Origin of the sequence: uncultured Xanthomarina sp., from assembly GCF_963971605.1 — a bacterium.
Lineage (GTDB): Bacteria > Bacteroidota > Bacteroidia > Flavobacteriales > Flavobacteriaceae > Xanthomarina > Xanthomarina gelatinilytica.
Window position 1 is genome coordinate 1 of record NZ_CAXATZ010000013.1, and the last position, 57,671, is coordinate 57,671.

The following is a 57,671-nucleotide window of genomic DNA, read 5'->3' on the forward strand; positions in this document are numbered from 1 at the left end:
CAGTTTTAATGATTTTCTCCTTAGGGAAAAAGCGATCCAAACCATCATAAGCCACACAAATCTTATTGGCTTTTTTGGACAATAATTTATTAGTGATTCCTGGATAGGAATTTTGCTCTTGAATTAAACTTGGAATCCCTTTGGAAGTGGCCACTTGCAATAAAGGCCCACTGGCAAAACCACCTGTTCCTATAACCACATCTGGTTTAAATTTGTTAATGATTTTTCGCGCTTTAATCAAACTACTTATTAATTTAAAAGGGAAACTTAAGTTCTTTAAGGTGAATTCCCTTTGAATTCCAGAAATCCAAAGCCCCTCAATATCATAACCTGCTTGAGGCACTTTGTCCATTTCCATTCTGTCTTTAGCTCCTACAAACAAAAATTGAGCCTCAGGAAAACGTTGCTTCAATTCATTGGCAATGGCAATGGCAGGATAAATGTGGCCTCCTGTACCTCCTCCCGACAATATGATTCTATATGTTTCTTTAGTTGACACTAATTTTCTTGACTTTAAAATTTATTACTTATATGGCTTCCGAAAGAATTTCCAACGGATTGTCTTCCTTATCTTCTTGTTCTTTTATTTCCTCCCGTTTGGCACTCACACTCAATATAATCCCCAATGCCAAACAAGTCATCCAAATCGAGGTTCCACCACTGCTTATTAATGGCAAGGTCTGTCCTGTAACCGGAAACAACTCCACTGCAACTGCCATATTTATCAAGGCTTGAAATACAATGGGCAAACCCACACCAAGCACCAATAATTTTCCAAAAATGGTATCTGCCTTTTGCGACACTATCACTATTCTAAACAACAACCATAAATAGAATACCATTAAGGTAAGCCCTCCTAACAGGCCGTATTCTTCAACAATAATGGCATAAATAAAATCGGAGGAGGATTGTGGCAGAAAATTCTTCTGAATACTTTTTCCAGGACCAACCCCTTGGATCCCTCCAGTAGCTATGGCTATTTTCGCTTTTTCTATTTGGTAATCCGCTTCGGTATCACCATCGTCAGAAAAACTTTCAATTCTACTCATCCATGTATCAACCCTATTTGGCATAGCATCTGGAAATGCCTTTGCAATAAGCACAAAAAACGTTAATGCCAAAATACCTGTACCAACTATAACAGCTAAATACTTTACAGGATAACCTCCTAAAAACACCAACATCAACACCATAACAAACATAATGGCTGCTGTGGAAAAATTTGCAGGTAAAATAAGTATCAATACCAAGAAAACGGGAACCCAAAGTGGTAAAATGGATTCTTTAAAAGTGATCTCTGTATCTTTTATTTTAGACATGTACCTAGCCACAAACACCATTAAAACCACAAAAGCAAAAGTGGATGTTTGGAAAGACATATTAACCAACGGGATTTGAATCCACCTACTGGCATTGGCTCCTTCTATGGTTGTACCTTGCAACATGGTAATAACCAATAGAACCAAAACAACAGGAATCAACACAATGGATAAGCCCCTAAAATATCTGTAAGGTATTTTATGGACGCCATACATAATGGTAAACCCTAAAAACAGGTGCATTAAATGCTTTAAAAAGAAAGCAAATGTATTTCCACTGTCTCCTACATAAGCTAAATTACTTGCAGCACTATACACAGGAAGAAATGAGAAAATTGCCAACAAAGCAGCAATCGCCCATATCAATCGGTCTCCTTTTATGTTTTTAAATACTGTTTTCATGTTATCGATTCCAGACCTTAAGCCACCTCTTTGTCAACAATTGGTATTTGGGTTTATAAATTCCTTACAGCTTCTTTAAACTGTCTTCCTCTATCTTCATAGTTTTCAAACAAATCAAAACTGGCACAAGCTGGAGACAGCAGAACATTATCACCTGATTCGGCCAACTTATAGGCTATTTTTACAGCCTCGCTCATAGACTGGGTTTCAATTATAACATCAACCATAGAGCTAAAGTTTTCCATCAGCTTTTGGTTGTCTACACCAAGACAAATAATAGCCTTTACTTTTTCATTTACAAACGGAAAGAGTTCTTGATAGTTGTTGCCTTTGTCCTGTCCTCCAACTATCCATACAGTTGGGGCATCCATACTTTCCAAAGCATAATACGTGGCATTGACATTGGTTGCTTTTGAGTCGTTTATATACTGAACCTTGTTAATTTTCAACACATTTTCCAATCTGTGCTCCACGCCATGAAAATTCTCCAAACTCTCTCTAATGGTTTGTTTTCTAATTCGTAATAAATGAGCTACTGTTGAAGCAGCCATGGCATTTTTAATGTTGTGCTTCCCTTCTAATGCTAGGTCCTTTGTTGACATGTCTATTGAGTTGTTATCTATTGTTATTATAATTTTATCGTTTTCTAAATACGCGCCATTTTTATTTTTTTTTACTAATGAAAATGGCAATAATGTGGATTGAACGGGATGCTTCTCCAACCAATCCACAATTACTGGGTCATCTGCATCAAAAATGAGATAATCTGCTTTTGTTTGGTTTTCGGCAATTCTAAACTTTGAAGTGATATAATTTTCAAACTCATAATTATATCTGTCCAAATGGTCTGGGGTAATATTTGTAATTATTGCTATATGAGGCTTAAACCCTACAATATCGTCCAACTGAAAACTACTGATCTCCAACACATAGTTTGGGTAATTTTTTTCCAGTATTTGCTTGGCAAAACTATCTCCTATATTTCCGGCCAAGCCTACCTCCAATTCTTGTTTAAGAATATGGTGTGTTAACGATGCTGTGGTTGTTTTTCCATTGCTTCCTGTAATACCTACTAGGGTCGCCTGGGTGAATTTGGCAGCAAATTCTATTTCTGAAACAATTGGAACCCCTTGTTCCCGAAGCTGTTTTACCAAAGGCACTCTTTCTGGAATCCCAGGGCTTTTCATAACCAAATTGGCATTTAGAATTTTGGATTCCGTATGGGTTTCTTCTTCCCATTCAATCTCATGATGTATAAGAACGTCTTTATACTTTTCTTTAATTTTATTCTTATCTGAAACAAAAACTTCAAAGCCTTTTGCCTTTCCTAAAAGGGCTGTTCCCACGCCACTTTCCCCTCCTCCCAATATGACTAATCTTTGTTTTGCCATTCTATGTTTTTTTTGAAATGCTTCAACTGTTTAAGCAAGACAAAATTTATCTGATTTTTAAAGTCACAATTGAAATAATTGCCAACAAGATTCCAACAATCCAAAACCTGGTAACTATTTTACTTTCGTGATATCCTGATTTTTGATAATGATGGTGTAAAGGTGACATTTTAAAAATGCGTCTTCCTTCACCATATTTTTTCTTTGTGTATTTAAACCAGCTTACCTGCAAAACCACAGATAAATTCTCTGCCAAGAAAATGCCACATAACACTGGAATAAGCCATTCTTTCCTAACAGCTATGGCAATAACAGCAATGATCCCTCCTATGGTTAAGCTTCCTGTATCTCCCATAAATACTTGGGCTGGATAAGCATTGTACCATAAAAATCCAACCAATGCACCTACAAAAGCCGCTATATAAATGGTGATTTCCTCTACTCTTGGGATGTACATGATATTTAGGTAATCTGAAAAAATAATATTTCCCGAAACCCAAGCAAAAATACCCAAGGTTAAAACTATAATAGCCGAAGTGCCTGCTGCCAAACCATCGATACCATCAGTTAAATTGGCACCATTGGAAACGGCTGTGATAATGAAAATAACAATGGGAATAAAAATAATCCAAGCATATTTGGCCCACGCTGGATTTACCCAAGAAATTATTTCGGCGTAATCAAACTCATTGGACTTTACAAAGGGAATGGTTGTTTTGGTTGATCGCTCTTCATTTTGAAACAACTTGGACGACTCCACCTTTGCGTTTTCAGCCAGAATTTCCTGTTGCTGCGCTATAGGCAGTTTTTCTTTTATAGTAACTTCTGGGTGAAAATAGAGTGTTGCCCCTACAATAACACCAAGTCCTACCTGTCCCAAAACCTTAAACCTTCCTTTTAACCCTTCTTTATCTTTTTTAAATTTCTTGATATAATCATCTATAAACCCAATGGTTCCCATCCAGAGCGTAGTAACTATTAAAAGAATCACATAAATATTCTCCAATTTAGCCAACAACAAAACCGGAATAAGCGTTGCAAGGATAATAATAACACCTCCCATGGTTGGTGTTCCAGCTTTCTCTACCTGTCCTTCCAACCCAAGATCCCTTATGGTTTCCCCTACCTGTTGCTTTTGTAAATACTTAATAATACGCTTTCCGAATATGGTAGAAATAAGCAATGATAGAATAACAGCAAAAGCAGCTCTAAAAGTTATAAAACCAAAGAGAGATGCTCCAGGAATCTGAAACTGTGTTTCTAAATATTCGAATAGGTAATACAGCATATATTTATTTCATTTTTTAAGCCCTTTTGCCAACCTGCTCGACTACAGGCGCTCTAGGTAACCCTTGGTTATTTTTCCAGTTGTTTTAAAAATTCCTTTACTATTTTAAAATCGTCAAAATCAAATCTTTCCCCTTTAATTTCCTGATAGGTTTCATGACCCTTTCCTGCAATTAAGATAATGTCGTTGGGATTTGCCATCTGACAGGCTGTTTTAATGGCCTGTTTCCTATCGGCTATGGACAGGACTTTCTTGAAATTTTGTGGTTCTATCCCTTTTTCAATATCTTCCATGATGCTTTCGGGGGCTTCGTTTCTTGGATTATCGCTGGTTATAATCACTTTGCTGCTCAATGCCGAAGCAATATGTCCCATTTTAGGACGTTTGGTTTTGTCCCTGTTGCCTCCACACCCAAAAACGGTAATCAATTCTTCGTTTTTGGTTCGGATACTGTTTATGGTTTCCAAAACATTTTTTAAGGCATCTGGTGTGTGGGCATAATCTACTATGGCCGTTATTTTGTTATCTGAAATTAGATATTGAAACCTCCCAGCCACACTCTCCAATTCACTGATCATTCTTAGAGTTTCCACTTTCTCCAAACCTAATAATTCGGCAGTAGCATAAATGGCCAACACATTATAGGCATTGAAATTTCCAATAAGTCTGGTCCAAACTTCACTCTCATTTATTTTTAGCAACAAACCATTTAATTGGTTCTCTAAAATTTGAGCCCTGTAATCGGCATAGCCTTTTAAGGCATAAGTATATTTCTTTGCTTTGGTATTTTGAAGCATGATCAAGCCATTCTTGTCATCCATGTTTACCAAAGCAAAAGCTGTTGCCGGCAATTGGTCAAAAAAAGTTTTTTTAACATCTCTATACTCAGCAAACGTATCGTGATAATCCAAGTGATCATGAGACAAATTGGTGAAAATACCTCCTTGAAAATGTAAGCCTTCGGTTCTGTGTTGGTGAATACCATGAGAACTCACTTCCATAAAACAATAAGCCACACCCTTATCATTCATCTCTTTTAAATATTTATTTATGGTCAAGGAATCTGGTGTGGTATGGGTTGCTTTGTATGCTTTGTTATCAACCATAATTCTTACAGTTGAGAGTAAACCCACTTTAAAACCGGCCTTTTTAAACAGCTGATATAACAATGAAGCTATAGTTGTTTTACCATTGGTTCCTGTTACACCAACAAGCTTTAAGTTTTCAGAAGGATTTTGATAAAAATTTGAGGCCATAATGGCTAAAGCTTTTGATGAGCTTTCCACCTGAACATACGTAATCCCTTGCTTGATATTCTCTGGCAAGGTTTCACAAACAATGGCAATGGCTCCTTGCTCTATAGCAATATCTATAAACTCATGACCATTGGAAACAGTGCCTTTAATTGCAACAAACACATCGTGTTCTGAAATGTTTCTGGAATCAAAATCCATGTGTTTAACAGACAGGTTTGTACTCCCTACAACAGCGTTGAGGGTAACTTTATACAATATGTCTTTTAAAATCATCATGAGGCTTCTATTACTACTGTTTGGTTTTTCTTGATTTTCAATCCTTTAGCCAAAGATTGGGATTTTACGATGCCAACACCTTGAAATTTAACTTTAAGCCCCATATTCTCTAATAGAGCCAAAGCATCCATTAATGGCAAACCAACCACATTCGGCATAATGGTTTTATAGGTTTGTGCCGTTTTGTAATAACTATCAAACTCCTTTTCTACAGCAACATGCTTAACTTCCAATGTTTCAACTTCATCAATAATAGGAGTATCTGTAAATATTTTTTGAGCAATACGTTTAAAAACCGGCCCAGATACATCTGCTCCATAATAGCCTTTTTCTATACTAGGTTTATGTATAATCACTATACAGGAATATTTTGGGTTTTCAGCTGGAAAATACCCAGCAAAAGAAGACACATATCTTTTATTGTCATCCCAATCGTCCATCCAATACTCTGTTTGAGCCGTTCCAGTTTTACCCGCCATAGAAAAGTATGGCGTGTATAAAGATTTTCCTGTACCACGAACCACAACGTTCTTGAGCATCTCCTGCATTTCCTTTATGGTTTTATCGGAACAAATTTTATTGTTGATAACTGTTTTATCAAAGGTCTCTATTTGTTTGTTCAGCTCCCTAACCTCTTTAATAAAGGTTGGTTTTACCATCACACCATTATTGGCAATGGCATTATAAAATGTGAGTGTTTGCAAAGGTGTTAACTTTAAATTGTATCCATAAGACATGGAAGGCAAAGCATTTTTGCTCCATTTTGAATGTCCAGGTTCGTAAATCACAGGCTTTCCTTCTCCTAAAATTGGCAAGCCTAGAGGCTTATCTAAATTCCAACTTTTTAAACGGTTGAGAAATTTTTCAGGGTTTTTGGAATAGGCTTCATCTATAATGGTTGCCAATCCTATATTTGATGACACTTCCAAAGCTCTTGCTGCAGAAATTTTTCCATAACCTCCATGTTTGGAATCTCTAATTTTCCTTCCGTAAAAAGTTTTCACACCTTGTTTGGTATCTACAACTGTAGATGTGTCCACAAGCTTATCTTCCATAGCTGCCATTAAAGCCATGACCTTAAATGTGGAGCCTGGCTCATGCGATTCACCCACTGCATAATTTAATTTCTCGTAATACGAACCGTTTTTGGTTCTTCCCAAATTTGAAATAGCACGTATTTCACCTGTTGCCACTTCCATAACAACCACACAACCATGTTCTGCTTCGTAGTGCTCCAATTGCTGCAATAGCGCATTATGCGCAATATCCTGAATGTTAACACTAATGGTTGTATACAAGTCATACCCATCTTTTGGTTCTACTTGATTATAATCCGCAATAGGTTTCCATTGTCCATTGCCAATTTTTTGTTTCAACCTTAAACCATCGGTTCCACGTAAATACTTTACACCATAAGCACCATCAATACCTGGCCTGGTTACATTGCCATTTTCATCAAAACGCTCGTAACCTATGGTCCTTTCGGCAACGCCACCCATAGGATGCTCTCTTTTGGTTGTTTGCTCAACAATCAAACCTCCTTTATAAGCTCCCAAATTCAATAATGGGAAATTTCTTATTCGTATGTAATCGGAATATCCAATATCCCTCGCCAATAAGTAGTATCTGTTTCTGTTTGCTCTAGCTTTCCTAATTTCTTTTTGGTAATAGGATGATGGCTTTCCTGAAAATTTGGACAAGGAGTCCGCCAATGGTTTTAAATTTTCTTCAAATACTTTTGCTTTTGAAGTCACAGCATCTATCCTAATATCGTATTTAGGGACAGAAGTAGCCAGTAAATTCCCATTAACCGAATACACATTGCCTCTATTGGCAGGAATCACCACGTTTTTAATGGTGCGTTCTTCTGCCAACTCCCGGTATTTGTCCCCTTGAATAAATTGAATGCTCAAAAGTTTAAACACAACTGCCAGAGCGAAGATGAACATACATCCTGCTATAAAATACAATCGGTTTAATATGTTCTTCTCTTTTACTGCCAAGTCGAACTAATTTTGGGATTTAACTTTAATTTTGGTTGGTGGAATCTCTGAAATGGACAAGCCTTTTTCTTTCATCTTTAATTCTACAACCGACTCTTTTTTGAGTTCCATGAGTTTTTTTCTGCCATCCACAAATGCCGATCGCAATTCTTTTGCTTCATTATTCAATCTGGCTATTTTATGGACTTTTTTATCTGCACTATGTGAGCTGGCTATCATAACGAATGCTAGTGACGAAATAAAAAGGATCATTCTCCAGTTTTTAAACGCATCGTCATTAACCAAAAAGGTTCCTTTTAAAATATTTGACACACTTTTTCTCATCTATAACTTTTCAGCCACTCTTAGTTTTGCACTTCTAGCTCTATTGTTTATTTTAATTTCTTCTTTACTTGGAACTATTAATCCTCCAACTTTTTTTAAAGGCACTTCAAAATGCCCAAATACATCTCTTTCTGGCTCTCCTTCAAACAAGCCATTTCTTATAAAGCGTTTTACCAATCTATCTTCCAAAGAGTGATAGGAAATGACGCTCAACCTACCTCCTGGTTTCAGCAAATCCGGTGTTTGCAACAAAAGCTCTTTCAAAGCTTCAATTTCTTGGTTGACCTCTATCCGAATGGCTTGATATATTTGAGCCAACACTTTATTTTCGTGTTTAGGTGGCAAAAATTTCTTTAACACCCTTTTTAATTGTTCACTTGTTTTAATAGGTTCAACAGCTCTACTGGCCACAATTAAACTTGCCATGGCTGGCGCTGCTCTCAATTCACCATATTGCAACAACACGTTTTTAAGCTGTTCTTCATCATATTCATTGACTACATGATAAGCCGAAAGACTGCTGCTTTGATTCATGCGCATATCCAAATCGGCTTCAAATCTGGTAGAAAACCCTCTTTCTGCCACATCAAATTGATGGGATGAAACACCAAAATCTGCCAAAATACCATCCACTTCTTTCACACCATAAAACCTTAAAAACCGTTTGATGTACCTGAAATTTTCATGGATCAAGGTAAACCTGTCATCGTGAATTGTATTTTCAAGCGCATCAGCATCCTGATCAAAAGCAAATAATTTCCCTTTAGTTCCTAATCGTTTCAAGATCTCCTTACTGTGTCCTCCTCCTCCAAAAGTCACATCCACATAAACACCATCTTCCCGGATATTTAAACCATCTACGGTTTCTTTCAATAATACTGGATTATGATAGTCCATGCGCTTCATCATCTTGTCCCATAACTTCCTCAGCCAGATCTGCAAAATCTACAGTAGCATCGTCTATGGCCTGTTCATACTTATCTTTATCCCAAATTTCCACAATGTTCACAGCAGCCGAAAGCACAATCTCTTTGGAGATATCAGCAAAAACAACCAAATCCTTTGGTATCAACAAACGCCCCGTAGCATCAATTTCCACGACTTTAACACCAGCCGTAAAACGCCTAATAAAATCGTTGTTCTTTTTCTTGAACCGGTTAAGCTTATTAATTCGCTGCATCAAAGCCTCCCACTCTTCCATGGGATACAATTCCAAACAAGGTTGAAAAACTGCTCGCTTTAAAACAAACCCATTTTGCAATACAGGAGACAACTGCTTTTTAAGCGCAGCAGGAAGCATCAGTCTGCCTTTTGCATCTACTTTACATTCGTATGTTCCTATTAATGAGTTCAAAGGGGTTCGTTCTCGATTTTGTGTTTAAGTTTCAAATATATCGAAAAATATACCACATTTTACCACATTTTACCACTTTGTTGATAAATTTTCGATTAACAGCATGTTTATTTCGTTATTTCAGAAGCTTCATAAATGTTAAAAGCTCTTTTTCAGAAGGTTACAAAATGGATGTATTTTTAAAGACATCTTGTTAATATCTCTTTAACAAGGCGCACTAAGGAGATGTAATTATTATGAAAATAATATGAATGATTTAACTATATTTGTTTCAATGTTAAGATTAACGAATTAATGGCGCATCGACTAAAAAAAGAAAAAGATTACAGATATATTGAAGTTGGCGAAGGAACACCCATAATTGTGCTCCACGGATTAATGGGTGGATTGAGTAATTTCGAGTCGGTTACAAAATACTTTAGCACCAAGGGTTATAAAGTTGTAATTCCTGAATTACCAATCTATACGATGTCCTTATTAAAAACCAACGTTAAGAGTTTTGCTAAATATTTACACGATTTTATTGAGTTTAAAGGATTTGACGAAGTCATTTTGTTAGGAAACTCTTTAGGTGGACACATAGGTTTATATCATACAAAATTATATCCTAAAAAAGTAAAAGCCTTGGTTATTACTGGCAGTTCTGGACTATATGAAAGTGCCATGGGTGGAGGTTATACCAAACGTAGTGATTACGAGGTGATAAAGAAAAAGGCACAAGACGTATTTTACGATCCTGAAATTGCCACCAAAGAAATAGTTGATGAAGTTTATGAAACTGTAAACGACAGAAACAAACTTATTAAAACATTGGCCATTGCCAAGAGTGCCATTAGACACAACATGGCAAAAGATTTGCCCAACATGACCACTCCAACTTGTATTATTTGGGGGAAAAACGACACAGTGACACCTCCTGAAGTTGCTGAAGAATTTAATGAACTCTTACCAGACTCCGAACTGTTTTGGATAGACAAATGTGGCCATGCTGCCATGATGGAACATCCAGATGAGTTTAATGAGATTTTAAATAACTGGTTAACCAAAAAAGGGTTTTAAACCCTTTAAAAACACATTCCTTTTTAGGGAAATGATCTATGGAAATAAAATCGGCTGAATTTGTAATGAGCAATTCCGATGTTTCTAAATGCCCAAAAAACACCATTCCGGAATATGCATTTATTGGCAGAAGCAACGTGGGAAAATCGTCTCTTATAAACATGCTAACCAATAGGAAAAGTTTGGCAAAAACTTCTGGAAGACCAGGAAAAACACAGCTTATCAATCATTTTATTATCAATAAAAATTGGTATTTGGTAGACCTGCCTGGTTATGGTTATGCCAAGGTTTCCAAAAGCGCAAAAAAAACGTTCCAAAAATTCATAACCCAATATTTTAGCTTGAGAGAGCAGTTGGTTTCTGCCTTTGTATTGGTGGATATTAGGCACAAACCCCAACCCATAGATTTGGAATTTATGCAGTGGCTGGGAGAAAATGGCATTCCTTTTTCCATTATTTTTACCAAAGCCGATAAGCTTAAACCCAAAGCCATTGAAAAGCACGTAGCCGATTATATAGCCATCATGCTGGAAGCTTGGGAAGAAATGCCTGACTATTTTATTACTTCATCCTCAAAGGACATTGGCAAAGAAGCCGTTTTGGAATACATACACTCACTTAATAAAAACATGCGATTAGACTAAACCGATTTGCTGCTGCAAAACGGGAAACTTTATCATAGCTTTAGCAAAAAAACTTAGGCGCTTTTTACATCTAAAGCATCTCTTAAAGCATTGCCTATAAGCATGAAAGCCATAACCAAACTCATGATGCAAAAACCTGGAATTAACGCCAAATAGGGCTTTCCTAAAATAATATAATTGTAATGGTCTTTAATCATGGCTCCCCAACTAGCCATGGGTGGTTGTGCGCCAATGCCCAAAAAACTCAAGCCACTTTCAATTAAAATGGCAGCCGCAAAATTTGCTGCTGAAATAACAATCACAGGAGCCATGATGTTTGGCAAAATATGTTTGGTTATTATCCTAAAATCGTTAAATCCCAAAGCTCTGGCGGCAGTTACGTACTGCATTTCTTTTACACTTATAATTTGCCCACGTACCACTCGGGCTACTTCAACCCACATGGTTAAACCTACGGCAATAAACACTTGCCAAAAGCCTTTGCCTAAAGCTAAGGTAATGGCAATAACCAAAAGTAAGGTTGGTATGGACCAGGTTACATTAATAATCCACATGATGAAAGCATCTATTTTCCCACCAAAATAGCCTGCCACACTTCCCATAAAAATACCAATAACCAATGAAATAAAGACTGCTACAAAACCTATAAAGAAAGAAATTCTTGCCCCAACAAGAATACGACTTAACAAATCGCGTCCATATTTGTCTGTACCAAAAATAAAAGTTTGCTCTTTAATAAATGTGGCTTCGTTAAAGTTTGGGTGATTGCTTAAATCCAATTCTTTTTCGGCTCCTTCAAGACCATCGGAAGCATATTCTGTATATAACAATTTGTTGCCTGTTATTCGATATGCCGATATTGGAATTTCGGAGGCTGGATTTTTTTTACCAAAAAACAGCCTATCAATAACAGATTGGTCTTGAGCGATACTGGAAGGGATGCTGAGCATCTGTACCTTAAAGCCAGGTTTTTTGGAATGTATGGACAAATGCATCTGGTTGGCATGCTGCGAATTGTCTGGAGCTAAAACATAGGCAAACACAGAAACAAAACCTACCAAAACAATAAACCAAAAGCTAAAAACGCCCCAAAAATCCTGTTTGAATTTTTGGAGCGCTAAAGTACTTAATGAGCCTGTAATTTCACTCATTGATTATTAATCTTTAACATTGGCTACCTTTTTGATAGCATAAGACATTTTTAAGTCTTCCAATACGTTAATAGCTTCTTCCACATACACATCCTGACTTAAACTTTTATGCCAACGGTCTCTTTTTTCTTTAAGGATGGTATCGGTTTTAAACAGTTCTTTTTCATAAGGCAGGGATTCAAAGGTTAGATTACTTTGATATTCGGAAATTTTATCAAAACGCTTGGCTTCTTCTTCATTTAACTCTAATTGCGCCTTATATTTTTTATAGTTTAAGGAATGAATGTTTTCGTCCATTCTGGTTTTGATCCACTTGGCATTTTCACCTATTAGCTTTAGTTGCTCATTCGCATTCATACGCTGGGTACTGTTCTCTATGGTTTCATTGTAGTCAAAATATCCATCCCAAAAGGTATAATCCACAGAATCGATTTTATCCCAAGGTAATGGGTTTTTTTGGTCTTTTTCACCTACATCTATAAAACTATATCTATCTAAAACAACCACATCACTTTTAACCCCTTCAAGTTGGGTTGAACCTCCATTGATTCTGTAGAATTTTTGGGTGGTTAATTTTAAAGCACCTAAATCGCCATTTTTATTATTTCTAACCATGTTGTTTAAATCCAAAAAGTTTTGAACGGTTCCTTTACCATAGGTTTGCTTGCTACCTATCACAATGGCACGTTTGTAATCTTGCATGGCTGCTGCTAAAATCTCAGATGCTGAAGCAGACAACTCATTCACCATAATTACCAAAGGACCATCCCAAACAATGGATTTATCCTTGTCTTTTAACACTTCTTTTGGCTCTCCAGTTGCCCTAACTTGTACTATGGGTCCTTCTTTAATAAACATACCTGCAATATCCACTACCACAGGAAGCGACCCTCCTCCATTATTCCTTAAATCCAAAACAAGACCTTCCATGCCTTCAGCTTTTAAGCGCTCTATTTCCTGCTTAATATCTGAAGCAGCATTTCTGCTTTTGTAATCTTCAAAATCCACATAAAATTTTGGGAGATTGATAACCCCAAAACGTCTGTTGTTTTTTTCTACTATGGAAGACTTGGCATAGGTTTCCTCAATTTCAACCACATCTCTGGTGATACTGATATCTTCAATGGTACCATCAACCTTTTTTACGGTTAGGATAACAGTGGTGCCTTTGGGCCCTTTTATAAGTTTAATGGCATCGTCTAGACGCATACCCACAATGTTTACCGGCTCTTCTTCATCTTCTTGACGAACCTTCATGATAATATCGCCTACCTCCAGCTCGTTCCCTCTCCATGCTGGACCTCCGGAAATAAGCTCAACAATTTTGGTGTTATCCATACGCTTGGACAATCGGGCTCCAATCCCTTCCAGTTTTCCGGACATTTGCTGATTGAAATTCTCCTTATCTTCGGGGGCAAAATAGTTTGTATGAGGATCAAATTCCTCTACAATGGCATTGATATACATAGAAAACCAGTCCTGTCTGTCCAGGTCGTCTATATAATCGTTATAGTATAAATCGATGGATTTTAGGGTTTCTGCCCGAGCTTCAGCTTCAATTTCTGTGAGTGTTTTCTTTTCTTCGCTGGTTTCTTGTGCAGACATTAAATCGTCGTAATTTACCAGATTAGAAAATTTAAGCTGTTGTCTCCAACGCTCTTTCATTTGCTTTTTGTTCTTTACATAACCAATATTTTCGTAATCGGAATTAAATTCTTCGTCTATGGAATAATCAAATGGCGTGTCCAAAACTTCCTTGTAAATGGCTTTAGACTCCTCGATACGTTGCACCAAACGGTCGTGGGTTAAATTGAAAAACGAAATGTCGTATTCTTTTAACTGATCGTCCAATTGGAATTTAAAGGCTTCAAATTCTTCAATATCCGATTTATAGAAATACCTTTTTAAAGGATCCAGTTGGTCCAAATAATCTGCAAATACCTCTGCAGAAAAATCATCGTTTATCTCTTTTGGATCAAAGTGTCCTCGTTGTAAGACATAAGTAATGACCTGTATCAGTAATTTATCTTTATCTGGATCTTCAAACGTTTTTGTAGTAAAACTACAAGAAGCAAATGCCAATAAAAGCACTAACACCAAAATCTTATAATTCCTTTTCATAAATCTTATCATATTAATTTAATAATCACTTTTTAGGATTGAAATTTGTGGGCAATTTAAAACCTAATCGATTAAACCTTCCCAAAAGTGTCTTTTTATTTTACTAATTTAAAGAAAAAACTATGCCAATAAAGACAATTGGTACTAATTTTTTGTTAAACCAGAAAAATTCATGTCTTCCGTAGGAATTTATGTATTTTAGCACTGTTAATTTATAGTTGGAATGACAGAAAAACCTCTAATTTTAGTGACCAATGATGACGGAATAACAGCTCCAGGAATTCGAGCTCTAATAGAAGTCATGAAAGAACTTGGAGATGTGGTAGTGGTAGCTCCAGACAGCCCACAAAGTGGTATGGGACATGCCATTACCATTAATTCCATGTTGCACTTGGAACGTGTTTATATAGATGAAGGAAACCAGGAAGAATACAGTTGTTCCGGCACACCAGCCGATTGTGTGAAACTGGCTGTAAGGGAAATACTAAAAAGAAAACCCGATTTATGCGTTTCTGGCATAAACCATGGCTCCAATTCGTCTATAAACGTAATCTATTCAGGCACCATGAGCGCAGCCTTGGAAGCCGGAATTGAAGGCATTCCTGCCATTGGGTTTTCGCTTTTGGATTATAACTACAATGCCAATTTTGAAGTTGCCAAAAAATACGCAAAAACCATAGCCAAAAATGCTTTGGAAAACGGCATTCCAGAACAGGTGGTTTTAAATGTCAATTTTCCCAATTTACCTGAAAAAGATATGAAAGGCATCAAGGTTTGCAGACAAGCCAGAGCCAATTGGGAAGAGGAATTCGATAAGAGACAGTCGCCACAAGGCAAAGATTATTATTGGCTAACTGGAAAATTTGTAAATTTAGACCATGGTGACGATACAGATGAATGGGCCTTGGAAAACGGCTATATTTCTGTAGTTCCTGTACAATTTGATTTAACGGCACATCATGCCATTACAACTTTAAACACTTGGGATTTTAATAAAACTTAACACTTGCTTGTATGAAAAAGGAATTGCTTATTGGTGTTGTCGTTGGGCTTATTGCCAATGTGATAGGACTTTATTTTGCCACTAGTTTCTTTGGGAATGGCGAAGATGTTGTTTCGGTCCTAAAAGCGGCTTCTTCTGAAGGCTTTTTGGGCAAACTCATCAGTTTGGGAGCCATATTAAACCTTCTGGCGTTTTTTGTCTTTATTAAAAAAAGACAGGATTATAGGGCAAGAGGCGTACTTTTAATTACAATTATTATTGCTGTTTCAACGTTTGTCTTTAAATTTATCTAGATGAAATACTATATTATTGCTGGAGAAGCTTCTGGAGACCTACATGGCTCAAACCTAATGAAAGCATTGCTTAAAGAAGATGTCAATGCCCAGTTTAGGTTTTGGGGAGGCGACTTAATGGAAGCCACTAGCGATACCTTAGTAAAACATTATAGGGATTTGGCTTTTATGGGCTTTGCCGAAGTGCTCATGAACCTGAGAACCATATTTAAAAACCTGTCTTTTTGCAAAAAAGATATTGAAGCTTTTAACCCAGATGTAATTGTTTTTATTGACTACCCAGGGTTTAACTTAAGAATAGCCAAATGGGCAAAACAAAAAGGCTTTAAAACACATTACTATATCTCCCCTCAAATTTGGGCCTGGAAAGAAAACCGAATCAAAGCCATAAAAAGAGATGTGGATGAAATGTATGTGATACTTCCTTTTGAAAAAGATTTTTACGAAAAAAAACATAACTACCCAGTTCATTTTGTGGGACACCCAACCATAGACGCCATAGCAAACAGGCATCAAGTGGACGAGTATGCCTTTCGGGCTGACTACGAGTTAAACGAAAAACCCATCATTGCCGTTTTACCTGGAAGCAGAAAACAGGAAATTAAAAAAATGCTATCGGTGATGCTTTCTTTGGTAAACCAATACCCCAATTACCAATTTGTTATTGCTGGCGCTCCAAGTCAGGATTACAGTTTTTACCAGCCTTTTATTAAAAATGCCAACGTGGGTTTTATTTCCAACAAGACCTACGATTTACTCTCTGTCTCTACAGCTGCTTTGGTTACTTCTGGAACTGCCACTCTAGAGACAGCTTTATTTAAAGTGCCTCAAGTTGTGTGTTATAAAGGCAATTGGATATCCTATCAAATTGGGAAACGCGTAATCAATCTTGAGTATATTTCTTTGGTGAATTTAATCATGGATAAAAAAGTGGTTACGGAATTGATCCAGGACAACTTTAACACCAAATCCTTAAAAAGGGAACTGGACCTCATTCTAGACCCTTACGAGCGTACAAAGTTTTTTATTGATTATTACGAACTTGAGAAGAAACTTGGAGGAAAGGGAGCTAGCCAAAAAACAGCGAAACTAATTTACAATGCCATTAAAAATTAACATGCGAAAAACAGTCTTTTTATTGTGTCTTCTATTAAGCTTATCGGCTTGCAAGTCGTCCAAAAAAACAGCAGCTTCAAGCAAAAAAACAACTAGAACAACAGCGGTTGCCAAAAAACCCAATAACCACGTAAGTCCTGCCTCAAAAGCCAGCATAGAAAACATTATTAAAACAGCCGAAAAATACAATGGAGTGCGCTACAAATATGGTGGATCCTCTAAAAAAGGCATGGATTGTTCTGGCCTGATAACCACAGCCTATAGCAGCGAAAACATCTTGCTGCCCAGAACCACTGGAGCTTTGGCAACTACCGGAAACTGGGTAGATGTCAAAGAAGTTCAAAAAGGCGATTTACTGTTTTTTGCAACCCAAAAAAACAGCCGAAACATCAACCATGTTGGCCTGGTTACCGAAGCCAGGTCTGGTTATGTGGAATTTATTCATTCCACCACAAGCAGTGGTGTGATTACTTCTAGATTATCTGAAAAATATTGGTATTTTGCTTTCGTACAAGCACGTAGAATATTATAAGTTTTTTAGTATCTTACTTATGTGAAACTACTTGACTTTGTTATTGTTAAGCTAACCTTTTGTTTGGTTTTAGGAATTCTATTGGCTCAGGTTACAGATATTTCCTTAACCGGTTCTGTAATAATTACGGCCATACTTATAGTATTCCTTAGCATAGCCTATGTCCTTTCCAAGCCTTTGTTCACCAGAAATATCTGGTTTGGAACCATAGCCTTTTTAACCATGGTCTCCCTAGGTGTTAATATTGAAAAGTTACACGACCAGAAACTCCATAAAAACCACTATACAGCTTACAGTAACCATTTAAACGAAACCCCTTCCTTAATAAAGCTTAAAGTTTCAAACCTTTTAAAATCCAACACTTACAACGACAGATATGTTGTGAAACTCTTAAAAATCGATAGTATTTCAGTTAACGGATTGGCATTGCTAAATTTGAAAAAAGACTCCTTGTCCAGTGCGTTTGAAGTTGATGATGTCCTGTTTGTAAAAACAGCTTTACTTCCCATTAAAAGCCCTTTAAATCCGGGGCAATTCAATTACAAATCGTTTTTGGAAAACAAATACATCTATTCGCAAATGTATGGCACTTACCAAGAAACATTTGTTGCAAGCAAGGAAAAGCACACACTGTTTGGCTATGCCAATGCCTTAAGGGCACATATTAACCAAGAGCTTAAAAAATATCCGTTTAAACCAAATGAACGCGCCATAATCAACGCCCTTTTATTGGGTCAGCGAAATGATATTTCCAAAGAAATCTACGAAGACTACAAAAACTCTGGAGCCGTTCACATCCTTGCTGTTTCCGGTTTACATGTAGGCATCATTCTATTGTTTTTAAATATGCTGTTCAAGCCAGTGGGGTTGCTCAAGCATGGACGCGTATATAAAATCATCCTGATTATCTTATGCCTATGGGGATTTGCAGTCATTACAGGTCTTTCTGCCTCTGTTACCAGGGCAGCACTAATGTTTAGCCTGGTCGCAATTTCCTTAAATTACAAAAGACCTACCAACACATTGAATATTTTAGCTTGTTCGGCATTTATCATTTTACTTTTTAAGCCCAACATACTGTTTGATGTAGGGTTTCAGTTAAGTTATTTGGCTGTGATTGCCATTGTAACCATCTATCCCTTACTGTATAGCTTTTGGCAGCCCAAATATTGGGTAGTGGATAAGTTATGGCAAGCTTTTATCGTATCCATCGCTGCACAGTTTGGTGTCTTGCCTATAAGTTTATTTTATTTTCATCAAATCCCAGGGCTGTTTTTTCTCTCAAACGTTATTGTCATTCCTTTTCTAGGGGTTATTTTGGCTTATGGCATTGCTGTAATTGTCCTGGCCTTATGCAACATATTACCCAATTTTGTGGCTCTGTTCTATGGAAAGATAATTGGATGGATGAACCAGTTTTTTAGATGGATTTCCCAACAAGAAGCGTTCCTGTTTAAGGACATAGCATGCAACCTGCTTCAAGTATTGACCAGTTATGCCATCATTGTAAGCATATACCATGTTTACAAACATAAAGACTATAAAAATATACGCATGCTTTTGGTGGCTATAATATTGTTTCAATCTGCAAGCCTGTACACTAAATATCAAACAAAAACCGATTCCAAATGGATGGTGTTCCATAAAAGCCAATCTTCCATTCTTGGCTTTCAAGAAAACGGCATCCTGCAAGTACATCATTCGCTGGATAGCACAAAACTGTTAAACGAAACCATGCTTGTAAATTATGCAACGAACCATCATATTTCAGAGATTAAGCAAGAGGACATTCTGCCCCTTTACCGACTAAACAAGAAGCTCCTTTTAATTATAGACAGCCTTGGTGTGTACCAAGTTTCCAGCTTTAAACCAGAACTCGTCTTACTACGCGATTCCCCTAAAATCAATCTGGTTCGGCTTATTGATAGTTTGAGTCCGAAACTGATAATTGCAGATGGCAGCAACTACAAATCCTATGTCATGCGATGGGAAGCGACCTGTAAAAACAAAAAAGTCCCTTTTCATCATACATATAAAAAGGGAGCTTTTGTAGTAAATTTAAAAGGGGATTAATTTGAGAATTCCGGTTTAAAAGCACTGTAATAAGCAGAAAAATCCTCTTGTGTTTTCATGTTTACATGCGCATCGTTTTTAAACAACTTCAAATATAGTTCCAGCTGTTGTGGCGTTTTATACCCAATAACTGGGCTTAAAAACTCGGCCTGCTCATCCAAAAACAAAATGGTTGGATAAGACCTGACACTAAAATAGGTCGATAATTGGTGTTGCGAATTACGTCTGTTGGCATTGGCAGGATTATAACCCGGATTTGTAAAGGTGTTACCCTTAAAATTAATGGTCTCGTTGCCTTCGGCATTAAATTTCACGGCATAATAATGCTTGTTTACGTAGTCTGCCACATCTTTGTTTTTAAAAGTGTTTTTATCCAACATTTTGCATGGTCCACACCAGTTGGTATAGGCATCAATCATTATTTTTTTTGGGTTTTTCTTTTGAAGCGCTACAGCTTCTTCTAAAGTGACCCAGTTAATTTCTTGAGCAGATATATTAACAACAAATAATAAAATGGCAAATACAGATAGTAATTTTTTCATAATAATGTATAATTTCAAACTTAGTAAATAAGTTCTGTAGGTTTCAAAAACTGTTCCTAAAATATAAAAAACACTCCAATTCAGGAGTGTTTTCTATAAATTTTAACGCTTTATTCGATTAACGTACGTTATGCATCAATCGTTTTAATAACGGGTTTAATATAATGGAGATAATTCCAACACCTATAGGGATTAAGGTAAAAATTAAAAAGAAAGTCCCTAAGGAATATTGTTCTGAAATTTTATCTATCATGCCTCCCATGGTACCCGCTGCTTTTTGTCCAACGGCAATGGCCAAATACCAAACCCCAAACATAAATCCAATCATTCTGGCAGGTACCAACTTACTTAAATACGATAAGCCTACTGGGGAAATACATAACTCGCCCATGGTGTGCAACAAATAAGCCAATATTAAAAAGATGATACTAACCGAAGCTGTTTTGGCTCCTGAAGGTATCTCTGAAGCTCCATATGATAAGATGGCAAAACCTAAACCTAACAAAATTAAACCTAAACCGTATTTCATGGCAGCGCTTGGATTGTATTTGCTTTCCCACCAACGGGAAAACAAAGGTGCCAAGGTAATAATAAAGAACGAGTTTAAAATACCAAACCAAGTGGCTTCAATCTCGTTCCCTTCTTGAGAGAACTTGTCCATCAACCTAAATATAACCAAGAACCACAAACCAGCAAAGGCCAGAGCCAAAATGACATTGGACAAACCTATTCTGGAAAACGTTTTTTTGGCCAACAACCAAAGTACCCAAGTAATGATCATTAAGGGAACGGTTGTCAACAAAGCATCAACCACTTTAAATATCATGGCCGAACTTCCTACCAAGGTCCTATCTGTGTAATCTCTGGCAAAAAGCGTCATGGAGCCTAAAGATTGCTCAAAAAACGCAAAGAAAAATACGGTAAACACCCCAAAGATAGACACGGCTATAATACGGTCCCTAACAATTGGTAAATACCTGGCAATTCTTGTTACAAGCAAGATTAGGAATAATGCCAAGGCACAAAGCACCACAAAATTGGAACCGCTTAAATTACCTACTGTAAATGGCACCAAACTGGAGCCATCAATTTTTTCCAAGGGATCGTTAAACAGATAAATCAAACCTCCAAGGGAAGATAACACCACTAAAATTTTATCGAACATGGTAAAAGGGTTCAACTTTTCATCTGCATCTGGCTCTTCTTGTTCTTTAGGTGCTTCTTCATTGATATTCTGAGGGATTTCAACCACATGTTTTATGGATGGTTTGCCACCTACGTTTCCAAACAAATCTTTAGCCAACCAAAACTGAAGCATCCCCAATAACATGAAGATTCCTGCCAAACCAAAGCCCCAAGACCAACCGTAGTTTTCAGCCAGATAACCACATAACATCATTCCAAAAAAAGCACCTGCATTTACTCCCATATAGAAAATGGTATAAGCACCATCTTTTTTGGATTCCTTGCCTTTATACATTTCAGAAATAATAGAGGTAATATTGGGCTTAAAGAAACCGGTTCCCACTACCAACAAGGCCAAACCTATGTAAAAGCTTGTGGTGGTCTCAAAAGCCATGGAAGCGTGCCCTAAGGTCATGATCAAACAACCTATAACCACAGCCACACGATATCCTGTAATTTTATCGGCAACCCAACCTCCTATTATTGGAGTTAAGTAAAGTAAGGAGGCATAAGTACCTATTAAAGCCAAAGCATGTTCCCTTGGCCATTCCCATCCTGGATTATCACTTAAAATTGGAGCTGTTAAAAACAATACCAATAATATACGCATCCCATAAAACGAGAAACGTTCCCACATTTCGGTAAAAAACAGTACAAACAGTCCGGCTGGATGGCCTATTACCTTGTCTTTAAATAGATTTTCAACATCTGTATTCATATATAATAAATTTAGTTAGTTCTTTTTTTAGTGGACATTGCCCATTAATTTTTTCATTAATGGCGAAAAGATCAATACCACAAGTCCTGCCCCAAGAGCATACTTGGCAATTAAGCCAAACCCGTCTGTATATATTGCCAATGTTTGTAAACCACCAACATTTACGTCTGTACTTTCAACGGCTAGTTGTTTGGAAATAAAACCTACAATTTGAAAAGCATAGGCCGATGACAAAAACCAAATCCCCATCATAAAGGCAACAATTCTTTGTGGCGACAAATCGGTTATTTTAGAGAGCCCTACTGGAGACATAAACAATTCTCCAATGGAAATAACCACATACATGATAAACAGGTAAGCAAATGGAACCATACCGTTCTCGTCTGCACTTCCTCCACTTAAGGATAGAATATAAAAACTCAAACCAGCCAGTAACAAGCCCAAACCAAATTTATAAGGGGTTCTAGGGTTTAAATTCTTTTTGGACAAATAGGCCCAAAGCAACGAAATTGGGATGGAAAGCACAATGATAACCAAAGAGTTTAACGAGTTGGTTTGACTGGCATTCATAATACCCTCTAAAGCCACATTTCTGTCGGCAAACAAGGTTATAACACTTCCGGACAATTCATGGAAACCCCAAAACAAGGTCATGAAAAAGGTTATTAAAACGGCCATGATTAATTTTTTTCGCTCATCTGGTTTGGATTTAATAATCACATAGGTCATAAAAATCAAAACGCCAACACCTATGAGCTTAAAAAGCAAATTCACCACGTTCTGATCCCCTAAAAAGGTATCTCCTCCACCAATATCCTTATAACTTGCCAACATAAGTGCAACCACAGGAGCTGCTAAAAAGGCAACAATGGGAACAAATGTTTTTTGTGGAATACCCAATATTTTCTTTTCATATATTTCCTTATTGGGAGGCATTCCCCTGTCTCCAAACACATTCTTTTTTATACCACTCCAAAAGAATAGGAGACCTGTTAACATCCCAATTCCAGCAAGTCCAAATCCATAGTGCCAACCATAGGTTTCACCAAGCCAACCACAAAGCAATGGTGCAGCAAAACCTCCAATATTGATTCCCATGTAAAAGATGGTAAACCCAGAATCTTTTCGTCTATCCCCATCTTTATACAAAGACCCTACAAAGGTGGAAATATTAGGCTTAAAGAAACCGTTTCCTACCACTATAAATGCCAAGGCCAAAAAGAAGGCCACATCATTCTCAATGGCAAGAACAAAATGTCCCAAAGCCATTAAAACACCTCCAAGGAAAATGGAGCTTCGCATCCCTAATATCTTATCGGAAATACGACCTCCAATAACTGTGGACGCATAAACCAAGGAACCATAAGAAGCATATACTGCTGCAGCTGCTGTGTCTCGTTCTGCCAATGCCTGGAAAATTTCATTAACCATGTATAGCATTAACAAAGCTCGCATCCCATAGAAACTAAAACGTTCCCATAGTTCAGCAAAAAACAAATAAAATAATCCCTTAGGATGTCCGAATAATTCTGGTTCTCCCTGTTCTGTTAAAATTGATTTTGACATATAGTGTTTAGTTAGTTCGTTATCTTATCCTTTAATCTTTACTTTTTCTTCATGGTTTTTTGATGCCTCAGGTATCTTATCTCCTAAAGTTCTATCTATAAAATCAGACATTTTGGTATATAAATGCAAACGCGTGTTGCCACCATAAATACCATGGTTTTTGTCTGGATAGATCATCCACTCAAACTGTTTGTTGGCTTGCACCAAAGCCTCCACCATACGCATGGTGTTCTGCACATGTACATTGTCATCTGCTGTACCATGTATCAACAAAAAGTCTCCTTTTAATTTATCAACATGGTTTATTGGGGAATTGTCATCGTAACCGCTAGGATTTTCCTGAGGTGTGGTCATGTAACGCTCTGTGTATACAGAATCGTAAAAACGCCAACTTGTTACAGGTGCCACAGCAATGGCCATTTTAAATACATCGTTTCCTTTAAAAAGCGCATTACTGCTCATAAAGCCTCCATAGCTCCAGCCCCAAATTCCTATTCTAGAAGCGTCAATATAAGGTAGTTTACCTAATTGTCTGGCTGCTTCTATCTGGTCTTCAACTTCGTATTTCCCTAATTCTTTTTGTGTGACTTTTTTAAAATCGGCTCCTTTATAACCGGTTCCCCTACCATCTACACATGCTACAATATAGCCTTTTTGAGCCAAGTACTGATACCAATAATCGTTAGCACTGTTCCAAGTATTGGAAACACTTTGAGACCCTGGACCAGAATATTGATACATAAATAATGGATATTCTTTGGAGGCATCAAAATCTGCTGGCTTAATCATCCACATATTTAAATCGTTTCCGTTTACATGAATGGTGCTAAATTCCTTTTTGGAGGTTTTATAGTCCAACAAAGTCTCAGAGAGTTTGTCGTTGTCCTTAATGCTCTTGATTAAATCTCCTGTTTTGGCATCGTTCAATGTGTATTCTGGTGGTGTGGAAGCATTGGAGAACGTATTGATGAAATAAGAAAAATCGGCACTAAAAGAGGCTCTGTTGGTACCTTCGCTTTTGGTTAAACGCTCCTTATCCCTACCATTCAGTTTTATGGAATAAATATCCCTGTTAATGGAACCGTTTTCGGTGGACTGGTAGAAAATTCTATGGCTTTTTTCATCATATCCATAATAACTTGTTACTTCCCAGTTTCCTTTGGTCACCTGGTTTATTAAATCTCCTTCTTTTGAATAGTGATAAATGTGATTGTAGCCATCTTTTTCGCTGGTCCAGATAAAACTATTGTCTTTTAGAAAAGTTAAATTGTCTGTCACATCCACATAAGCAACATCCCTTTCTTCAAGAACCAAGGTTGCTGTCTGGTTTTTAGCGTCTATAAACCATAAATCCAATTCGTTTTGGTGTCTGTTTAAATAATGGGCACTCAACACATCTGGATCATTGGTCCATTTTATTCTGGGAATATAAAAATCGGTGTAGTCTTTGTTCACTTTCACTTCAGTAACGGTATCGGTTTTCAACTCATACAAATGAAGCGACACCAAAGCGTTGGCTTCTCCTGCCTTAGGGTATTTAAACACATCTTGCGTAGGGTACAAAGCCGAACCATAGACATCCATTGAAAATTCTGGTACTTGGGTTTCATCAAAACGGATAAATGCAATCTTATCACTGGCTGCATTCCACTCGAAAGCGCGAACAAATCCAAACTCTTCCTCGTAAACCCAATCTGTGATACCATTGATGATTTTGTTCTTCTCCCCATCAAAAGTGATTTGTGTGGTGGTTCCAGAGCTCAAATCTTTTACAAAAAGATTGTTTTTATAGCCATAGGCAATTTTAGTACCATCTGGGGAAAAGGTTGGTTCTTGAATCTGTTCTTCGGCTACCAAGCTAAGGTCCTTTGTTTTGGTATTGTACACATAATAAGTCCCTAAAGACGAACGTCTAAAAATACGCGTCACATCTGTAGCCAAAAGTATGTTACTTTCATCTTCACTAATAGTATAATCCGAAAAATTTGGAATGGCCTCTAATTGGTTAGAATTCACCAAAGTTTTCACTTTTTTCAGGGTCTTATAATCGTAAACATCTATAGAGGTGGTTCCAGAGGTTCTATCAAAATTCAAAACAGAATATTGCTGCCCGTTTTTCATGGAGTGCAAGGCGTCCATACCTTCGGTTCTAAAGGCGCCAGTCCATATATCTTCTAGGGTTATCTCTTTATTTTGTGCTGAGGTTAAGAAAGTTGCAAATATGCAAAACAGTAGAAGGAGTTTGGTAAATTTCATTTAAATGTTTCTTTTGAATAAAATAATGCCAAGTTTACTAAAAAATAAGCAAAAAACAGTAAATATTAACAGTTAAATAGCCTTTTAAAACCCAACTAATATAAAATTAGTTACAAGAACAGTATCTTTGTGTTTTCAATTTATATTTCATGAGCAAATCTATATCTGGCTTTTCTAAACTTTCCAAATCGCATAAAATCGATTGGATTGTAGCTACTTATTTCAACAACAATGAAGACGCAAAAAACATCATCAAACAGTATTGGAATTCCAACATCAAGCTACAACAGTTGCATGACGAGTTTATAGAAAACACCATTACCAATTATTATTTGCCTTTTGGTGTGGCTCCCAATTTTTTAATCAATGGCAAAATGCACGCCATCCCAATGGCCATAGAAGAAAGTTCCGTTGTGGCTGCTGCTAGCAAAGCTGCTAAATTTTGGCTGGAAAGGGGTGGTTTTAAAGCAGAGGTCTTATCCACTACCAAAATTGGTCAGGTACATGTTATGTACTATGGCAACCCTAAGACCTTACAGAGCTTTTTTAAACATGTTAAACCCAAACTTATACAAGCCACAAAATCCTTGACCAAAAATATGGAAGCACGTGGTGGAGGCATCCTGGATATTGAACTTCGGGATAAAACCCAAAGCCTGGACAACTATTACCAGCTTCACGCCACCTTTGAAACCCTGGATGCCATGGGCGCTAATTTCATAAATTCTTGTTTGGAACAATTTGCCAAAACCTTTAGGGAGGAAGCGCGCTTGTTTGATGGCTTTACTGAAAAAGAAAAACAGGTCGAGGTCATTATGAGCATCCTCTCTAACTATGTCCCTAATTGTTTGGTAAGGGCTGAAGTAAGTTGTCCTGTGGAACAATTAACCGAAAACCCATCCATAAACCCCGAAGAGTTTGCCAAAAAATTTATACAAGCCGTTAAAATTGCCGAAGTGGAACCGTATCGCGCGGTAACACACAACAAAGGCATCATGAATGGAATAGATGCCGTGGTTCTGGCTACCGGAAACGATTTCAGGGCTGTGGAAGCTGGAGTTCATGCCTATGCATCCAGAAACGGACAATACAGCAGTTTAACACATGCTAAAATAGAAGCTGGCATCTTTTATTTTTGGATGGAAATCCCGTTGGCTTTAGGTACTGTTGGTGGTTTAACCAGTTTACACCCTTTGGTAAAATTGGCCTTGGAATTATTGCACAACCCGTCTGCCAAAGAACTCATGCAAATAGTGGCTGTTGCCGGATTGGCACAAAATTTTGCAGCCTTGCGCTCTTTAACCACCACAGGAATCCAGGAAGGCCATATGAAAATGCATTTGTTGAATATCCTAAACCAGTTTCAAGCAACAGATGAAGAAAAAAACACCTTAATAAACCATTTTAAAAACCATACGGCTACACATAGGGCTGTAGTAGAAGCCATAAAGGATTTAAGATTGAAGAATAACAAATAACGAATGCAGAAGTTTCAGAGTAACGGAAAATTATTGATTACAGGGGAATACCTAGTTCTTGATGGCGCAATGGCTTTGGCTGTGCCTACTAAATTCGGACAATCCCTAGAGGTCACCACTTTAAACAAACCCATCCTGGTGTGGAAAAGTTTTGATTTTAAAGATGACATTTGGTTTGAGACAGTCTTTAAAATCAACCATAACGAGATATCCACTCAAGCTTTAAATAACAATGGCAAAACAGAGCGTCTCTTTCAAATATTACAGGTTGCAAAAAAACTAAATCCAGGGTTTTTAAAATCTGGATGTCAAGTAGAGAACAAATTAACATTCCCTCAAGATTGGGGTTTGGGTTCCTCATCCACTTTAATAAACAACATGGCAAATTGGGCTCAAATAGATGCTTACAGGTTATTGGAACAAACCTTTGGTGGTTCTGGCTATGATATTGCCTGTGCACAACACGACACTGCCATTACCTATCAAATTGAAAATAACAACAGACATATTAAGAAAGCAAACTTTAATCCTTCTTTTAAAGACTCACTATATTTTGTGTATTTAAACAAAAAACAGAACAGTCGTGATGGTATTGCGAAATACAAAGCCAACACTTCAAATAAAACACATGTTATTAAGGAGATTAGCGAGATTACTTCCCAACTGATTTCCTGCTCCAATCTAACCGATTGCAATCTCTTAATAAACAGGCACGAACAAATTATATCCAGCATCATCCACCAAGTTCCCGTAAAAGAGGCCTTATTTTCAGATTTTAAAGGGTCTGTAAAAAGCCTTGGTGCTTGGGGAGGCGATTTTGTATTGGTTACATCTGAAGAAAACCCGACAGCCTATTTTAGATCTAAAGGCTATGATACCATTGTTCCCTATCCTGAAATGATAAAATAAAAAAAGCTTCACATGTTCTGTGAAGCTTTTCAATATGTATAATACCTAATTATTATTGAACCGTATTGGCTCTATTGTCCTCAATATCTGAAGCCTCTTTTAAGGCATTGTATAATTTGGTGTTTACGTTATTCATTTTAGACGTACCTACTTGGTTTGCAAACCCTTGATAGTTGTCTAGTTCTGGAGCAGGTGTCTTTTTGGTTACCTGTACCATGTAAACGCCTTTTTCACCTTCAATTAATTTAGAGGTTTCACCTTCTTTTAATCCAAAGGCTGTTCCCACAACAAGACCCTCTTTTCCAGCTCCGGAAATGGTTGGGTTTTTCATGTTGATGGCTAAAGCTGTTTTAACTGTTTGGTTTTCGGCAGCAGCCACATCTTCCACAGTGGTTGCAGAAATCCTATCTTTAATCAATGCTGCTTTTTTCTCTTTTCTAATAGCTGGCAAAGCAGTTACCGACGCTTGCTCTGTATTCATCAATCCAGCAGCATTGGTAGCCGTTACTTGCACAATGGCATAACCACCATTTAAGTTAAAACGCTTGTAATCGCCAACCTCTGTTCCTTCTTCAAAAGCCCAACGTACCATGGCTCTTTGGTTTCCTAAACCAGGGATGTTTTCATCTAAAACCTTTATACCATTTACAGGACGTACTGCCAAATCTTTTTCTTTAGCTACAGCTTCAAAATCACCTTTCTCTATGGCTATTTCAAAATTTGAAGCATCCCTGAACACTTGGTTTATAGTGGTTTCGGAAGGCTCTATTTCCCTGGCAACGGTTGCAACCTTAATGGCACGTTGTTTGTTTTTCTGTCCTTCCACTTCAATAATATGGTATCCATATACGGTTTCTACCACATCCATATCACCAACATTGTTTTGGAAAACATAATCCCTAAACTCTGGTACCATGGTATTGTATGTAAAGTAATCGTAACTTCCTCCATTGGCAACACTGCCTTGGTCCGACGAATAGGTACTTACAAATTCCCCGAATTTAGAATTGTCTTTCTTTAAAACAGACAGCAAGCTATCTGCTGTTTTCTTAGCTTGTTCCTTGGATTGTGTTACATCTGGCTGTGCACTTGCAGCACCAACATAAGGAATTAAAATATGTCTTGCTTTTACCGAATCTGGCATTTGTATGGCAGCAATTACTTTGGTTAATTTAAAATAATTCCCGTCTTTGTAAGGCCCATACACATCACCAACATTCATGTTGAAGATGGTATCTGCAACTGATGCAGGCAAATCTGATTTGAATTTAAAACGGTCTTCAAACTTAATGTCGGAGTTTGAATTTACAAACACCTTATGGTTGGTTACTGTAGCAAATCCTTTTATTGTATCGTTATTCTTGGTAACTTCATTGTAAACCACCTGATCTTTCAATAAGTTTGCTAAATCCTGTTTGATGTTGTTTTCGTCTTCAACTGTAGCAGCTTCCTTAAATTCCACATAACGAATGTCTCTGGTAGCCTCTACTTCATATTGTTTTTTGTGCTTGTTGATATAAGAAGATATCTCAGATTTAGACACAGAAACAGTGCTGTCTGGAATGGACGTGTAAGGTATCTGAACATATTTAATGTCAATCGTTTCGCTCTCCAACATATGTTCCAATTTCCCTTCGGCCAAAGTGCCTGTCATACCAGCTTTCACCATATTAAAATAGTCTTGCTGTAAGGCATTCACTCCAATGCTGTTTTCGTAATCAACCCATTGCGCATAAGCAACGGCAGAGGTTTCTTTGAGATTGGCAATGTACTCGTTTAATTTATTTTCATCAAAAAGTCCTGCTTCATTTTGAAACTCCGGACTATTGGCCAAATTGGTTCTTAACAAATCCCTCATTTGGTCTTTTTCAACAGTCATACCCAATTCTTCAAATTGTGTTTCAAGTACTGCCTGTCTAACTTCTTGCTCCCAAACCCTGTTCATAGCTTGTGTATTGGTGCCGTTAGGACCAAGCTGTCTTTGGGCAACCTCCACTTTTTGCATAAAGTCTTCACGGGAAATGTCTTTGCCGTTAATGGTTGCAACAATGTTTTGAGATTTTCCTACCAGTGCATCTGTGTTTCTAAACAAATCTCCAATTACAAAAGAGAATAACGCTAACGCAATTACAATGATTAAAAAGAGTCCACGTTGTCTAATTTTATTTAAAACTGCCATTTTATATGTCTATATTGATTATAAATTATCGTGCGCGAAAATACCATTTTCTATTTAATAATAAAATAGAATGTTATATTAATTCTTTTAAGCTTAGCAAATTAGTCGGCTTCCAGTATTTTAAGCTCTACCAAATCTATTTTTGTATTGGAAACTTCAAGGATGGTAAACTGGAACCTGTCTATTAAAACCACTTCATTTTGCTGAGGGATTTCCTCTTTATGGTCTACAATCAAACCTCCCAATGTCTCGTAGTTTTCACTCTCCGGAAGGTTGAGCTTAAAGGTTTCGTTTATATAATCCACTTCCAGTCTGGCTGAAAACTTATAGATGTCTTCTCCCAATTTCTCTTCAATTAAATCTATGGTATCGTGTTCGTCTTCTATTTCGCCAAAAAGTTCTTCCACTATATCTTCAACGGTTATGATACCAGAAGTGCCTCCATACTCGTCCAGAACCACTGCGATACTTTTTCGCTTTTTTATAAGCACACTTAAAATATCTTTTATTAACATGGTTTCTGGTACAAACTCTACGGGAACCAGAATGGATTTGAGGTTTTTGGGCTTTTTGAAAAGTTCAAAGGAGTGCACATAACCCAAGATATCGTCTATGGTATCCTTGTAAATCAGAATTTTTGAAAATCCCGTTTCCGTAAATAATGTGTTTAGGTTTTTGGATGACTCGGTAACATCCACAGCCGTAATTTCGGTTCTGGGAATCATCACTTCCCTTGCTTTTACTTCAGAAAATTCCAAGGCATTCTGGAAAATCTGTATTTCGGTATCTATATCATCACTTTCTTCCACAGATTCCATCTGCTCGCTAATGTAATTGCCCAGTTCCACTTTGGAAAAGGCCAATTGGACTTGGTCGCCTTCGGTTTTAAAAAATTTTTTCAATACCACATCCGAAATCCAAATCACAAAATTGGAAATGTAATTAAAGAGCAGATAAAAAAAGTAGGCCGGAAAAGCCAATAACTTGAGTAGGGAATTGGCATAGATTTGAAAAAATACCTTTGGTAAAAATTCGGCAGTGATTAAAATAATCAGGGTAGAGATGACGGTTTGGCTTAACAAACTAAAATCCACCAATAGAAAATTGATAAGCTTGGAGCTGGAGGGCAAAAAGGAATGAAACCAATCTACCAACAAATCTCCCATAAAAAACCCATAAATAACCAAAGCAATATTGTTGCCAATAAGCATGGTTGCAATAAACTTGGAAGGCCTTGCGGTTATTTTTGTTAAAATCTTTGCTAAAATCCCCTGTTGCTTTTTTTCTATTTCTATATGAATCTTGTTTGAAGACACATAAGCAATCTCCATCCCGGAGAAAAAAGCAGAAAGAATTAAAGAGACAACAATAATTATAACATCTGGGTTCATGTTTTAATTACGGTCTTTGTTCTCAAATTTTTTGTTGAATCGTTTTCTAAAGAAAAACATAAAAATAGCTGCTGCTGCCAATAATAAGGAAGTGTATTCTACCTGTCCTGTTTCCATGTATTTTGAAACAGCATCGTAAATAAAGATAACAGCAAAAAACAAATAGGCGTATTGGAAAAACTTAAATAGTTTCATTTAGTATATATTAAAAATGATGGGGTAAAGATACAGAATTATTCGTCAAGTGTGATGATTCCATCAATTTCTAGAACTTGGGCTTTGGTAAACTTGGTATCGGAATCGAAGCCTTTGCCGTTTATAACATCCCTTCCGGTTCTAAAGGTGACTGGCTTGTTTGTAAAAAGCCATTCCCTATTTTGGTCGTAATACAACTGTTCTGCAAACAAGGTATCTTTATTGGTGGAAGAAAGTACCACATGGCCTTGCAAATCTATAATTCCGGTTTTGTCGTAAACTATGGCATAGTCTGCTATAACGTTGCTTTTTTGGTTTTGCTCATCAAACAAGTCCAAATCTATGCCATCTGGAAACTCGTTAAAGGCAAACTCCCTATTGGAATAATCCAACATTTTAGGACTCTTTAAATTGGCGGTTACCCGACCAGAATCTGTATATTTTAAATTGATATGCTCTGCAATGCCTATAGGTTCGTTTTCTGATATCCCAATTTTTTTAACCTCTTCAAAATTGTTTTTACACGAAAGGAACAGGCTTAAAACCACAGGGCAAACAAAAAACACTTTAAACGAATGATTGAGGTCCATGCTATAAATGTATCATATAAAAAAACATAGTCACAGCATGCGCTATGACTATGTAATTTATGTTATGTAAACCTATCTTGTCCATTATAAGCTTGGCACAGTAACACTGGCTCCAATCCAGCATCCAATGTTGATTTTTTGTCCAGCATTCCCCTCACTGAAAATCTCAGATTTCTGAGGCGCTTTAGCTCTGTAATTGGCTGCTGTTTGAGCTGCTGCACTTTTTAAGGTTGGGTCCACACGTCCTGCTTTTTCAGCTTCATCGGCAGCCAACCAGAATACAGCACGCTTGTTAAAGTTGGTGTCTCCACAGTTATTGGCGCTTCTATTATACATATCGGCAATTTTTAAATGTGGTCTTCCGTTTGATGGGTTGAACTTTAAAGCATTTCTAAAGTAAGCCCTAGCAGAACCAAAATCTCCCCTAGCTTTTAATTTATCACCAATTTTTTCATATAGCTTGGCTTTTTTGAAACTATCAGACTCCAGGCTTAAAGCTTGTTCGTAGAACTTAATGGCTTCCGATGTTTTTCCTTCCTTATCTTTTAAGATTCCTAAGTAATAAGCCGAGTTGGCTGAAGGGCTTAAATTGTGATACGCATTCACCAATTTAAAGAACAAAGGATCGTCTGTACATTCTTTAGCCGACATGTTTCCGGCTGCTCTTTGTAACCATACAGCATTATCTTTGTTGGCTTCAAAGTCTTTAGTGTAAAGTGGCACCAAGTTTTCACAATTCGCTCTAGAACCTAACTTACTGTTGATACTACTTGAAATTTGATCGTAAGCATTTAAATAACTCTCATAAGATTTTTTATATCTCTCTTCTTTACTGGTTAAAGCAGTTCCTGCATCTTCTTTTTCAATAAGGGCATTTAAGTTTTCAGAGTAATTGGCAACTTCGCTGTCTACCTTCTCAACAACCTCATCGTATTTGGTGAATAATTCCCCAGCCGATTTTTTTCCGGCATCAAATAAATCTACCATCAAAGAGAAATAGGTATAAAGGGATTTAGGGTTTGTAAAGGTTTCAGCATCTGCTTTATAAGCAGCATCAAAACACGCATATAATTCTTCGTCCGTTTTATTTAAAACCTCCCTGTAATCGTACATTAACTGACAAGCTTTGGCACCAAATTCGCCTTTAGGGGTTTTGCTGGCAAAATGGGTTTCCCTTTCTTCCCAAAGCTTTACCAAATCGTTGATATAGGCAGCTTGCTCTGCTCCAGAGGATTTTTCAATTTTATCCTCAAGTATGTCTTCTCCGTATACATATATTGCTCTGCTGTAATTAGGATTCCTCTTTCTCAGTTCCATAAAAGGCTTATATGCTGCATCATAATTTTTTGCTTTGGCATACTCACTCATAATGGATAATGTGCTTGAATCTTCATCTTGGGCAGATACATAGTTCACTCCTAGGAATAGGAACGACAACAATAATGTAATTTTGGTTTTCATAATAATTTATTTTATACTTAATTAAATCTTCTTTTTTGGAACCATCTATCGTTAAATGAAAAACTTAGTTGAAAATTAATGAAATTTTCTTGTATTAAATTCTCGCTGGTTGTTCCTCTTTTTCCAAACTCAACACCTAGATTGGCATTGGAGAACGTGTTTCCCATTGGTAACCCTACTCCAAAAGATATGCCAAACTCGTTTATGGCCTGATCGTTGATGTTTAAACCAGTGCCTTCAAAACGAACTCCTGCCCTGTAAACCACTCTTTTAAAGTAACTTGAGAACGAATTGTAATCTGGTATCACAAAACCTCCTATGGATACTGTGGAGGCATTGGAATAGGTAACGTTTCCTGCAGAATCACTTGAAGCATACAATTCGTTTTTAAACGCTTTGGTATTTAAGTACGTGTATTCTGCCCCAACAAACCAGATTCTTGGCTGCCCAATTCCTGCTCCAAGGGATAATTTGGTAGGCAATACCAAATCTGTGCTTTTTAACCCTTGAGAGGCCAAATCTGCTTCTATGGAATTGATCACGTATTCTTGATCGTTTATCGCATTAATGGTAATGGTGTTGTAGGTACGTGAGTTCTCGGAATTCAAATTCATTTCCGGTCTAAACGTAAGACTGGTTGTCAATTCAAATTTATCCTGAATCATTTTGGAAAAAATAATCCCAAAATTGGCACTCAAACCACCAATATCCGATCGGTTGTCTTCACGGGTTTGGTATTGTGCCAAAGAGCCTTCGTTTGTGTAAACATACTCAATGGTGTTATTTTTAACATTACCAAAATTATAACCCAAATCAACACCTACACTCAACCCATCCATCACCAGATATCCAAGGGAAGCATATACTTTATTCACGCCTCCTTCTCCTCTAAACTTGGTGGAAAGGTCGTTGTTATTGTTCAAGGTTTCCAATTTATATCCCACAGATGTATAAGGTATCAAACCCATTCCCAAACCAAACCTCCCAATGGGAAAGGACATGGCCAGGTAATCCAAGGTGGAGGAATTGACTTCATCTGAGGCTGTATCGCTTTTTAATTTGGCATTGGTATGGCTTCCTCCTATGGCAAATTTTACTGGCCTGCTTTCGTTATTGTATATGGCTAAGTTTTTTGAAGCATACGATGCAGGATTCCTTAGGTTTATATGAATACTATCTGAATATACACTCAACCCTCCCATACTTCTACTCTCTACGGTTCCTTTAAATTTTAAGCTACCCATGCCATAAAATGAATATGGCGAGGCTGTGCCCTCTTGTGCGTAACTTTTAATTGCAAATAATGCAATAAAAACGAATACCAGTTTTTTTATCATTCGGTTGAATTAAATTGTAAAATATGGTTCAATCCTTCTAAAAGGAAATTTGAGTTGGCAAATATGCTACTTTTTAATTGTTTAGACAAAAAATTAGCATCACCACCTGTTAAAATAACTGTTAAATCTGAATATTTTTCTTTATAAGCCTCTATAACACCTTCCATTTCATTTAAAACACCAAAAACAACCCCGGAATGAATGGCTTGTTCTGTGGACTGTCCTATAAAATGATCGGGACGCTTTGTATCCAATAACGGTAAATGGGCCGTTAAATTATTTAATGCTTGATATCGCATCCGCAAGCCTGGTGAAATGGCTCCTCCCAAGTAGCTGTTTTCTTTGGTTATAAAATCGTAGGTAATGCATGTTCCTGCATCTATAACCAACACATCTTTTCCTGAAAATTGAGCAGAAGCAGCACTCACCAAAGCCAACCTATCCACTCCCAATGTTTTGGGGGTCCCATAAAGATTTTTAAAAGGCATTTTGGTTTCAGAATTCAATACAACCACTGGCAAGCGCTTTTTTAGCTGCTTTAGCGCCAAATCATGCAAGTTCCCAACAGAGGAAAGGATACAAGCATCTATTTTGGGATACCTTTCTAAAATAGTTTCAAACGCATGTTGGAAAGCCTGTAGCTCAACCACAGTTTTAAAAACCATGTCATGATCCTGAAAGACAGCTAATTTAACAAAAGTGTTCCCAACGTCTACAACTAAATTCATATCTTAAATTAAGTTTGTAAATTTACAAAACCATTTTTTATTTATTTTCTTTTGGCGAATAATAAAAATGAATATATATTTGCACCCGCTTGAATGATTGAAAACATTTGATTTTAATTGTCCAAGTCCACAAATAAGCGACTGGTGCCTTAGCTCAGTTGGTAGAGCAAAGGACTGAAAATCCTTGTGTCCCTGGTTCGATTCCTGGAGGCACCACCATAAAGAAGCCTTAAACATTTGATAACAAATGATTTAGGGCTTTTTTGGTTTTTGGAGTGTACAACATAGTGTACAACTAAATATTTTTTACAAATATTTTACCTTTGACAAAACAAAATTGACCTATGGCAAAACATTGCCAATGAAGACCTCTTTAACCAAAAACCTTATTAATAGGCAAACAAACAACCCATTCATATAGCATATTACTTTTTGGCAAACGATAATCAAACGTGAAAAACATATAGTAGCTAAAACACCCTAAAAAGGTACTATATTGCTTACTAAAGAGAGAGCAAAAAGAAATTTCCAAAACGACTTTTTAGGGGTGGAAAAAAGACGTTGGCAATTATCCAATAACAGTTCCATTCCAGTAATACAGAGCAAACAAGGATCCTTTGGTATAAATTACTCAAAAAACAGTTTTCTTATCAGTTCAGAATTTTATTATAAATACATAAGTGGCATTACTACGCAAAGCCAAGGATTTACAGACCAATTTCAATTTGAAAAATCAAGTGGTACCAACAGCGTTTATGGTATGGATTTACTACTTAAAAAGTCCTTCCCCAATTATAATGTATGGTTAAGCTATTCCTACATGGATAATAAGTACACCTTTAAATCTATTAGTCAGAATCCATTTCCAAGTAATTTCGATATAACCCATGCTGCCTCCTTTGGTTCTTCATACACTAAAAATAGTTTTAAGTTTTCGTTGGGACTAAATTGGCATACAGGCAAGCCTATTACAGAACCCGTTAAAGGCAATGAAATAGTAAATAACGAAATCAATTTTCAGTCAACAAACTCATCTAGGTTAGATTCTTATTTTAGGGCAGATGTCTCTGCCTTATACACTGTTGATCTTAACAGTAAAATTAAAGGGGAGTTTGGCGGCTCTATTTGGAATGTTTTTGGCACCGAAAACATAATAAATAAATTCTACACGCTAAAGGACGATACGGTTATTGAAACAAACGAATTATCTCTAAATTTTACCCCAAACCTGTCTGCGCGATTTATTTTTTAGATGTGTATTGCAATGCATCACATCAAAATCAAAAACAATAGTCATGCTTGCTTATAGTTAAGACTCCTCAATAATTTTAATTTCCTCCTGTGTCAAGCCAGGCAACTCACACACCATCTGGTCTATCTCTTTTTCCGTTTGGGTTATTTAGGCTTGTAAATCTTGAGCTTTTTGCTTGTTGTCCTCAAAGAGTTCCAACCACTCAAACTCGTTTTTTTTGGTGAGTGCTGGAAAAACCACTACTAAAAGAGACTGTCTGAAAAAGTGTCATGCTGAATACAATGAGGTATCTAAACCACTTTTCAGACAGTCGCTTTTTGGTTTTAAAAAAACATCAATAAAGACAAATCAAGTTTATACTTTAAGCAATAAATCGTCATAGTACGCTCGCTCAATGATACTTGGGATATTACTATCAACGTTTGTATTGAACAAATCTTTGCTTACTGGATAAACTTCTAAATTATTTTCTGGGTAATGATATTTTAAAACATCTTTTATATCCGATGCCCTTAAATCCACAGATAACCAATTATGGGTTCTATCTTCATCAAGTATAATTGGTTGACGTTTTTTAGAGTTATGCACTTTCTCGAATAATGGAGATGCTTCTTTTGTTAAAATAGTAAAGGTGATGTATGTATCAATTACAGTATATAAGCCTGCCAATGCCAATACATCATTGCTTTTAGATTTAAAATGGAACGGATACTTTTTCCCGTTTTGGTCATGGGGTTCAAAAAAGCCTGAAACTGGAATGATACAACGTTTCTCCATGATGGAATCCTTATAAATAAAATGCTGAAATACCTTCTCTGAACGTGCATTTAAACCTCCTCCATATTTGACTGCTTCTTTATAGTATGGCTTTATTTCATCTGTATTCTTATTATTTGGAACTATGCCCCAAACAGCAGGTGCCAAAACGTCTGGCCTCTCTTGTGGAATAACGAGCATGTTTGGATGGGCGAAACCATTTAAGTGATACTTTGGCGTATTGAAATAGTCTATTAAGGCATTATCGGAAATCTTTACCTTAAACTTATTTTCAAGCGCGACCACTTTTTTGGTTTGAGAGGTGTGAAAGCACATAAATTAAATATATTTGAATAAATATATAATTACTTAATGAAAAAACTTCTAATTATATTCTATTTAATAGCGTATACAAGCTGTACAAGTTTAAATTTTGATGGCTTATATGGTCATCCTAAAAAAGTTGAATCAATTGATTACGAAGTTATCTACAAGGATACTATAGAAATTATAACCAAAGATAATAAAAGTGTAACCTTGTATGATTACAATTTAAGAAGTAAAAAATCTTTTTCATTCTCACCACCAAATTATTCACCTTTACCATTAAACTATAGTTATTTTTATGATAAAAAAGGAAATATAATAAAGACTATTATATCTAAAAAAGACTCTATTATTCGTGAAACTACATATAAATACAATAAATATGGTTTAAGAACTGAAAACACGACTATTAAAGACGGAAAAAAAACAACTGGCAAAGCAATCATAGATATAAAAAACAGAATAGAAATATTAAACAAAAAAAGTATTGATAGTACTTCTAAAGCTTGTTCAATTAATAAATATGATAAAAAATGGAATTTAATTGAGTCAACAATGTATGATTATAAAGGAAACCAAAAAAATAGATCTGAAATTGAATATGATAATTACGGAAACAAAATCAGCTATAAATATTATAATGATAAAGACGTACTTTTAAGGCATTCAAAAACAGTATTTAACAAAAATAATGACCCAATTTGGGCAAGTAGTATTAGGATAAAAAACAGCGATACTATTAAGGGAAAAGTAACTTCATTCAAGTATAAGTATGACAAAAAAAATAATATAATTGAAAGACGAGTGTTTCATGATGATGTATTAGTTTTAATTATTGAAACAAAATATGAGTACTAAGCCGTTCTAACTTAGGTCTATGTTATGCGTTTATTGTAATTATCTCTTGTATATTAGTTGAATACCTTGGGGATAGACGCTCTTGCTTCATCTTCCATTGTCTTCCCAATGACTGACTACCAAACTTAATTTTATTGTTACCATAAGCTTTATTAAGTCTATCGACCACGTTCATTATTGGTTCATGCTTTGGATTATCTGAAGTAAACAAACTATATTGTTTTTGATTGTTTGGGGTTAAACCCATTACAATAACACCTGCTTTTTTATAATGAAAACCCTCTCTATAAATGGCTTGCAACCCTGCTTCTGCATATTTAACTAAATCGATACTTGAATTGGTTGGATAATGGGTTTTTACAACAATGTTTCTACCATATTGAGGTAAATCTTTTCTAAAACCATTGGTATGCAAAAAGACCATGAGCATATGGCATTGTGATTGTTGATGACGAAGTTTTTCTGCACAGGACACAGCAAACGTAGACACACGCTCTCTAATATCTTGATATGATGTTAGCATACCCTCAAATGAGCGTGTTGTTGCTATCATTTTCTTGTTTGCCGTAGTTTCTAAATCTAAAGTAGGTTTTCCCTCTAAATCGTGTTTTAGACGTAAACCAACAACCGACATATTTTTACGTACCCAGTCATCTGAGAGTTGCGTAAATTGATAGGCATTATAAATTTGCAATGCTTTTAGTCTTTTAGCATGTTTTCTCCCTATTCCCCATACATCCTCTATTGACAACCATTTTAAGGCTTTTATCCTTTTTTCTTCACTATCTATGACACAGATACCGTTAGTGCGTTCAGAAAACTTTTTGGCTATTCTATTAGCAACCTTAGACAAGGCTTTTGTAGGTGCAAAACCGATACTTATAGGGATTCCCGTTCCTTTGGTAACTCTTCTTTTCATTTGAAGACCTATCTCTTGGAAATTAAAAAAATCAAAACCTATAAATTTTAAAAAGGCTTCATCAATACTGTATATTTCCACTTCTGGTGTAAACTCTGAAAGTAGATTCATCACTCTACTACTCATATCGCCATACAAAGCATAATTGGAAGAAAAAACGTTGATATTATACGTCTCAAATGTCTTTTTATATTCAAATGCAGGTGCGCCCATTGGAATACCCAATGCTTTGGCCTCATTAGAACGCGCAATAACACAACCATCGTTATTTGATAAAACCACAACTGGCTTACCATTTAATGATGGGTTAAAAACTCGCTCACAGGAAGCGTAAAAGTTATTGCAGTCTACGAGTGCGAACATTTTGAAAACGAATATATATTTCTATTTTTATATAAAATTTTGGTTTTATGAGTATGGCTGGTTTTTATGCTTCGGCAGTTGTAGCATTTTATCTATTCGTTATCTATTTAAGTTATAGAGATAAGAAAAGAAAAAAATGACTAATTACAAATTCTTTATAACAGTAGTCACAATCCCCCAAATAACCAAGTCATTATCCTTAGTCACTTTAATAGGCTCGTAGTTTTTATTCTCTGCAATTAGCCAAACAACATCCTTTTCAATACTGATGCGTTTTACTGTAAACTCACCATCAATAAAACATACAGCAATTTTATTGTTTGTTGGTTCTAAGCTTTTATCTATTATAAGCAAATCTCCATCATGTATTCCAGCATCTTTCATTGAATCACCTCGGACTCGACCATAAAATGTGGTGCTCGGGTTCTTAATAAGGTGCTTGTTTAAATCTATGTTTATATCCAAGAAATCATCTGCTGGGGATGGAAACCCTGCACTGATGCCATTTACAACATAAGGCAGCTTAAGTTCTGAAGACACATCAGCTTGAAAAAAGGTGATTGTTGCTGTACTGTATAATTTCCTGACTTGCATAGTGCAAAGTTAAGTCATGTACTTGTTGAATAGAAATATGTTTTAAAAAATATATCACTTAATTCATCTTTTTTTGATAATTTAAAGAAACCCCCTCAAATAAACCTGAAGATTCCTCTTGTTTAGCTATAGTCTTTTTTAAGTGATTTCTGTAATAAAGCAAATCTCCATGTTCAAGCAGCTCCACATCAGAAACTTTATGTTCAAGAATCATTTGTTTAAGGCTTTGTTTATCAAGGGAACTATAATCACTTAAATAATCAGACATGATGAGCAAAAGATTCATTTCTTTCTTTAAAGTTTCTCTTGCCAATTCATGACCTTCTTTTAAAGTGGCTTCAATCATTGTTTCAACCTCTTCATAATCATGAAAACTACTATTGTTATTTGGATCTAAATCATAATAAAGTGGCAATTTTCCTAAACCATGTGTTTTATACATATTACTTAAGAATTTTGTTGCTAATTGTACATCACTTGATGATCCTGCAGTAATATTGTCTTTACCAAAAATCAATTCTTCGGCAACTTGACCTCCCAAATAAAACGCCACACGACAAACAATTTCCTTTTTTGATAAATAGTTCCATGGAAATTTTGTGTAAGTAAAACCATTGCTATCATTATTGGTTGTTACTGAACATATATGTTCTGGAACTGTTCTTAATAAAATTGCTGAAATAATGGCATGCCCACTTTCATGCACAGCCGTTATAGCCTGTAGGTCATCTTTTTTAGGTTTTCTAATGTCCTCAAGTGGTGTTAAAATTGCAGTAGCCTGTTGGTGCAATACCTTCCTTTTAAAAATATAGTTACAAACAAGTTCTTTATCTTTTACGAAAAAAGTAAGTTTTGAAACCCTAATATCTTGAATTAAAATTTCAGTAAAAAACAAGGATAGATTTGTTTTTATTACATAGTTTATAGTAGTAAGCAAAGGCCTAACTCCTTGAGTTGGAAAAACACCCTCTTTATAAATTAAATCTATTACAGAGCTTTCAAATTCAATCTTTAGACCTAGATGCGCACTTGTTTTTTCAGCTATCTTTTGTAATTCTCTTGAGATTATAGTTCTATACGCTTCCTTATTAAGGGATGGGTAAATAATATGAATATTACCCAATCGTGAAATTTGTTCCTTTCTAAACCTATTGGCCAAAGCATTCTTGATTTGAGGAATTGTGATTTTTAATGAAGACTCATAAAAAACGTCTGCATTTACATCTGCAGTTAAACTTTGGCTCATTGAATATGCCTCGTCCAAGTTTCCTATAACAAAAATAAGCGACTTTGTGAAGTTTTTGATTTTTGGTTTTTTTGCTATTTTAATAACCTTTTTTAAAAACATTAATGTTTCAGGTCCATTTAATTTTAAAAGATGATTTTCAATATCTTTTAGTAAAAAAAATCCAAAAGAGTCTCCTGCTAATTCAAGAATAGAAGGATACATTAATTTTTTAATTAACAAATTGTCATTTGTAGTGTCATTCCAGTTACGCTCTTTTTCAAATTCAGCTTTAAACGCTTCAAGCCCTTTAGTTATTCTACCATTTTCCACTACTATTGAAGTATTGAGCAAATATGTTAATTTCTTAACATATCCCATCAAATCATATAAATCAGTATAATATTGATAATATTCTATCTTACCGGAATCAATTAGGTCCCATACTCTTCTGTTTTCTCCACTTTCCACTTCTTCCCTCGCTAAACCTTTTAATGTGCGATTGTGCTGAAATTCATCTAAAACAACAATCAAAGCCTCATGCTCATTCTTTTCACATAAATCTTCTATGCCACTTCTAAAAGAATAATTACCGCTTTTTGACCCAAGATCAAATCGAAACAAACGATCATCATAATCTAACAGCTCTGCCAACCTTAATACCAAGGACGTTTTTCCAACTCCAGTTAATCCCCAAAGATTAATTACCAAAGGTCTATTTTGATATTCATTTAAAACGTACCATGAACGTGTGTTGTTTATCAAATCATCAATAGCCTTGTCAATTCCAAAAAATTCTTTTTTTAAGATATTGCCTGCCTCTTCCAGTTGTTCTTGCTTACTTATAAATTCTAACCTTATGGCTTCTAATTTTGCACTCATAATTATGGGTTTTAAAGATTATGTCACAAATCAACAAAAGAAGATCGTCAATTCATGGCGAACCAAGAAAATATACCTATATTTAGTACATCGTCATGTATTGACACTCAAACTCTATAATTTTATAAAAATGTCTAAATACCATATTTCACGACGCTTACAGTTTGTTATTCAGTTTATTTACGATGAAACATACGCTTCTAAAGAAGACATTTTAGCATTTTTAGAAGATAAGGACTTTAATATCTCACCTCGAACCCTTGAGCGTGATTTTGAAAAAATAAAAGCCGATTTTGGCATTGAATTAACCTATAGCAAACAACATAATGGGTATTATATAGACGAAGAAAAGAGCGTAAAAGTAGCGTCGTTTTTTAAGTTTTTGGAGCTTGTATCTTTGGCAGATGTGTTTAGTGATGGATTAAAAAGCAACTCTAACACTTTGGACTATGTTCAGTTTGACGATTCATCCAACCTAAAAGGACTGAATAATTTAGAACCTATTTTAATGGCTATAAAACAGGAACGCGATATAAAATTTACACACCATAACTTTTATTTTAAAACCTATAAAGAGAAACGTATTACACCATTGATTGTTAAAGAATATATTAACCGTTGGTTTGTTATTGGTGTTCCCAATGGCGAAAATGAGATTAGAACTTATGGTATTGAGCGTATTTCAAATATAAAACTCAGTAAATTATCAGCCATAGACCGTATGCCATATGTAAAACAAACCAAACGCTTTAAAAATATTATAGGCTTACGTTATACAAATGATAAACCAGAACACATTGTACTTAAAGTAACCAACTTGCATCTAAAATACTTGGAAAGCCTGCCCTTACACCATTCACAAAAAACAGAGTCGCATCCAGAGGATGGTTTTGCGATAGTGACTTATGATTTAATCCCGAATTACGAGTTTATCATTGAAATATTAAAAATGAGTATTGAAACAGAAGTGTTAGAGCCTCAATGGTTTCGGGAACGTATTAAGAAAGAAGTAGCACAGATTTATGAAAAATATACCACATGAAACCAAGATATTTAACCAAATCCAGATTTAAATTAGCTCTAGACTGTCCTACAAAACTGTTTTACACAAGTAAAGATATTTATAAAAACCAAAATGAAACCGATTCTTTTTTAGAAGGTTTAGCCCAAGGTGGATTCCAGGTTGAAGAATTAGCCAGGATGTATTATCCAGATGGCATGGCCATTTTAGGCAACGATTGGAATTATAACTTATTGGCTCAAAAAACAACCGATTTATTACAACAAGAAAACGTAGTTATTTTTGAAGCGGCTTTTTTATTTGAAGGTTTGTTCATTCGTGTAGATATTTTAGAAAAGAAAGGAAATCAAATAAACCTCATCGAGGTCAAAGCAAAATCAATAAGTAGTGATAATCATCAATCCTTCTTTAATAAAAATGGTACGCTATCGGGAGGCTGGACTCCATACCTGTATGATATTGCTTTTCAAAAACATGTGATGCAATTATGTTTCCCAAAATGGGAAATTAATCCCTTTTTGAATTTAGTGGATAAAGATGCTACCGCAACAGTCGATGGGTTAAATCAGTTTTTTAAGGTAGATTCGTCTTCTGAAAATCGAACAGGAATTATAAAAAAAGAAGGGATCACTAAAGCCGATTTAGGCGATTCAATTCTTACAACCATTTCAGTTCAAGAAGAAGTCGATTATATTTTAACACATAATCCACATGACGATTCCAAGTCGTTCGCCGAATTAATCGCATATTTTTTAGAAGCCTATAAGACTGACATGAAAATAAAAAACACCATTGGCTCCCAATGTAAAACTTGCGAATTTTATTCTGACGATATCTCCAAAACCATCAAAAGTGGTTTTCATGAATGCTGGCAAGAGCAATTACAAGTATCACACAAAACCATTAATAAGCCTAAAACCTATGATGTTTGGTACAATCCAGCCAGTAAAGCCATGGATGAGGGACGCTTTTTTATGAACCAACTCACTGAAGATGATTTAAACATCAAACCTGAAGCTGGAAAATTAAGCCGTAGCGAAAGACAATGGTTACAGATCGAAAAAGAAATCAATCAAGACCGTACACCTTTCATTGATGTTGAAAATTTAAGACAGGAGTTAAACGCTTGGAAATTCCCTTTAAACTTTATTGACTTTGAAACAACAGCTGTTGCTATCCCTTTTTTAAAGAATTTACATCCTTATGAACAATTGGCATTTCAGTTTTCCCATCACATAGTTTATGAAGATGGACGTGTAGAACATGGTAATGAATATTTGAATACAGAAATTGGTGTTTTTCCCAACTTCCATTTTATACGAGCTTTAAAAACGGCTCTTTCTGCAAATACAGGGAGTATCTTTAGGTATCACAATCATGAAAATACCATTGTAAATGTTATTTACAAGCAACTATCTCAATCTAATGAACCTGATAAAAACGAATTAATGGAGTTTATTAAATCCATAAGCCATAGTACCAATAGTAGTTCAGAAATTTGGTGCGGAGATAGGGATATGATAGATTTGCAACGCACAATTGTTAATTATTACTTTCATCCTATTACGGGAGGCTCAAATTCCATTAAAGCCATTCTGCCAGCTGTATTGTATTCCAGCACCTTCCTTCAAAAAAAATACTCTAAGACTGTCCAAGCAATAAATGTAACCAGCAAAAACTTTAATAACGATCATGTGTTCTTAAAAATGGAAAACGGTTCGGTGGTCAGTCCATATAAAAACTTACCTCCTATTTTCGATGGCTTCGATTATGACACTTTAGAAGAGGCTGCAGAACATGCGTCTAAATCGGTTCCAGAAATTGCAGATGGTGGCGCTGCTTTATTTGCTTATGGCAAATTACAATTCCCAGATGTAACTAAAGAAGAACGAGAAGCAATCAATCAAGGCCTTTTACGCTATTGTGAATTAGACACCTTGGCAATGGTTATGATTTATGAATATTTTAAAGACATTACAAAACAATGAACATATTATACTTACACGGATTAAATGGTAGTTTAAAACCAAAAAAACGCAACATACTTGAAGCTTATGGAACTGTTTTTGCGCCTTCTATTGACTATCAGAATAATCCTAATGCTATTCTATGGCTTTACGATTCTTATAAAAACAAAGATATTGATATAGTAATAGGAAGTAGCATGGGCGGGTTTGCAGGATTTCACTTAAGTAAGTTACTTCAAGTGCCTGCATTGTTGTTTAATCCAGCTTTAGCTAAAAGAAGTGTACCTCAACATATTATTGAAACTCCCAAAAACAACAACACCAGTATTGATATTGTATTGGGAGCAAAAGACACTGTTATCAACCCCAAAGACACACTGGCTTTTTTAGGCAACACCTTATCACAAAAGCAGCGTTATAAACTAACTATTTTACCAAATTTGGAACATCGGATTCCTGTTGCTGTCTTTGAAGAAGCTGTTGATTTGTTTATGAAAAGATTTATATAACAACCCTATATTAATAATCGAGTCTATATTAACAATTCTACTAAACTTTGATATTGTTCTGGCTCACCAATTTCTTCAAAATATTGCTCCACAATATAAGGAGGGAATCCTCTTATTTTTGAATACGACAAGTTTGATACGCTTAAAAATTCTTTAAATTCTGGTGTTTCTTTAATTTGAAAACTCAATTTTTTATGATGCATACCTGGTAGTCTTGCTAAATCTTTTTTCTTAATAGGATGCAAAATTTTCCATTTTTTTAGGATCTGAATATTTAGTACAATAAAGCAAATACTTTCCTTTTTCAGAATGGTTTTCAATTAGCGCCATTTCATATCGAAGTAATTGTTCATCTCCCTCTATAGACTCTACCTTACTTTCTAAAAAACAAATATTACTATCACCAATAAAAACTAAATCAATAATACAATTAGGTTTTTGGGAAGCAATAAATTGATGATATTGTGTTTTAATAATATAATTATCTAAAGGAAGTTTTAAAAAATTTAAGCAAAAGTCTTCACAGACTTTAGGATACATTTTAAGGATATTAGCAAACACTTCAGTATTAAAATCTTCTAAAGGTATTTTACCTATATTTTGATTTTTTCTATACAACTGTATTAAATCTAAAAACATATAATCTCAAACTATTTATTCAGGTTAATTACATTGACAAAAATTCAGCGAGTATTTCTCAATATATTTATTATAAAACTTTAAATGTATATCGCCAAACCATGACGTCCAATTTTATTTCATGATTTCTGAAATTAGTTTGGGTAAAAAAATATAAAACCATACGATTTTATGATTCAAAAGAGAAGTCATTTTCGTTCCTGGTTAGATAGCACTTTCATTCTAAACGCAATTGGTCAATAATAATATGGTATTACAAGCTGTTCTATTCGCAAAATCATCTACAGAGATTTCTTGAATTTGAATTGTTTTTTCAATCATAATTATATTTTAAGCCTTTTCCTAATTATTATATAAAACCCTCCTTTATACCTTGATAAGCAATTGACAATGAAGCCTATGAACTAGTAAAATAAATAAAATTAGGCAGCATCGTTATTTCCGTACATAGAATTATTTTGTACATTCGTTTCTTGAGTACGCCATTCTTGCTTACCTGATTTAAGAATTTTAATACCTGTAAATCCTAAAGTATTACGCTCATCATCAATAGGATAATTGCTGATGAGAATACCAAACTGATAAGGGTTCTTTTTGAAGAAAATATTTCCAAAATCGGCTTCTAGATTACAATTCCAGTTGCGATACACACGATTACTTGCTTGGTTATAACTAGAGGCAATACGCACCGTAACTCCCTTTTGCTTGAAACGTGTTCCTTTTGTAGAAACATTATAAAACGTTGACTCAAAATAATCTAGTAAACGGTGATATGCATCATCATCAATAAACGATAAACTTTCTCTACCTGATTCACTTAACAGTTCATTGTAAGTAAGTACTTCAATATGCTCAATGGGCGTAAATACACCTTCAGACTGGGTTTTTACAAACTTGGTATGTGTGCTCAAACCTCTAACATTACTATTGAATAAATCGTTACGCCAGTCAGCATCTGCAAAAATCTCCCAATCTTGTTCAAATTGCGCATAGTGTTCTAATAAACTTCTACTAGCCATTAGTTTAAAATCGCGATTCTTATGATAACCACAAAAACGACCTGTAATCCCTTGCGCACCGTTTGCTAGCTGTCTATCTCTTGGTTCAATACCGAAACGTACTTTTTCTTTAATAATACCTAAATCTTTCCCAGCTGTTAACGCCTGAACTATTATAAGAACAACACGTTGCCCTCTTTTTAGAATTAAATCAGAGATTTCCTTAATGCCTTCATTAATACTAAAATCACAAGCCACATCGGAACCGATTACGATAGTTGTACATTGCTTTTTATACTGATCTTTTAGTAATCTTCTAAGCTCAATCGCTCTTGACGTATTTGATTCTCTTATTATACCTAAGCCATTTTCAAAAGTCAATAGATGATTAACATATTCTTCAGTTTTTGGGTGAATTGAGTAAAGAGATTCACCTTCTACATCTTGAACTTGTAAGGGTCTAAATCCTTCAGGTATGTCTTCAATAATATCATCAGCTAACATTTCAGAAATGCCATAATATTCTGGTGGACGCACACCAACTATTACATCTACATCTGTTGCTCCTGTAAATTGTGCATCTAAAATATCATAAGGTGTAGCACTTACAGCAAGTAATTTAATGTCTGGCATACGGTAACGCAACTCAGCAAAAAAGGCTAATTCAAATGAAGATTCTACACCAGAACCATATTGGTCCTCGTCACGAACAATGAGCTGCACATCAAATTCGTTAACGACTTTATGAGGATTTGGATGATTAAAGAAATCACTCATTTTCATTACTTTTAAAACAGAAGGTTTCATATCACCTGTTACACAATCGTAATATTCACGTTGTAATACACGACAATTTTGATTGTATAAATCTGTATCACGCATACTCGTAACAAATAGGATAGATTCATATTCTTTAATTAAACCTATAGCAGGTAATACATAATTGCACAGAAAATATACCGTACCAGATTTTCCACTTTGCATAGATGCTACAAATGCCATATTCTGATTGCCCTCTTTTAAAGACAATCCAATACGAAGTGCATTAATAATTTGATTAGGGAAGATTCCGGTTCTTCTTGAATTGTTTAATGTGTCCACAATGTTCTCTTCAAGAGATTGTGGTGCGTCTAATTGCTGAAGCAGTGTTTCTATCTCAGCGTCCCAAAAGTTTTGATATGCAGTCATATGAACAGTATTAAAGATTAATACTGCAATATTACGACCTAACTATGCGAAGTAATTGCATAGTTTATTTAAGTGATCTGTGATAAATTAGTTGGCTTGATTAAAGTTTTCTACTATTTTGAATATTTTATCTGCTTGTTGCTCTGTAAATACGCCATCTACGCCAAGTGCATGAAATTCTTTAAATGGTGATTCGTAAAGTTTCTTTGGATCTATTTTTCCGTTTACAGTTAAAAACTGCTTAATCATATTTAAAAATTCTATCTGAGATGGGTTTAACTCATTTTCATTAATAAATTGAGCAAAGGCAGCATTTACTTTTTCTTCGCTAATACCCAAAAGAGAAATTACAAATTCTGTTAGACTTAGCTTATTTCCCAATTCTTTTTCTAGTTCCTCTTTATTTAGTGTTTCTGAAAAAAGAATTTTTTCTAAACCATTAAGCTCTTCTTTTGTAATAGCTTCTCCATTACGTATTCTTTTAATAGTAACGTTGTTTTGGTTATCATTGATTAACTTTTCTAATCGTTTAATATTGTTTTTAAACGGGTTTTCATATTCTGGCGGTTCAGAATCAGAAGATTCAGATATTTTAATTTCATCCTCTATGATATAATCATCAAAGTCAGTTGTTACATATTTTTGATCTACAGGATCTAGATATTTCACTAATTCTCTTACCTCTAACCTTAAATTTTCTAAATGAGCAATTCCATCATTATTCCAAAACGCTTCTTCTGTTGGCAATTTTAAAACATGTTCCTTTGCCTTTATTTCTGGTATAGCAGTTTTCTTCAATAATTTATTTGAAGTATTTACAACTTTAGCTATTGACTTTGCAAATGCTGACATAAACTCAGCATTATTTGGTGTTTCTAATTGTTTAATAATTAAATCGTACAATAGCTTATCGTAAAATCTTGCTAGATCGTTTTCACCTTGCTTTGGCTTAATTAATGATGCAATTTCTTTCTCTAAAATATTAATGTTCTTTTTTGAAAGTGACTTCCAAACTCCTTGATTCTCTCCTGTAAAATCTTTAATAATTTCGAGCTTCATTTTTACATCAAAACGATTTAAATCTAACGTAGCAACATCATTATACAATTCTTCTAGTAAGGTTGCTCGGTACTCTAGAAGCTCTGAATTGTCTTTAAACTGGTTGCTTCTTAAATATTCAGCTAGTTTTAACTTTAAACAAAACAGCACTTCTGTTAAACTCTTTTGTGTACTTGGGTTGATACCTTCTGGGTTTTCTCTAAAAAACTCGAAATTACCACATAAATCAAAAATTAAGAATTTTGTTTTATCCTTACCGTCACCAAATAAATTGGGACGTAAACGTGAACCACGACCTATCATTTGCCAAAATTTTGCATACGATTTTACAGGCTTATAAAACACCAAATTCACACAACTTGGCGCATCTATTCCTGTATCCATCATATCTACAGAAATAGCTATTTGAGGTAATCGCTCTTTCTCCTCATCACAAAAGCGATCTATAAACTCTTGTGCCTTTTCTTCACCATGTGTTATCACTTTCACATAATCGTTACCAAACAGTTCTTTATCAAGTTCTAAGAACATGTCTTTTAAAAACTGAGCGTGCTTTCTGTTTTTTGCAAATACAATAGTTTTCCCAAGTTCTTCACCACCTCGTTTTTTTATACCTTGTTCTAGAATAAATTTAAGCGTCTTAAGTGTTGTTGGTTTATTAAACAACCACTTATTTAATTCTGCTGGTGGAATCCATTCGTTACCTGTTGCTTTGTCACCATCTAAAATTTCATCCTCAAATTGTTCCTTTTCTTCTTCAGATAAATCTTCATACTTTATACCTTCTTTGGTAAACTTTGTTGGCACTTCTATAGATTTATAAGGATTTAAAAACCTAGGATTGTGATCTATAGCTTCTTGAAACGTAAACGCATCTGTGGGCGACTTATCAGGTAGTCCAAAAATATGGTAGGTATTCTTATCTATTCGATCTATAGGTGTTGCAGTTAAGCCTAAAAATAGCGCATCAAAATACTCAAAAATGGCTTGGTACTTTTTATATATAGATCGGTGTGCTTCATCTATAATAATTAAGTCGAAATGCCCAACGCCATAAAATCGTTTTTCTTTATCACGACTTCCATCTATTAAATTCATCATGGTTTGATAGGTGGAAAACGCAAAGCGTGCGTCTGGATTGTCTTTTTCTTCCAGTAGATTAACACTGGTATGTTCTGGTAAATGTTTTACAAAGTTTCGCTTTGCTTGCTTTACTAAACTGGTTCGATCTGCCAAAAAAAGAATACGTTTTGCCCAATTACATTCTAATAAAACTTTAGATATTGCAATACTTGTTCTAGTTTTCCCAGTACCAGTTGCCAGAACTAAAAGTGCTGCTCTGTTAGTCCCAATAAGTTTACCAGAGTGTTTGTCATTTCCTGCAAAATGATTGGCGATACTTCTTATAGAACGCATTTGGTAAAAACGTCCTGCAATATCTGCATCTATCTCAGCAGTTCTAATATCTCTGCGATTTGCACGTCTGTACATTAGGGTTTCTAACTCTGCTTTGGTATAAAAGCCATGCACCAAACGTGCTTGTTTGTAAAACTGATCATCCCACAAATAGGTCTGGTATCCATTGGTATAATACATCACAGGTCTTCTACCATACATTTGCTCTAAGGCATCTGCATATAGTTGTGCTTGATTTTCCCCTTTTGTAGCATTTTGCAGCGTGCTTTTAGCCTCTACTAAAGCTAAAGGCAACCCATCGTCTCCCCAAAGCACATAATCTACATAACCTGTACCAGACGTATTGGTAGAAGTTGGCATATTGGTAACTTTAAACTCCTTATCGTTAGCACCTTGCAAATCCCAACCAGCTTCTCGTAACGCTACATCGATTAAATATTTACGCGTATCGGTCTCATTTCTTGGATGCTCTTCTTGGTCTTCTTTATTAGCTTCTTTCTTATTCTGCTCTATTTGACTTTGTAATAGCTCAATCTGTTTTTTATAAAGTTCATTTTCCTCAGCTAATTTTTTTTGTTCTTTGTCTTTTTCTTTTAGCTCTTCCTGATACTTATCTAAATCTCTATTAAGTTTTTCTTGTAAGTCTTCTATTTCTTTTCTCGATAAGGTAACGCCTCCTTCTTTTGGGATAAGATTAAAGTTAAAAAGCCCTATGGATTCTATCTCGTTTTTAGCGTATGATTTAGCAAACCATTTAGAAAAGTAAAACATGGCTTCAATGGCATTATGCGCATCTACATCACTCACATTTTTGTTATGAACTGCCAGATTTCCTGCTTTTTTAATAATAAATAGCTCGTTATATAACTTATGATTAAACTGTGCTTTAAACTCTGGTTGCACCAATAAATTATGTAATGATGTATCGAACTGAGTTTCTAATTCTTCATCGTTTGCATACATATAGTTTACAGCTTCCTCCAATGCCATACGACAATAAATCAAAGACGTTCTTGGGTCTGTAATTACTAATTTTTCTGCTTTTTGTGTTCTATCACTTAAAGTAGGAAACTCATTATTTAGAAAATGGAAATTTGTGTTCATAATTCATTTTTTTAATGTGTACGGAAACTATTCCATTTTGTTTTTAATATACCAGCTATAGCTACCTCTAAAAAATACAAATCAAAATCTAATGACATTGGATATAAAACTACTTGCATATTCCTTATCCTCTCCTTTGCTTGATTCAGTTGAGTATTAGTTATTGTTGCTCGGGCTGTCACCTTATTTTCAGCATTCCTTTGCTCTTTTGTTATTAAATAGGCTAGTGAGCATTCATTATGTCTTTTACCAAAACCATGTTGACGAAGCCTTCTATAGACTGTTCGACTTATTCCGACGTAAACAGGATTTATTCTTCCATTAATCTTTTCACCAAATACATAAATCCCTTTAAACTCATTAAACCCTTTAGGGGAATAACTCTTACCATTATATACATTAGCCTTAAACCCCAATTCGTTAAAGATATTAAATTGCCTTTTCACTGAACCGTTATCATCTTCTTTATACAACTCATTTAGTGTTTTACAATTGGCTTTATTTAACAACACTATAATTTCATCAGCAATAACTTTTGCTTTATTAAAAAGTGCTGCTATATCTTTTGGGTATGGCTCCTTATTATAGTTCAAGTGTTATTTTCTTTTCATTGTTTTACAAATTCTTAATAATAAAATCAATAATCAATTATTATTATCATTATAACCCGTCCAATTCGTATCAAGATTATCAAAGCCCTCTCTTATACTATGCAACCATTGATTCATTATTGTTAGGTTTCTTGGCTGACCTGGCAAACCTTGACCCGATGGTGTGAATAAATATTTTATAATAACACCCCTTTCGTTAAGAACCTCTTGGATTTGCTGAAGCTGCTCTGAAAAAGGTTTTACTGGTTTTCTGGTAAAATATACTTGAGATATACTTGGATTTTGATTTATATAATCAATAATGAATTTAGTACTCCATCTTACATTGTTTGTTCTATTGATTTTTGCTAAATCACCGTCATTAATGAGGTCATAATGCGAATTGTTTATGATAACATGATTTGCTGCGAGGCAATTTATTTCATCATCTGGAAATACTTGCATAATAAGATCTGCAAAAGACAATTTATGTGTTCTCATAAACTGAAAGATTTCGTTAAGTGATGGATTAAGAGGGTTTGTAAATCGCCTTTGTGTTTCTATTTGCACTTGCTGGTTATACTCGAAAATATTAAACAAAATTGGCCAAAACCAATTACGGCCATAAAAGAAATCGGCCATGTTCGCATCTTCATCTGTATCAGGATTAAACGTGCCTAAAAACAAAATTTCTGGTTGATAAGGTGTTTTGACTAATACAGCATTCTCCGTTGAAAATTCATTTGTAAATTGTGTGTCTTTAAATTTGTGATTGATTGGCATATCGTACGAATTAATTTAATCTTAATCATTTTGTTTAATCATCCAAGTCAAACATACTTGCATTACTACAACAAAAAAAGCGGCCTTTTGCTCCATACCCAATGGTGAGTCATCCCATTTACTTCTATCTAAAGGGTAGATGTAACCAGAACCTGACGAACCTGTCCATTGGACTCCTGTATTGACTAATTCTTCAAAACTTTGGTAGCCATTTCTTTTAAACCTTGGAAAACGTTCCTTAAACTCTTCACTCATATTTGGATAAAGCGAGCCTTGAGTAATTAAACATGATAATCCTTTAAATTTACCTGACACAAATTTTATATGCGTCTTTTTAACTTCAGCCTGTGGGTATAAATGTTTTAGCAAAGTATTCACTTGCTCATTAAAATGCTCCTTATAATGGAAGGTTTTTAGTTTTGTCAGTCCTTGAGATCGTTCCATATTAAAATTAGTTTTTTATGATAGCGAGTGCTTCATCAAATTGTACAAACTCATTATTATTATTATTGTGGTCTATCCAAGCATAAGGATAACGACCCCTTTGTGTATTTAAAACATCTATAGCTGCGTTCCAATAACTGGAAATGTCCTTTCCAGATGGGTCTAGAAAAACCAATTTAGCAACAGCATTATCATTTTCTTCAAATCCAACAGCCAAAAGCCAATGTGCTAGGTTTCCATTTTTTATACCCACTATAACCGGATTATTAATTCTTAACTGTTCTATCGCAAATGCAATAACCGACTTACCGGAATCTTGACAAATACTATTTTCAATAACAGCTCCAAACGATGCATCCAATAATTTCGACAATTCTTTGCTACTTGTCCCCTGCGCAAACAAAGTATCATGCTCTCGCATGGCTTTTACTAACTTTCCTAATCGGGAACTTAACTTAATATTCCATAAGTCTGTAACCTCATCATAATTTACAACACCTGATATAATCAATGCCATCATAACACAATAGGGACCACAAGCACCATCTGCATCACCCTGTTTTAGAAAAACAGGCTCATAGGCTTTATGATTATAAGCTACAATGTTTCCTCTATCTATATCCAATGAGTCTATTATAAATAGTTTTTTCATGCTGTATGCTGGTCATTAAAGCAGGTTAAACATTTATCGGCGATTAGCACATAATATTCAGCACGCAATTTCATGCCCATTTTGGTATCTGGAAACTCATCTTTATTCGCTGGCGTTATGACTACACCCTTTTCCCAGAAAGCACAGGTAATCATGGAGTCTAGATTATTTTGTAAGCTCTCTAATTTTTCACGAGTAGTTGACTTTAAGACCTCATCATAACTTTTATGGTACTCTATATAGATGGCATCTTTCCAAAGTTTTAATACCAAACCTGTATAAGGTGGATTATTAAACCTGACTTGCCCAATACTTATGGTTCCCTCATGTTGATACAAACTTTGCAACAAGTTGGTTCTGTAAGCCTTAAAAGATGATATGTTTTGATAAACTGCCATTGAAAATAAAACTCTTACATTCTTGTATAAATAATTTTTACAAAAGTATTCTTTGCCCCTCTATATGGTTGAGAACGTTTGTTTTTAGAATCAATATTTTCCGCACCTCTTTTTTGCAACATTTCGCGTATTTCTATGGTTTTTTTATCCTCAACAACTTCACGCTTTAACCCCACTTTTGGAAATGTTCTTTTTGTTAAACCTCTATCCCCACTCTTATCATACTTTAGCTTATTGAGGTTTTTGGTTACGTTTTTTAGTCGTTGAGTCAGTTTTTTAGCCTCACTTCTTTTATTGTATTTACGTTGTTTACTCTTACCCGCACTAGATAAGCCCGAAATGTTCATTGAGCTTATTTGCTTTTTCTTTGCGTTTCTCTTGGTTTTCTTTTTTTGTTGGTTTTTAAATGTATTAGGAAAATGAGCTTGCTTTGAAGGTTCTTTAAGTGTTGACCCAACGGCATAAGCGGCCAAATGCATATCTATTAGTGACATGGCAGCTTTTCGTTCTGAAGTACCATAACCCTTCTCTTCCACCGTTTGGCGCAGCGCATCCAAATCTACATTGGTAAAGCTTTTCTGTTTAAAAAACTGGTCTATGTAATCGTACCTTACAAGCATAATTCTACGAGTTCAAAAAATTCCTTTTTTACATGTTACAACTAAAAATATCGACACTTTTATCAACATGTATCAACATTTTAGACTTTATTTCACTGGTTTTTGTTGATATACTAACTCACTTTTTACCCCAACTCCCCTCCAAATGCTTTTTGCAACAAGCAATTAAACAAATTTTCGCTTTCCTGTAGCTCTTGTTTGGCTAACTTTTTTTGTTTTTCGATTAGGTCTATTTTTTCTGCGAATTGGTTTTGTAGGTCGATGGGTGGAACTATAACTTTGAAAGTTGTTAACTGTTCTTTTGTAATGGACTCTCTTGTTGCAGCATTACTTGAACCTACTCCTAATAGCTTCACTTTTGAATTTGGTGATATAATCAGATGCAATAAAAAAGTTGGGTTTAAAACATTTAATTTACATCTTAATATTGACACGTGTTGATTGACACGAGCTGGTAATACTTCTTTGGGAACAATCGCGCATCTAGCTACCGAAGCTCCTGTTATATTAAAAAGAACATCTTCCTCTTTAACAATCACATTTTTCAACTTATCTGCTTGCTTGTCATCTATAAAAGCTAAATCTTTGAATTTGAATTTATTGTCATGGATATTTAGACTTCGGATTAAAGATATTCCATCGCTTTTATAAGATTCTTTACCTCCTCGTGGTGTTGCACCGCTTCCAATTTTGCTAGTTGCTTTGCTTAACTCTATTTCTTCCCAACCCTTCGGATTAATCACAGGATCCCCAAACATCTCCAAAAAGATACTTTGTGCCAGTTGGTCATACTCCTTAAGGAGTTGTTGGGTGTTATCACGTAAGGCTGCTGCCTTATCTAGTATTTGGGCTATGCGCTTTTGGGTGGGTAGTGGTGGTAGTGGGATTTTAAAATCAGCTATTTTCCTTGTACTAATATTAGGTTGAGCTGCACCACCAGCATTTCTTAAGATTTGTTCTTTTAAGA

Annotated in this window: 51 protein-coding genes and 1 tRNA gene (1 of these 52 running past the window's edge); 15 read left to right on the plus strand and 37 right to left on the minus strand. The window is 35.5% G+C overall.

Annotated features, from left to right (window positions below; genetic code table 11):
• The 9 genes from AACY93_RS06695 to mraZ all read right to left on the minus strand — a co-directional run.
• A partial coding sequence (locus AACY93_RS06695) for a glycosyltransferase (RefSeq protein WP_339611513.1) occupies positions 1–499 on the minus strand: 499 nt, incomplete at its 3' end.
• Positions 500–527: 28 nt separating this feature from the next.
• Positions 528–1,721 carry an FtsW/RodA/SpoVE family cell cycle protein gene (locus AACY93_RS06700; protein WP_007648308.1) on the minus strand — a complete coding sequence of 398 codons (1,194 nt, stop codon included), beginning with the start codon at positions 1,719–1,721 and terminating at the stop codon, positions 528–530.
• A 53-nt stretch (positions 1,722–1,774) separates the two neighbouring features.
• Complete coding sequence (gene murD, locus AACY93_RS06705) at positions 1,775–3,112, minus strand: UDP-N-acetylmuramoyl-L-alanine--D-glutamate ligase (protein ID WP_007648306.1); 1,338 nt, start codon at positions 3,110–3,112, stop codon at positions 1,775–1,777.
• A 46-nt stretch (positions 3,113–3,158) separates the two neighbouring features.
• Positions 3,159–4,400, minus strand: a complete 1,242-nt coding sequence (gene mraY, locus AACY93_RS06710) for a phospho-N-acetylmuramoyl-pentapeptide-transferase (RefSeq protein ID WP_286853656.1) — start codon at positions 4,398–4,400, stop codon at positions 3,159–3,161.
• 68 nt (positions 4,401–4,468) lie between these two features.
• Positions 4,469–5,932, minus strand: a complete 1,464-nt coding sequence (locus AACY93_RS06715; RefSeq protein ID WP_286853658.1) for a UDP-N-acetylmuramoyl-L-alanyl-D-glutamate--2,6-diaminopimelate ligase — start codon at positions 5,930–5,932, stop codon at positions 4,469–4,471.
• The gene (locus AACY93_RS06720; protein WP_286853884.1) at positions 5,929–7,881 is read right to left on the minus strand and encodes a penicillin-binding protein; all 1,953 of its coding nucleotides are present in this window, start codon (positions 7,879–7,881) and stop codon (positions 5,929–5,931) included. The genes AACY93_RS06715 and AACY93_RS06720 overlap by 4 nt, the downstream gene beginning before the upstream one ends.
• 60 nt (positions 7,882–7,941) lie before the next feature.
• Positions 7,942–8,259, minus strand: coding sequence for an FtsL-like putative cell division protein (locus tag AACY93_RS06725; RefSeq protein ID WP_007648299.1), 318 nt, complete (start codon positions 8,257–8,259; stop codon positions 7,942–7,944).
• Entirely contained in the window at positions 8,260–9,156 is an 897-nt protein-coding gene (rsmH, locus tag AACY93_RS06730) for a 16S rRNA (cytosine(1402)-N(4))-methyltransferase RsmH (RefSeq protein ID WP_286853886.1), read from the minus strand. It abuts the gene before it with no gap.
• The gene (mraZ, locus tag AACY93_RS06735; protein ID WP_040491526.1) at positions 9,143–9,613 is read right to left on the minus strand and encodes a division/cell wall cluster transcriptional repressor MraZ; all 471 of its coding nucleotides are present in this window, start codon (positions 9,611–9,613) and stop codon (positions 9,143–9,145) included. The genes rsmH and mraZ overlap by 14 nt, the downstream gene beginning before the upstream one ends.
• 294 nt (positions 9,614–9,907) lie before the next feature.
• Here mraZ and AACY93_RS06740 point away from each other — a divergent pair, with 294 nt between their 5' ends.
• On the plus strand, positions 9,908–10,672 hold the full coding sequence (locus AACY93_RS06740; protein ID WP_007648280.1) for an alpha/beta hydrolase: 765 nt from the start codon (positions 9,908–9,910) through the stop codon (positions 10,670–10,672).
• 38 nt (positions 10,673–10,710) lie between these two features.
• Positions 10,711–11,316: a ribosome biogenesis GTP-binding protein YihA/YsxC gene (yihA, locus tag AACY93_RS06745; RefSeq protein ID WP_286853661.1), complete on the plus strand. Its 606-nt coding sequence runs from the start codon at positions 10,711–10,713 to the stop codon at positions 11,314–11,316.
• Between the two features lie 53 nt (positions 11,317–11,369).
• Here the strand turns inward: yihA and AACY93_RS06750 are convergent, their stop codons facing one another.
• Both AACY93_RS06750 and AACY93_RS06755 read right to left on the minus strand, forming a co-directional pair.
• The gene (locus AACY93_RS06750) at positions 11,370–12,467 is read right to left on the minus strand and encodes an ABC transporter permease (protein ID WP_286853663.1); all 1,098 of its coding nucleotides are present in this window, start codon (positions 12,465–12,467) and stop codon (positions 11,370–11,372) included.
• Positions 12,468–12,473: 6 nt separating this feature from the next.
• Complete coding sequence (locus AACY93_RS06755) at positions 12,474–14,588, minus strand: carboxy terminal-processing peptidase (protein ID WP_286853665.1); 2,115 nt, start codon at positions 14,586–14,588, stop codon at positions 12,474–12,476.
• A 223-nt stretch (positions 14,589–14,811) separates the two neighbouring features.
• Here AACY93_RS06755 and surE point away from each other — a divergent pair, with 223 nt between their 5' ends.
• Genes surE through AACY93_RS06780 form a run of 5 tightly spaced genes read left to right on the plus strand, consistent with a single transcriptional unit; the run spans position 14,812 to position 19,605 of the window.
• On the plus strand, positions 14,812–15,591 hold the full coding sequence (gene surE / locus AACY93_RS06760) for a 5'/3'-nucleotidase SurE (RefSeq protein WP_286853667.1): 780 nt from the start codon (positions 14,812–14,814) through the stop codon (positions 15,589–15,591).
• An 11-nt stretch (positions 15,592–15,602) separates the two neighbouring features.
• Positions 15,603–15,884 (plus strand): hypothetical protein, encoded by a 282-nt coding sequence (locus AACY93_RS06765; protein WP_286853669.1) that lies wholly within the window; start codon positions 15,603–15,605, stop codon positions 15,882–15,884.
• On the plus strand, positions 15,885–17,000 hold the full coding sequence (lpxB, locus tag AACY93_RS06770) for a lipid-A-disaccharide synthase (RefSeq protein WP_286853671.1): 1,116 nt from the start codon (positions 15,885–15,887) through the stop codon (positions 16,998–17,000). It begins immediately after the preceding gene.
• A complete protein-coding gene (locus tag AACY93_RS06775; protein ID WP_286853673.1) occupies positions 16,984–17,532 on the plus strand; it encodes a C40 family peptidase in 549 nt (182 codons plus the stop codon). The genes lpxB and AACY93_RS06775 overlap by 17 nt, the downstream gene beginning before the upstream one ends.
• 21 nt (positions 17,533–17,553) lie before the next feature.
• A complete protein-coding gene (locus AACY93_RS06780) occupies positions 17,554–19,605 on the plus strand; it encodes a ComEC/Rec2 family competence protein (protein WP_286853675.1) in 2,052 nt (683 codons plus the stop codon).
• Here AACY93_RS06780 and AACY93_RS06785 read toward each other — a convergent pair.
• The 4 genes from AACY93_RS06785 to AACY93_RS06800 form a co-directional block, all read right to left on the minus strand.
• The gene (locus tag AACY93_RS06785; RefSeq protein WP_007648251.1) at positions 19,602–20,147 is read right to left on the minus strand and encodes a thioredoxin fold domain-containing protein; all 546 of its coding nucleotides are present in this window, start codon (positions 20,145–20,147) and stop codon (positions 19,602–19,604) included. The genes AACY93_RS06780 and AACY93_RS06785 overlap by 4 nt on opposite strands.
• Positions 20,148–20,265: 118 nt before the next feature.
• Complete coding sequence (locus AACY93_RS06790; RefSeq protein ID WP_007648250.1) at positions 20,266–22,050, minus strand: peptide MFS transporter; 1,785 nt, start codon at positions 22,048–22,050, stop codon at positions 20,266–20,268.
• Between the two features lie 27 nt (positions 22,051–22,077).
• Entirely contained in the window at positions 22,078–23,616 is a 1,539-nt protein-coding gene (locus AACY93_RS06795; RefSeq protein WP_286853680.1) for an oligopeptide:H+ symporter, read from the minus strand.
• A gap of 24 nt (positions 23,617–23,640) precedes the next feature.
• The gene (locus AACY93_RS06800) at positions 23,641–25,872 is read right to left on the minus strand and encodes a S9 family peptidase (RefSeq protein ID WP_286853682.1); all 2,232 of its coding nucleotides are present in this window, start codon (positions 25,870–25,872) and stop codon (positions 23,641–23,643) included.
• Between the two features lie 149 nt (positions 25,873–26,021).
• Here AACY93_RS06800 and AACY93_RS06805 point away from each other — a divergent pair, with 149 nt between their 5' ends.
• Both AACY93_RS06805 and AACY93_RS06810 read left to right on the plus strand, forming a co-directional pair.
• Positions 26,022–27,350, plus strand: coding sequence for a hydroxymethylglutaryl-CoA reductase, degradative (locus tag AACY93_RS06805; RefSeq protein ID WP_286853684.1), 1,329 nt, complete (start codon positions 26,022–26,024; stop codon positions 27,348–27,350).
• A 3-nt stretch (positions 27,351–27,353) separates the two neighbouring features.
• Complete coding sequence (locus AACY93_RS06810; protein WP_286853686.1) at positions 27,354–28,259, plus strand: GYDIA family GHMP kinase; 906 nt, start codon at positions 27,354–27,356, stop codon at positions 28,257–28,259.
• Positions 28,260–28,311: 52 nt separating this feature from the next.
• On the opposite strand, the gene AACY93_RS06815 is transcribed toward AACY93_RS06810, so the two are convergent.
• The 7 genes from AACY93_RS06815 to AACY93_RS06845 all read right to left on the minus strand — a co-directional run bounded on the left by AACY93_RS06815 (position 28,312) and on the right by AACY93_RS06845 (position 36,140).
• A complete protein-coding gene (locus tag AACY93_RS06815; RefSeq protein WP_007648243.1) occupies positions 28,312–30,438 on the minus strand; it encodes a SurA N-terminal domain-containing protein in 2,127 nt (708 codons plus the stop codon).
• Between the two features lie 101 nt (positions 30,439–30,539).
• Complete coding sequence (locus AACY93_RS06820) at positions 30,540–31,829, minus strand: hemolysin family protein (RefSeq protein ID WP_286853689.1); 1,290 nt, start codon at positions 31,827–31,829, stop codon at positions 30,540–30,542.
• Positions 31,830–31,832: 3 nt separating this feature from the next.
• Positions 31,833–32,024, minus strand: coding sequence for a hypothetical protein (locus tag AACY93_RS06825; RefSeq protein WP_007648239.1), 192 nt, complete (start codon positions 32,022–32,024; stop codon positions 31,833–31,835).
• Positions 32,025–32,062: 38 nt separating this feature from the next.
• Positions 32,063–32,614, minus strand: coding sequence for an LPS export ABC transporter periplasmic protein LptC (gene lptC / locus AACY93_RS06830; RefSeq protein WP_007648237.1), 552 nt, complete (start codon positions 32,612–32,614; stop codon positions 32,063–32,065).
• Positions 32,615–32,698: 84 nt separating this feature from the next.
• Positions 32,699–34,075, minus strand: a complete 1,377-nt coding sequence (locus AACY93_RS06835; RefSeq protein WP_007648235.1) for a hypothetical protein — start codon at positions 34,073–34,075, stop codon at positions 32,699–32,701.
• Between the two features lie 17 nt (positions 34,076–34,092).
• Positions 34,093–35,412, minus strand: a complete 1,320-nt coding sequence (locus AACY93_RS06840; protein WP_286853691.1) for a hypothetical protein — start codon at positions 35,410–35,412, stop codon at positions 34,093–34,095.
• Positions 35,409–36,140 (minus strand): type III pantothenate kinase, encoded by a 732-nt coding sequence (locus tag AACY93_RS06845; RefSeq protein ID WP_286853693.1) that lies wholly within the window; start codon positions 36,138–36,140, stop codon positions 35,409–35,411. The genes AACY93_RS06840 and AACY93_RS06845 overlap by 4 nt, the downstream gene beginning before the upstream one ends.
• 143 nt (positions 36,141–36,283) lie before the next feature.
• On the opposite strand from AACY93_RS06845, the gene AACY93_RS06850 reads away from it, so the two are divergent.
• Positions 36,284–36,359, plus strand: a tRNA-Phe gene (locus tag AACY93_RS06850).
• 277 nt (positions 36,360–36,636) lie between these two features.
• Positions 36,637–37,392 carry a hypothetical protein gene (locus AACY93_RS06855; protein ID WP_286853696.1) on the plus strand — a complete coding sequence of 252 codons (756 nt, stop codon included), beginning with the start codon at positions 36,637–36,639 and terminating at the stop codon, positions 37,390–37,392.
• A gap of 354 nt (positions 37,393–37,746) precedes the next feature.
• Here AACY93_RS06855 and AACY93_RS06860 read toward each other — a convergent pair whose 3' ends face one another.
• Entirely contained in the window at positions 37,747–38,484 is a 738-nt protein-coding gene (locus AACY93_RS06860; protein WP_286853699.1) for an SOS response-associated peptidase, read from the minus strand.
• Between the two features lie 36 nt (positions 38,485–38,520).
• Between AACY93_RS06860 and AACY93_RS06865 the strand changes: the two genes are divergently transcribed.
• Complete coding sequence (locus AACY93_RS06865) at positions 38,521–39,333, plus strand: hypothetical protein (protein WP_286853701.1); 813 nt, start codon at positions 38,521–38,523, stop codon at positions 39,331–39,333.
• Between the two features lie 22 nt (positions 39,334–39,355).
• On the opposite strand, the gene AACY93_RS06870 is transcribed toward AACY93_RS06865, so the two are convergent.
• The 3 genes from AACY93_RS06870 to AACY93_RS06880 form a co-directional block, all read right to left on the minus strand.
• On the minus strand, positions 39,356–40,615 hold the full coding sequence (locus tag AACY93_RS06870; RefSeq protein ID WP_286853703.1) for a Y-family DNA polymerase: 1,260 nt from the start codon (positions 40,613–40,615) through the stop codon (positions 39,356–39,358).
• A 144-nt stretch (positions 40,616–40,759) separates the two neighbouring features.
• Positions 40,760–41,209, minus strand: a complete 450-nt coding sequence (gene umuD / locus AACY93_RS06875; RefSeq protein ID WP_286853706.1) for a translesion error-prone DNA polymerase V autoproteolytic subunit — start codon at positions 41,207–41,209, stop codon at positions 40,760–40,762.
• A 58-nt stretch (positions 41,210–41,267) separates the two neighbouring features.
• The gene (locus AACY93_RS06880; RefSeq protein WP_286853708.1) at positions 41,268–43,316 is read right to left on the minus strand and encodes a hypothetical protein; all 2,049 of its coding nucleotides are present in this window, start codon (positions 43,314–43,316) and stop codon (positions 41,268–41,270) included.
• A gap of 130 nt (positions 43,317–43,446) precedes the next feature.
• On the opposite strand from AACY93_RS06880, the gene AACY93_RS06885 reads away from it, so the two are divergent.
• From AACY93_RS06885 to AACY93_RS06895, 3 genes are read left to right on the plus strand one after another with little or no spacing between them, the layout of a single operon-like run.
• Positions 43,447–44,358 (plus strand): WYL domain-containing protein, encoded by a 912-nt coding sequence (locus tag AACY93_RS06885; RefSeq protein WP_286853710.1) that lies wholly within the window; start codon positions 43,447–43,449, stop codon positions 44,356–44,358.
• Positions 44,355–46,325 carry a DUF2779 domain-containing protein gene (locus AACY93_RS06890; RefSeq protein WP_286853712.1) on the plus strand — a complete coding sequence of 657 codons (1,971 nt, stop codon included), beginning with the start codon at positions 44,355–44,357 and terminating at the stop codon, positions 46,323–46,325. The genes AACY93_RS06885 and AACY93_RS06890 overlap by 4 nt, the downstream gene beginning before the upstream one ends.
• Positions 46,322–46,813: a YqiA/YcfP family alpha/beta fold hydrolase gene (locus tag AACY93_RS06895; protein ID WP_286853714.1), complete on the plus strand. Its 492-nt coding sequence runs from the start codon at positions 46,322–46,324 to the stop codon at positions 46,811–46,813. The genes AACY93_RS06890 and AACY93_RS06895 overlap by 4 nt, the downstream gene beginning before the upstream one ends.
• A 23-nt stretch (positions 46,814–46,836) precedes the next feature.
• On the opposite strand, the gene AACY93_RS06900 is transcribed toward AACY93_RS06895, so the two are convergent.
• From AACY93_RS06900 to AACY93_RS06950, 11 genes are all read right to left on the minus strand, one after another.
• Positions 46,837–47,058, minus strand: a complete 222-nt coding sequence (locus AACY93_RS06900; RefSeq protein ID WP_286853715.1) for a hypothetical protein — start codon at positions 47,056–47,058, stop codon at positions 46,837–46,839.
• Complete coding sequence (locus AACY93_RS06905; RefSeq protein WP_286853716.1) at positions 47,045–47,452, minus strand: PD-(D/E)XK nuclease family protein; 408 nt, start codon at positions 47,450–47,452, stop codon at positions 47,045–47,047. Before AACY93_RS06905 ends, AACY93_RS06900 begins: the two co-directional genes overlap by 14 nt.
• Positions 47,453–47,874: 422 nt before the next feature.
• The gene (locus AACY93_RS06910) at positions 47,875–49,638 is read right to left on the minus strand and encodes a hypothetical protein (RefSeq protein ID WP_286853717.1); all 1,764 of its coding nucleotides are present in this window, start codon (positions 49,636–49,638) and stop codon (positions 47,875–47,877) included.
• An 87-nt stretch (positions 49,639–49,725) separates the two neighbouring features.
• Entirely contained in the window at positions 49,726–53,217 is a 3,492-nt protein-coding gene (locus AACY93_RS06915; RefSeq protein WP_286853718.1) for a DEAD/DEAH box helicase family protein, read from the minus strand.
• Between the two features lie 11 nt (positions 53,218–53,228).
• Positions 53,229–53,810 (minus strand): GIY-YIG nuclease family protein, encoded by a 582-nt coding sequence (locus tag AACY93_RS06920; RefSeq protein WP_286853719.1) that lies wholly within the window; start codon positions 53,808–53,810, stop codon positions 53,229–53,231.
• 51 nt (positions 53,811–53,861) lie between these two features.
• The gene (locus AACY93_RS06925; RefSeq protein ID WP_286853720.1) at positions 53,862–54,590 is read right to left on the minus strand and encodes a hypothetical protein; all 729 of its coding nucleotides are present in this window, start codon (positions 54,588–54,590) and stop codon (positions 53,862–53,864) included.
• A gap of 21 nt (positions 54,591–54,611) precedes the next feature.
• Positions 54,612–55,034: a hypothetical protein gene (locus AACY93_RS06930; RefSeq protein WP_286853721.1), complete on the minus strand. Its 423-nt coding sequence runs from the start codon at positions 55,032–55,034 to the stop codon at positions 54,612–54,614.
• Between the two features lie 7 nt (positions 55,035–55,041).
• The gene (locus AACY93_RS06935) at positions 55,042–55,686 is read right to left on the minus strand and encodes a hypothetical protein (RefSeq protein WP_286853722.1); all 645 of its coding nucleotides are present in this window, start codon (positions 55,684–55,686) and stop codon (positions 55,042–55,044) included.
• Positions 55,683–56,084, minus strand: a complete 402-nt coding sequence (locus tag AACY93_RS06940) for a hypothetical protein (RefSeq protein ID WP_286853723.1) — start codon at positions 56,082–56,084, stop codon at positions 55,683–55,685. The genes AACY93_RS06935 and AACY93_RS06940 overlap by 4 nt, the downstream gene beginning before the upstream one ends.
• 14 nt (positions 56,085–56,098) lie before the next feature.
• Entirely contained in the window at positions 56,099–56,704 is a 606-nt protein-coding gene (locus AACY93_RS06945; protein ID WP_286853725.1) for a hypothetical protein, read from the minus strand.
• A 125-nt stretch (positions 56,705–56,829) separates the two neighbouring features.
• Positions 56,830–57,671, minus strand: the 3' portion of a protein-coding gene (locus AACY93_RS06950) for a restriction endonuclease subunit S (RefSeq protein ID WP_286853727.1). Its footprint extends 349 nt past the window's final position; the window shows 842 of its 1,191 coding nt (coding positions 350–1,191); its start codon lies off the right edge, out of view; it ends in the stop codon at positions 56,830–56,832.

Bases quoted from the DNA above. Each gene is read 5' to 3' on its own strand.
- AACY93_RS06740 (WP_007648280.1), top strand. From the start codon at position 9,908: ATGGCGCATCGACTAAAAAAAGAAAAAGATTACAGATATATTGAAGTT.
- AACY93_RS06725 (WP_007648299.1), bottom strand. From the start codon at position 8,259: ATGAGAAAAAGTGTGTCAAATATTTTAAAAGGAACCTTTTTGGTTAAT.
- umuD (WP_286853706.1), bottom strand. From the start codon at position 41,209: ATGCAAGTCAGGAAATTATACAGTACAGCAACAATCACCTTTTTTCAA.
- AACY93_RS06870 (WP_286853703.1), bottom strand. From the start codon at position 40,615: ATGTTCGCACTCGTAGACTGCAATAACTTTTACGCTTCCTGTGAGCGA.
- murD (WP_007648306.1), bottom strand. From the start codon at position 3,112: ATGGCAAAACAAAGATTAGTCATATTGGGAGGAGGGGAAAGTGGCGTG.
- AACY93_RS06895 (WP_286853714.1), top strand. From the start codon at position 46,322: ATGAACATATTATACTTACACGGATTAAATGGTAGTTTAAAACCAAAA.
- AACY93_RS06805 (WP_286853684.1), top strand. From the start codon at position 26,022: ATGAGCAAATCTATATCTGGCTTTTCTAAACTTTCCAAATCGCATAAA.
- AACY93_RS06890 (WP_286853712.1), top strand. From the start codon at position 44,355: ATGAAACCAAGATATTTAACCAAATCCAGATTTAAATTAGCTCTAGAC.
- AACY93_RS06935 (WP_286853722.1), bottom strand. From the start codon at position 55,686: ATGAAAAAACTATTTATAATAGACTCATTGGATATAGATAGAGGAAAC.
- AACY93_RS06880 (WP_286853708.1), bottom strand. From the start codon at position 43,316: ATGAGTGCAAAATTAGAAGCCATAAGGTTAGAATTTATAAGTAAGCAA.
- rsmH (WP_286853886.1), bottom strand. From the start codon at position 9,156: ATGGACTATCATAATCCAGTATTATTGAAAGAAACCGTAGATGGTTTA.
- AACY93_RS06750 (WP_286853663.1), bottom strand. From the start codon at position 12,467: ATGAGTGAAATTACAGGCTCATTAAGTACTTTAGCGCTCCAAAAATTC.
- AACY93_RS06765 (WP_286853669.1), top strand. From the start codon at position 15,603: ATGAAAAAGGAATTGCTTATTGGTGTTGTCGTTGGGCTTATTGCCAAT.
- AACY93_RS06815 (WP_007648243.1), bottom strand. From the start codon at position 30,438: ATGGCAGTTTTAAATAAAATTAGACAACGTGGACTCTTTTTAATCATT.
- AACY93_RS06915 (WP_286853718.1), bottom strand. From the start codon at position 53,217: ATGAACACAAATTTCCATTTTCTAAATAATGAGTTTCCTACTTTAAGT.
- AACY93_RS06720 (WP_286853884.1), bottom strand. From the start codon at position 7,881: ATGTTCATCTTCGCTCTGGCAGTTGTGTTTAAACTTTTGAGCATTCAA.
- AACY93_RS06925 (WP_286853720.1), bottom strand. From the start codon at position 54,590: ATGCCAATCAATCACAAATTTAAAGACACACAATTTACAAATGAATTT.
- AACY93_RS06755 (WP_286853665.1), bottom strand. From the start codon at position 14,588: ATGAAAAGGAATTATAAGATTTTGGTGTTAGTGCTTTTATTGGCATTT.
- AACY93_RS06700 (WP_007648308.1), bottom strand. From the start codon at position 1,721: ATGAAAACAGTATTTAAAAACATAAAAGGAGACCGATTGATATGGGCG.
- AACY93_RS06790 (WP_007648250.1), bottom strand. From the start codon at position 22,050: ATGAATACAGATGTTGAAAATCTATTTAAAGACAAGGTAATAGGCCAT.
- AACY93_RS06820 (WP_286853689.1), bottom strand. From the start codon at position 31,829: ATGAACCCAGATGTTATAATTATTGTTGTCTCTTTAATTCTTTCTGCT.
- surE (WP_286853667.1), top strand. From the start codon at position 14,812: ATGACAGAAAAACCTCTAATTTTAGTGACCAATGATGACGGAATAACA.
- AACY93_RS06905 (WP_286853716.1), bottom strand. From the start codon at position 47,452: ATGTTTTTAGATTTAATACAGTTGTATAGAAAAAATCAAAATATAGGT.
- yihA (WP_286853661.1), top strand. From the start codon at position 10,711: ATGGAAATAAAATCGGCTGAATTTGTAATGAGCAATTCCGATGTTTCT.
- AACY93_RS06940 (WP_286853723.1), bottom strand. From the start codon at position 56,084: ATGGCAGTTTATCAAAACATATCATCTTTTAAGGCTTACAGAACCAAC.
- AACY93_RS06795 (WP_286853680.1), bottom strand. From the start codon at position 23,616: ATGTCAAAATCAATTTTAACAGAACAGGGAGAACCAGAATTATTCGGA.
- AACY93_RS06775 (WP_286853673.1), top strand. From the start codon at position 16,984: ATGCCATTAAAAATTAACATGCGAAAAACAGTCTTTTTATTGTGTCTT.
- AACY93_RS06930 (WP_286853721.1), bottom strand. From the start codon at position 55,034: ATGGAACGATCTCAAGGACTGACAAAACTAAAAACCTTCCATTATAAG.
- AACY93_RS06715 (WP_286853658.1), bottom strand. From the start codon at position 5,932: ATGATGATTTTAAAAGACATATTGTATAAAGTTACCCTCAACGCTGTT.
- lpxB (WP_286853671.1), top strand. From the start codon at position 15,885: ATGAAATACTATATTATTGCTGGAGAAGCTTCTGGAGACCTACATGGC.
- AACY93_RS06835 (WP_007648235.1), bottom strand. From the start codon at position 34,075: ATGAAAACCAAAATTACATTATTGTTGTCGTTCCTATTCCTAGGAGTG.
- AACY93_RS06945 (WP_286853725.1), bottom strand. From the start codon at position 56,704: ATGCTTGTAAGGTACGATTACATAGACCAGTTTTTTAAACAGAAAAGC.
- AACY93_RS06845 (WP_286853693.1), bottom strand. From the start codon at position 36,140: ATGAATTTAGTTGTAGACGTTGGGAACACTTTTGTTAAATTAGCTGTC.
- AACY93_RS06910 (WP_286853717.1), bottom strand. From the start codon at position 49,638: ATGACTGCATATCAAAACTTTTGGGACGCTGAGATAGAAACACTGCTT.
- mraY (WP_286853656.1), bottom strand. From the start codon at position 4,400: ATGCTGTATTACCTATTCGAATATTTAGAAACACAGTTTCAGATTCCT.
- AACY93_RS06800 (WP_286853682.1), bottom strand. From the start codon at position 25,872: ATGAAATTTACCAAACTCCTTCTACTGTTTTGCATATTTGCAACTTTC.
- AACY93_RS06885 (WP_286853710.1), top strand. From the start codon at position 43,447: ATGTCTAAATACCATATTTCACGACGCTTACAGTTTGTTATTCAGTTT.
- AACY93_RS06865 (WP_286853701.1), top strand. From the start codon at position 38,521: ATGAAAAAACTTCTAATTATATTCTATTTAATAGCGTATACAAGCTGT.
- AACY93_RS06825 (WP_007648239.1), bottom strand. From the start codon at position 32,024: ATGAAACTATTTAAGTTTTTCCAATACGCCTATTTGTTTTTTGCTGTT.
- AACY93_RS06860 (WP_286853699.1), bottom strand. From the start codon at position 38,484: ATGTGCTTTCACACCTCTCAAACCAAAAAAGTGGTCGCGCTTGAAAAT.
- AACY93_RS06785 (WP_007648251.1), bottom strand. From the start codon at position 20,147: ATGAAAAAATTACTATCTGTATTTGCCATTTTATTATTTGTTGTTAAT.
- AACY93_RS06840 (WP_286853691.1), bottom strand. From the start codon at position 35,412: ATGATAAAAAAACTGGTATTCGTTTTTATTGCATTATTTGCAATTAAA.
- AACY93_RS06810 (WP_286853686.1), top strand. From the start codon at position 27,354: ATGCAGAAGTTTCAGAGTAACGGAAAATTATTGATTACAGGGGAATAC.
- lptC (WP_007648237.1), bottom strand. From the start codon at position 32,614: ATGGACCTCAATCATTCGTTTAAAGTGTTTTTTGTTTGCCCTGTGGTT.